Below are 55,535 nucleotides of genomic sequence, written 5' to 3'. Positions count from 1 at the left end.
GCTCGACGCGGACGCCGTGGCTGTCCTCCCAGGACGCGATCCGGTCCTCGAGCGGAGCGGTGTTCGCGGTCTCGTCGATCACCTGCGCGGTGAGCTGGGCGTGCACGGCGTAGAGGTCGTCGCGGAGCGCGGCGCGAGCCATGGTCTGCCAGCGGTCCGCCCGCGGGAGCTGGAGGATGCGACCCACGAGCGCCGGCACGCCGAGCCGCTCGCCGAGCGAGAAGTGGATCCGGGCGGTCTCGGTCGGGTCCATCTCGTGACGGTCGGCGATCTCCACGATGTTGAGCAGCTGGTACGCCGGGTGGAGCACCGCCACCTTGGTGGCCAGCTCCTCGGGCACCCCCGCGGCCATCAGTCCGTCGCGACGACGCTCGAAGTGGCCGAGCTCCTGGCCGACCAGGACGTCCGGGAGCTCTCCCATCAGCCGCATCACCCGCACGGTGAAGAACTCCGCCACCGCGTCGCTGTCCAACGGCGGCCGGCGGTTGTTGACCAGCCAGCGCGACGCGCGCTCCACCAGGGTGCGCATCTCGATCCGCATCGAGGTCTGGACGGCGGCGTCGAGCCGGTTGTCGAACGACTTCATCTCGTCGCGCAGGCCGAGCGACCCGAAGATCTCGCGCGCGACGAAGTTGGCGTTGGTGAGCTCCGCGGCGGTCGCGCCCGTCTCGCCCGACAGCCGCGGCCAGAAGGTGATCCCGGCGCCGTTGACGAGATCGTTGACGATCTGGGTGACGATGATCTCGCGGCGCAGCGGGTGGTCGAGCATCTGCGGCCGGTAGGTCTGCCGCATCTTGCTGGGGAAGTACTCGAACAGGTCGGTGTGCAGGAACGGGTCGTCCGGCAGATCCGAGCCGAGCAGCTCCTCGGCCAGCACGATCTTGGTCCATGACATCAGCACCGACAGCTCCGGCGTCGTCAGGGCCTCGCCCCGCTCCAGCCGGCCGGCCACGTCCTTGCGCGACGGCAGCCCCTCGAGCTCGCGGTTGATGTGACCGTCGCGCTCGAGGATCCGGATCCACTCCTCGTGGACGTGCAGCAGGGACGGCGCGTTGGCCGCGGCGTTGGCCAGCGCCAGGTTCTGCTCGTAGTTGTCGCGCAGCACCAGGCTGGCGACCTCGTCGGTCATCTCGGCGAGCAGCGAGTTGCGCTGCTTCCCGGTCAGATCGCCCTCGTGGACGACCCGGTCGAGGAGGATCTTGATGTTGACCTCGTGGTCGGAGGTGTCGACACCGGCCGAGTTGTCGATGAAGTCGGTGTTGATCCGGCCGCCGGCCCGGGCATACTCCACGCGGCCGAGCTGGGTCAGCCCCAGGTTGCCGCCCTCGCCGACGCACTTGGCCCGCAGCTCGCCGCCGTCGACCCGGATCGCGTCGTTGGACTTGTCGCCGGCGTCGGCATGGGTCTCGGTGGCAGCCTTCACGTAGGTGCCGATGCCGCCGTTCCAGATCAGGTCGACGGGCGCGAGCAGGATCGCCCGCATCAGCTCCGCCGGTGTCATCGACACCTGCTCGGTCTCGATGCCGAGCGCGCGACGGATCGCGTCGTTGAGCGGGATCGACTTCAGCTTGCGGGAGAAGACCCCGCCGCCCTCGGAGATCAGCGAGGTGTCGTAGTCCTGCCAGCTGGAGCGGGGCAACCCGAACAGCCGCTGCCGCTCGGCGTACGACGCCGCCGCATCGGGGTCGGGGTCCAGGAAGATGTCGCGGTGGTCGAAGGCCGCCACCAGGCGGGTGTGCTCCGAGCAGAGCATCCCGTTGCCGAACACGTCGCCGGACATGTCGCCGATGCCGACCGCGGTGAACTCCTCGGTCTGACAGTCGATGCCGCGCTCGCGGAAGTGGCGCTGCACCGACACCCACGCGCCCTTGGCGGTGATGCCCATGGCCTTGTGGTCGTAGCCCACCGAGCCACCGGAGGCGAAGGCGTCGCCGAGCCAGAAGCCGTAGTCGTGAGCCACGCCGTTGGCGATGTCGGAGAAGGTGGCCGTGCCCTTGTCGGCAGCGACCACGAGATAGGCGTCGTCGCCGTCGTGCCGCACCACGTCGCGCGGCGGCACGATCTCGCCGGCCACCAGGTTGTCGGTCACGTCGAGCAGCCCACTGATGAACGTCGTGTAGCAGGCGATCCCCTCGGCCATCCACGCGTCCCGGTCGGCCGGGTCGGGCAGCTGCTTGCAGAAGAAGCCGCCCTTGGCGCCGACGGGCACGATCACGGTGTTCTTCACCATCTGCGCCTTGACCAGGCCGAGGATCTCGGTCCGGAAGTCGTCGCGTCGGTCGGACCAGCGCAGCCCGCCGCGGGCCACGGCCCCGAAGCGGAGGTGCACACCCTCGACCCGGGGTGAGTAGACGAAGATCTCGAACCGCGGGCGCGGCTCGGGGAGGTCCGGGATGTCCCGAGGCTCCAGCTTGAACGACATGTAGGGGCGGATCTGACCGTCCTCGGTGCGCTGGAAGTAGTTCGTGCGCAGCGTCGCCGTGATGTGGGTGAGGTAGGAGCGCAGGATCCGGTCGTGGTCGAGGCTCGCGACATCGTCGAGGGCGCGCAGGATCTTGCCCGAGACCTCCTCCTCGCGGGCGGCACGCACCTCGGCGGGGTCCTCCTCGCCGCTGGTGACGACGATCGGGTCGAACCGCGTCTCGAACAGGGTGACCAGCAGCCGGGCGATGTCGACGTTGCTGCGCAGCGCCTCCTCGATGTAGTCGACCGCGAAGGGGCTGTGGCCCTGCTTCATGTACTTCGCGTAGGCGCGCAGCACCGTCGCCTGTCGCCAGGTCAGCCCGGCGGCGAGGACGAGGGAGTTGAAGCCGTCGACCTCGTTCTGCCCGTCCCAGACGGCCCGGACCGCGTCCTGGAACAGCTCACGGCTGTTGACCGGCATCCCGCCGCCGTAGCGCAGGCCGAAGTCATAGAGGTACGTCGGCCGCGGGAGGTTCTCCAGGTCGTAGGGCCACTCGTCGATCACCTCGACGCCCATGGACGAGAGCACCGGCAGCACGGCGGAGAGCGAGAGCGGCGAGCCGATGCGATAGACCTTCAGCCGGGCCTCGCCGTCGGCCACGTCGACCGGCTCGTAGAGCGACATGTCCAGACCCTCGTCGCCGGGGATCGCCTCCAGCCGGCCCAGGTCGACGGCCCCGGTCCGCGGGGAGTAGTCCTCCTTGTAGGCCTCGGGGAAGGCGTCGAGATAGAGCCGCGCCAGCCGGGCCCCGGTCTCCTCGCCGAAGTCCGTGCGCACCGCCGCGGCCATGTCGTCACGCCAGGAGCGAGCCGCCTCGGCCAGCTTGCGCTCGAGCTCGGCCAGGTCGAACTCGGGGATCATCTGCCCGCGAGGAGGCCGGACGACGAAGTGCACCTGGGCGAGGTAGGCCTCGTTGACCCGCACGGTGAACTCGACGCTGTCGGCCCCGAGCTCGTCGCGCAGGATCTGCTGCAGCCGCTGCCGGACCGCCGTGTTGTAGCGGTCGCGCGGGAGGAAGACCAGGCAGGAGACGTAGCGGCCGTAGGTGTCGCGGCGGGTGAACAGCCGGAGCTGACGGCGCTCGCGGGTGAGCATCGCCGACTCCGCGATCGGGGCCAGCTCCTCGACCGGGGTGTGGAAGAGCTCGTCGCGGGGGTAGTTCTCGAGCACGTTGAGCAGCGACTTGCCGGTGTGGCTGCGCGGGTCGACGCCGGCCTGGGCGATGACGGCGGCGACCTTCTCCCGCAGCAGCGGGATGCGCTGCACCGACTCGGTGTAGGTGGCCGCGGAGAACAGGCCGAGGAAGCGCCGCTCCCCCACGACGTCGCCGTGGTCGTCGAACGACTTGATGCCGACGTAGTCGAGATAGGCCGACCGGTGCACCGTCGCCTTGGAGTTGGCCTTGGCCAGCACCAGCAGCTTCTTCTCGCGGGCGCGCTCGCGGACCGGGGCGGGGAGCTTCTGGAAGCCCGTGGACTGCAGCTGGTCGCCGCGGAGGATGCCCAGCCCCGTCGCCGGCTCGGCGCGCAGCGAGGTGTCCTCCCCCTCGCCCTCCAGGTGGTACTCGCGATAGCCGAGGAAGGCGAAGTGGTCGTCGGCCAGCCACCGCAGCAGCTCGATGCTCTGGGCGAGCTCGTCGTCGGGCAGTCCTGGCGGCGGATGCTCCTCGAGCTCCGCGACGATGTCGAGCAGCCGGCCCTGCATCCGCGGCCAGTCCTCGACGGCATCACGGACATCGCGCAGCACCCGTTGCAGTGACGCCTCGACGTCGGCGAGGTCCTGCTCGTCGGTGATCCGGTCGATCTCGACGTGCATCCACGACTCCGGCACGACCTCGTGGCCGGCGTCCAGGTCCTCCTGGGTCACGCCCACCGAGGTGGCATGCACCTGGAGCATCTCGCCGGTGATGGTGCGCACCACCTCGAACTGCGGGTGCACGATCACATGCACGGTGTGCTGGTCCTCCGCGAGCGCCATCGTCACGGAGTCGACGAGGAACGGCATGTCGTCGGTGACGATCTCGACCACCGAGTGGCCGCCGGCGGTCCAGCCGTGCTCCTGCACGGTCGGCGTGAAGACCCGCACGCGGGCGGTGCCCTGCGGCCGCGACGCGGCCAACCGCAGCTGCGAGGCCAGCGCGCCGTAGAGGTCGACCTCCCCGCGCTCGCAGACGTCCTCGGCCGCCACGCGCCGGTAGTAGGCACGCAGCAGGTCGGCGGTGACCCCGGACGGCGGCCCGCCGGCGCCCTTGCGGTGTGCGGCGATGTCGGCGGCCTTCTCGAGCAGGCCGGCCTTGGTGTCCTCGGGGGTGACTGCCACGATCCGACACTAGGACTCCCCCGCGACGGGGACAACAACCGGGGTGTCTGCGCCGCGCACCCCGATGCGACATCATGTCGCCATGAGGTTCGTCCACGAGATGAGGTACGCCGCCACCGTCGACGAGGTGGCCGCGATGCTGGCCGACCCGGCGTTCCGCGAGGAGGTGTGCGCCCATCAGCAGGTGCTGGACAGCTCCGTCTCGGTGACCGGCGAGGGCGACACGCTGACGGTGGTGGTCGAGCAGGTCCAGGAGGCCCGTGGGATCCCGTCGTACGCCCAGAAGTTCATCGGTGACCGCATCGCCATCACCCAGCGGGAGACCTGGCGGAGCGCCACCTCCGCCGACCTCGACATCGTCGTGCCCGGCAAGCCGGCACGGATGACCGGCACCCTCACCCTCCTCGCCGACGGCGACGAGACCGTCGAGACGCTCGCCGGGGAGCTCAAGGTGTCGGTGCCGCTGATCGGCGGCCGGATCGAGGAGCTGATGGGCGACGTGGTCAGGCTCGCCCTCGACGCGGAGTACGCCGTCGGGCAGCGCTGGCTCGCCGGAGACTGAGTCGGCGGCTACTCCCCCGAGGCCTCGATGTCGTCCTCGTCGTCGTCACGACGACGCAACACGATGACCAGGGCCAGGATCACGAACGGCCCGAAGGCGAGCAGCAGCGCGAGCACGTTCTCGTAGGTGTGGAGCTTGCCGAAGTGCCACGGCACGACATGCAGCAACAGCGACCAGACCCCAGCGACCAGGCCGGCTGGGGCCACGGTGGCGGTCATGGCTGCGGCGAACACCCGGCCAAGTGTGCCACGCGTCCGCGTCGTGCCGCAGGCGCTCCGGACAACGTTGCGTGAACGAGACCGGACGCCCGGGGAGACCTGCGATCACCCCATGTGGGGGTAGCGATAGTCCTTCGGAGGGTCGAACGTCTCCTTGATCGACCGCGTGGAGGTCCACCGCAGCAGGTTCTGCGGGGCGCCGGCCTTGTCGTTGGTGCCGGAGGCCCGCGAACCGCCGAAGGGCTGCTGCCCGACGACGGCCCCCGTGGGCTTGTCGTTGATGTAGAAGTTGCCGGCGGCGAAGCGCAGCTGCTCCTGCGCCCAGTCGACCACCCGCCGGTCGCGGGCGATGATCGAGCCGGTCAGGGCGTAGGGCGCGAACCCCTCCATCTGGCCGACGACCTGCTCGAAGTCGCGGTCGTCGTAGACGTGGACGGTGAGGATCGGGCCGAAGTACTCGGTCTTGAACATCTCGTCGGTCGGGTCGTCGGCCAGCACGACGGTCGGCCTGACGAAGTAGCCCACCGAGTCGTCGTAGCCGCCGCCGGCCACCACCGACAGCTTGCGGCTGCGCTTGGCTCGGTCGATCGCCTTCTTCTGCTTGGCGAAGGACCGGTCGTCGATCACGGCGCCCATGAAGTTCGAGAGGTCCGTGACGTCGCCCATGGTGATCGCGTCGACCTCCGCGAGGAACCGGTCGCCCATCTTCTTCCACAGCGACCGCGGGACGTAGGCGCGGGAGGCCGCCGAGCACTTCTGCCCCTGGAACTCGAAGGCGCCGCGGATCAGCGCGACCCGGAGCACGTCGGGGTCGGCCGAGGCGTGTGCGACCACGAAGTCCTTGCCGCCGGTCTCGCCGACCAGCCGGGGGTAGGTGCGGTAGGACGCGATGTTGGCGCCGACCTCGGACCAGAGGTGCTGGAAGGTGGGCGTCGAGCCGGTGAAGTGGATGCCGGCGAGGTCGGGGTGGTGCAGCGCCACGGCCGAGGTCTCGATGCCGTGGCCGGGGAGCATGTTGATGACGCCCGGCGGCAGGCCGGCCTCCTCGAGGAGCTCCATCAGGTAGTGAGCGGCGAGCGTCTGGGTCGCGGACGGCTTCCAGACGACGGTGTTGCCCATCAGCGCCGGCGCGGTCGGCAGGTTGCCGGCGATCGCGGTGACGTTGACGGGGGTGACGGCATAGACGAAGCCCTCCAGCGGACGGTGGTCCATCCGGTTCCACACCCCGCGACTCTGGGCGATCGGCTGCTCGGCGACGATCTGCTTGGCGAAGTGGGCGTTGAACCGCCAGAAGTCGATCAGCTCGCAGGCGGCGTCGATCTCGGCCTGCCAGGCCGTCTTGGACTGGCCGAGCATGGTCGCGGCGTTGAGCCGGGCCCGCCAGGGCCCCGCCAACAGGTCGGCGGCCTTCAGGAGCACCGCGGCCCGCTCGTCGAGCGGCATCGCCCGCCAGCCCGGGGCGGCGTCGGCGGCCGCCTTGATCGCGGCCTTCGCGTCGGCCTGGGTGGAGCTGCCGATCACCCCGAGCACGTGCTCATGGCGGTGCGGCTGCACGACCTTGATCTCCGGGCCCTTGCCGGCCACCCGGCGGCCACCGATGGTGGCCTTGAAGGTGTGCTGCCGGGACGCCAGCCGAGCCAGCTCGGCCTCCAGCTCGGCCCGCTCCGCACTGCCGGGCGCGTAGTGCAGGTTCGGCTCGTTCACCGGGGGTGGGGTGTGCGTGAGGGCGTCCATGATCCCGATGTTGTCAGACAACCCCGGGGCCCTCAAACCCGGTCCGGCACGGGTACGACGGAGCGCGCGGACCGGTGCGACAGGGGGTCAGACGAAGGCCGCGATCTCCTGGGTGGCGAACCAGGCGAGGTCGACCTCGGCGGCCGCCTCGGGGTCCTCGGCCAGGGCGCCGAGCTCCACGGGGTCGGCCAGCAGCGCGGCCACCTGCGACCAGGTGAGATCGGGCACGGTGACGGCCGTGCCCTCCCCCGCGATGGCCTCGGCGACGTCGGCGGCCACCACGAGGCGGCGAGCCGGGTCGGCCGGGTCGCGTCGCGTCAGCGCGTCGTCGGCGGCGGCCATCAGGGCGGCGTACTCCCACTGCTCGTCGTCACCGTCGGGCCACGCGCTGCGCAGCCCCTCGGTCACCGCGTGGGCGGCCAGCGGCCCGGCCAGGTGGCGCTCCGTGACCAGCCCGGCGAGCTCGGCCGGGGTCACCGCGACGTAGACGCGCCTCATCGGCCCTTGCCCCGCGGACTCCCGCCGCGCCGGCCACGCGGGGCGCGGGGCCGGGCGGTGCCGGCGTCGGACAGCTCGTCGAGGGCCTCGTGGACGGACTGGGCCAGCACGTCCGCGTCCGGCAGCGCGTCGCGGTCGGCGGTGATGCCGTAGAAGACCGACCCGTCGTAGGACGTCACGCCGATCGACAGCGCGTGGCCGGGCAGCAGCGGCGGCACGGGGTAGGTCTCGACCATCCGGGCGCCGGCGGCATACAGCGGGAACTGGGGGCCAGGCACGTTGGTGACGCTCAGGTGGAAGCCGCGCCGCTGCTCGGCCGCCGCGACCCGCGAGCCGAGTGCGTGGAACGTGGTCGGCGCGAAGCCGGCGATCCCGGCGAGCCGGCTCGCCGACACCGCCCGATCGGTCTGGGAGTGCGCACGCAGCGCATACGACACCTGGTGGAGCCGGACGACCGGGCTCGGCTCGCCGACCGGGAGCTCGACGAAGTGAGGAGCCACCTGAGCGCCCAACGACGTGGCCTCGAGCTCGTCGTCGATCACCGACATCGGCACCATCGCCCGGAGGTGCTTCTGCCCGCCGAGCGACTCCGCGCGGGTCATCAGCCAGCCGCGCAGCGCACCGGTGACGGTGGCCAGCACGACGTCGTTGACGGTGCCGCCGTGGGCGTCGCGGATCGCGCGGTAGGTCGCCAGGTCGGTGCGCGCCGAGACGAAGCGGCGCTGCTGTGAGAGCGGGCGGGTCAGGGGCGAGTCGGTGGTGGGACGGCGGTTCGCCAGCGCGTTGAGGGTGCTGCCCGCACTGTGGGCGGCGTCGCCGACGGCGCGCAGTGCCGAGTCGAGGTTGCCCTGCAGTGTCTGCAGCACGGTGACCGGCTGGCTGGCCGAGTCGGACAGCGCCTCCATGACCAGCGCGGTCGTGCTCGGCTGTCGGCGCGGCGCCCAGTCGTCGTGGATCAGCGACTTGGGCTCGGCGGTGGTGTCGAGCAGCACCTGACCCAGGTCGACGGTCTCCACCCCGTCGACCAGGATCTGGTGGGACTTGGCCAGCAGCGCCATCCGACCGCCCTCCAGACCCTCGACGAGGTAGACCTCCCACAGCGGCCGATGCCGGTCGAGGGGTCGGGAGATGATCCGGGCCACCAGGTCGCGCAGCTGGTCGTGGCTGCCCGGGCGGGGCAGCGCGGAGCGGCGTACGTGATAGGCGAGGTCGAAGTCCGGGTCGTCGACCCACACCGGGTTGGCGAGCCGGCCGGGCACGGTGACGATGCGCTGGCGATAGCGCGGCACGAACGCGATCCGGTCGCCGATCAGGTCGACGAGTGCCTGATAGTCGAAACCGGACTCGCCCGGCGCGAAGACCTCGACCGTGGCGTTGTGCATCGGCGAGGACGGTGCCTCCTCGGCGAGCAGCGCCAGGTCGCGCGGCCGTAGCCGCTCAGCCATCTAGACCCCTCCGGAGTGTCGTCAGGTGGATGTGTCATCCTCGATCGGGGCTGCGGCAGGGGCTGCAGCCGGTGGGGAGAGACTACCGATGAAGAGACTCGCGACCGCGATCACCGTCCTGCTGCTCGCCGCCGGCCTCGCCGGCTGTGGCGGCGACAGCGGCGGAGACAGCGGCAGCCAGGGCAACGACCCGATCGAGGTGACCTTCTCGGGCGGCGACGTGACGCCCAAGGGTGAGCGGGTCGACGTCTCGACCGGCACCATCACCTTCGACGTGACCGCCGACGAGCCCGGCACCATCCACGTGCACTCCAGTCCGGAGCAGGAGATCTCCTACGAGTCCGGCACCCACAGCTATGACGTCGAGATCGACAAGCCCGGCGTGGTGGAGGTCGAGTCGCACGACCTCGACGTGGTGATCGTGCAGCTCGAGGTCAAGTGACGCCCGCGCGGCGTCCGTTCCCGACGTGATCATCCAGACCCACGGCATCGGCGGCTCCCAGGACCTGCCGATCTCGCCGATCCTGGCGATCGCCGGCGCCGTCGCGGCGCTGACGATCTCCTTCACGGTGCTCGCCGTCGCCTGGCGCAAGCCGCGATACAGCGAGTCGGTCGGCGACCCCGCGCCCCGGTGGCTGGCCCGGCTCGTCGACTCGGCCGGGTGGGCGATCGCGCTCCGGGTGCTCGGGCTGCTGCTGTTCGGCTACCTGCTGTGGGTCACCTACCTCGGACCCGACCTGCTGACCAACCCGGCCTTCGGCATGTTCTACGTGCTGCTCTGGGTCGGCCTGGTGCCGGTGTCCCTGGCCTTCGGGCCGGTCTGGAAGGCGATCAGCCCGACCCGCACCATCAGCCGGGGCGTCGCGCGGCTGGCGCGCACCGACCCCGAGACGGGGCTGGTCGGCTATCGCGTGCGGCTGGGCTACTGGCCCGCCGCCCTCGGCCTGTTCGCCTTCGTGTGGACCGAGCTGGTCAGCCCGCGCCCCGACGAGCTCGGCACGATCCAGCTCTGGATCGGCGTCTACCTGGCCGTGATGCTGGTCGGCGGCGCGCTCGGGGGCCAGCAGTTCCACGAGCACGTCGACCCGTTCGAGGTCTACTCGACCCTGGTGTCACGGATGTCGTTCTGGGGGCGCCGCCACGGCGAGCTGGTGGTGCGCAGCCCGATGGCCAACCTGGCGATGACGCCGGTGCGCCCGGGCCTGGTGGCGGTGGTGGCGGTGCTGTTCGGGAGCACGGCCTTCGACTCGTTCAAGGACTCGCCCGAGTGGCTGAGCGTCACGCAGTCCTCGAGCTCGCCGTACCTCCTCAACAACCTGGCGCTGATCGGCTTCTGTCTCGCCGTCGGCGCGATCTTCGCGGCCGGCACGATGGCCACGGGGGTCGGGCCCGAGACGAGGCGCCGCGACCTCCCGGGGCTGTTCGCGCACTCGGTGGCCCCGATCGTCATCGGCTACGTCGTCGCCCACTACCTCAGCTTCCTGGTCATCGTCGGCCAGACCACGCTGATCCAGATGAGCGACCCGATGGGCAACGGCAGCAACCTGCTCGGCACCGCCGACTGGTCGGTGAACTACTGGCTGCTGGAGCATCCCACGCTCCTCGCCAACACCAAGGTGCTCGCGGTGGTCACCGGGCACATCCTGGGCGTGATCGCTGCCCACGACCGTGCGATCTCGCTGCTGCCCAAGCGGCACCAGCTCACCGGCCAGCTGCCGTTGCTGTTCGCGATGGTGGCGTTCACCGTCGGCGGGCTCTACCTGCTCTTCGCCTCCTGACCCGCCGGCCGCCACGCGGGTCGCCGGGGACCAGGGCGTCGACCAGCTCCTCGACGCCCCTGCGCACCGGGCTGTCACCCAGCTCGGCCAGGCTGCGGCCCGCCAGCAGCGCCCGGTCGACGGTGGCGGTGTCGTCGGGGAGGAAGTGCAGGCTGGCGACCCGGGCGAAGCCCTCCACCATGCCGGCGACCTCCCGCTCGGACCAGCCGAGCGTCCCTCGGCTGCGGTTGACCACGACATGGAGCGGCCGGTCGCCCACCACCTCGCGCAGCTCCACCAGGCCGCGCGCCAGGCGGGTGAGCCCGACCGGGTCGGCCGCCCCGACGACGACCACGTCGTCGGCGGCGTCGAGCGCGGCCAGGGTCATCGCGTTGCGGCCGGGTCGACCCGAGAAGTCGGCGGTGGACTCCTGCTCCAGGCTGAACCCGGTGTCGACGACCACGTCGGCCTGACGCCTCGCCACCTCGAGCAGCTGCTCGACCGCGGCGGGACGGACCTCTGCCCATCGGTCGGCACGCGGCAGGCCGGTGACGACGTAGAGACCGGCATCGACCCGCCGCTGCACGCCCGCGAACCGATCGGCCAGGGCACCGGTCGCTGCGAGCCGCGCCGCCGCCAGCAGCCCCGACATCTCGTCGACGACGCCCAGCTGGGTGGCGATCGCGCCACCGTAGGGGTCGGCGTCGACCAGGACGGTACGCCGGCCACGAGCGGCCAGCACGGCCGCGGTGGTCACGGCGACCGTGGTCCGCCCGGGCGCACCTTGCGGGCCCCACACGGCCAGCACCCGGCCGTCCGCCACGGCCGCGGTGTCGTCGTCCGGCGGATCTGCCGGCTCGACGGCGGCAGGCTCCTCCGGCGGGTCGGTGACGGCACGCACCAGCCCGTCGAGGTCGTCGGCCGCCACCAGCACGGCGACGCCGGCTCGCGCGGCCCGGAGCCGCAGCTCCTCATCGTCGATGTCGGCCGCCACGGCGACCAGCCGGACCTGGTCACGCCTGAGCAGCTCCACCGCCGCCGCGTCGAGGCCCGGGGCCTCGGCGGCGACGACCGCCACCTGGGCCTGGCCGGCCGCCGCCGTCGCCAGCAGGTCGTCGACGTCGACACACCGCTTCAGCACCACCACGTCGCCGCGCCCGGCGAGCCGCCCGAACACCGACGGCTCCCAGGCGGCGCCCGAGGCCACCATCAGCACGCACTGCATGGTCGTCCTCCCTCAGCGACGGCCGACGATGGTGAGGCCGGCGTCGCCCGCGGCCGCGAGCGTCTTGCCGAGGGCCTGCTCGTCGTCCGGGCTGACGCCGAGCACGAGCTGACGGTCACCGGTGGCGCCGAACCCGTCGGCCGCGGGCGGGGCGGACAGCACCACCACGCCGGTGAGCAGCGGCCGGGCCTGGCTCCTGCCCGAGGCGGACTCCACGGTGACCCAGACGTCGACCACCGACCCCGGCGCCACGTCGGGTGGCACCGACAGGCGGGGCACCGACACCGGGACGCTGAGCAGGTCGCCGTCGCCGGGGTCGCCCACCGCCGCGACCGGCACCAGCTCGCCGGCCGCCACCGGCCGGAGCATGGTGTGGGCCTCGGGCAGCGGGGCGTCGGCGGCCAGGTAGCGAGCCGAGTCGGTCTCGTCGAGGAAGCGGACCCGGGTGGCCACCAGGTCGCCCGGGTCGAGCACCTGACCGACGGTCAGGTCGGAGCCGGCCGCCCAGACGAGCATCGACTCGTCGGCGCGGGCGAGCACGCGGGCACCCACCAGCACCGAGGCCGCGACCAGGGCCAGCCCGACCCACAACCGCGGGTCGCGCCAGCCGGGCACGCTCGTGCGCAGCGCGGGCGACGGCTCCGTGGTCCCGAGAGTGTTGGTCACGCAGCACATCATGCGACAGGTCGGGCCGGCGGGACAGGGCGCTGTCCACAGACGGGGCCACGGACAGGTCGGGCGGTCTGTCCACAGCCCACGGCGCGCCCCTCCCGCGGCGTGGAGCCGAGTGCCACCATGGAGACATGGCCGACACTCCACGCTTCCTGACGCTGGCCGACGTGGCGGAGATCCTCAACACCTCCGTCGCGCAGGTCTACGCGCTGGTGCGACGCGGAGAGCTCCCCGCGATCAAGATCGGGGGCCGGGGTCAGTGGCGCGTCGAGGCGAGCCAGCTCGAGGGCTACATCGAGCGGATGTACGACCAGACCGCGACGTTCGTCAAGGAGCACCCGTTCGTCGAGGACGGCGCCGAGAGCATCGACTGACGGCGCAGTGCCGTGGCGCCGGTCTCGACGCCTTGGCCGCTCAGCCGACCTTGGAGTCGAGCGTGACCTCGACGGTCTGCTCCCGGCCGTCGCGCTGCACCGTCAGCGCCACGGTCTCCCCCGGCTGGTGCGCCCGGATCGCCACGATCAGGGCGATCCCGTCAGTGACCCGATGGCCGTCGATGGCCGTGACGACATCGTCGGCGCGCAGCCCCGCCTGCTCGGCCGGCGAGCCGTCGAGCACCTCCTCGACGGTGGCGCCCTCGGGGGCGTCCACGACCGAGGTCGCGGTCTGGACGGTGGCCCCGATCACCGGATAGCTCGCCTCGCCGTCACGGAGGATCTGCTTGGTGGTGGTGCGGACCTGCTCGATCGGGATCGCGAAGCCCACGCCGATGTTGCCCGCCTCGCCGCTCAGCCCGCCGGTGGTCGCGATGGCCGAGTTGACCCCGACCACCTGCCCCGCCAGGTTGACCAGCGGGCCGCCGGAGTTGCCGGGGTTGATGGCGGCGTCGGTCTGGACGGCGTTGATGTACGACGTGTCGTCGGCCGAGCTGCCCGTCGTCACGGGCCGGTCGACGGCGCTGACGATGCCCGCGGTCACCGTCGAGGTGAGCCCGAGCGGGGAGCCGATGGCCACCACGCCGTCACCCACGCGCAACTGCTGCGCCGCCCCCAAGGAGGCCGGGGCGATGTCTCGCACCTCGGGCGCGTAGAGCACCGCCAGGTCGTAGACCGGACTGCGGCCGACCAGCGTGGCGTCGTAGCGGTTGCCGTTCTGGTCGACGATCAGGATGCGCCCGTCGTCACCCGCCGCGTCGGCGACGACGTGGTTGTTGGTCACCACGTGGCCGCGGCGGTCGAGCACGAAGCCCGACCCGGTGGCTCCTGACTCGCTGTCGCCCTGGGTCGCGATGATCTGGACGGTGCTGGGCAGGACCGCGTCGGCGACGGCGGCGACCGAGCCGTTGTCGGCCGGCAGCGGAGCGGGGTCGGTGCTCGTGACCTCGGAGTCGGTGCCGCTGGCGGTCAACCGGTCGTAGGCCGCGCCGCCCACGGCGCCGCCGAACAGGCCGAGCATCAGCGCCAGGACCGCGACCGCGGGCCACAGCCAGACCGGCACCCGGCCGGCGGGAGGTCTCGACGGCGCGGCCGGCAGCACCCCGGTGGCCGGCCACGCGGGCTGGCCGACGGGTGTCTGCATCGGGCCGGTGTGCACCCCGGCGCTCGGCCCCCACTGCGGGTCGGGCGGCATCGGTCCGACCGGCCCGCCCGTCGGGGCGCCCGCGACCCACGGGTCGGCCGACGGGGCGGTCCACGGCTCCGCCACGGGGGGCCCCGGGGCGACGGGCGGGTCCGCCCACGGCTCGTCGGGAGCCGGCTCGGCGGGCCCCACGGCCTGGCTCGGGTCGGGCTCGTGGATGATCGGGGCGCCCACGTCCGAGCCGCCTCCGGCCGGGCTCTCCACGGCCGGCTCGCCGAGAGCCGTCGCCGAGGGAATCGGGGCGACCTCGGGCATCGGCCATGCCGGCGCGCCCAGCGGGTCGCCGCCCTCCGAGGGCGCGGCGTCCGACGACGTCGCGGCCGCCTGCTCGCCGGGCACGACCGAGGGCGCGCGGGGGGCCCACGGGTCATCCGAGGGACCGCGCAGCGGCTGGGTCGGCTCGGTCTCGCCGTCGGCCCACGGGGACCCGTCCGGCTCGGGGGTGCGGTCGGTCACACCACCATTGTCACTGACGGGCGAAAGCGACGGAGTGCGGGCGTCGTGCCTGACCTCGCGTCCGGGTGTCGACGGTCTCGGGCCGGGAGGTCACACCCGAGCCGGAGCCGACCAAGGAGGTGACCGGGGCGCGTCGGTCGGTCGCGGGCGCGGAGGCCGGGGCGGCTCCGACGAGGAGCACGCCGAGCATCGCCATCCCGACGGCGCCGGAGCCGACGGCCACGGAGGCGGCCCGCGGTCGACGGTGCGCGACGAGATAGCTGTCGCCGGGCGTGAGGCCGGAGGTCAGGCCGGCGGTGACCAGCGACGGCGCGAGCAGCAGCGACCCCTTCAGCCCCGACGGCGCCGTGCCCGGCCCTCGGGTGGGCAGCTGCCCGAGCTCGGCCAGCCGGGTCTTCACCCAACCCTCGCGCTCCACGTCGTCGCGGCACTGGTGGCAGGCGTGCACGTGCTCCCAGGCCCGCTCCTCCTCGACCGCGTCCAGCTGGCCGTCGAGGAGCGCGCTCACCCGGGGGCCGAGGTGGCCGATCATCGGGGGCCGCCCTCGACGGCAGGGGCGAGCCGCTCGTCGACGGGGTGCGGTCCGGCGTAGCGCTCCCGACCGGCCCCGGGCTCACGATGCGCGAGCGCGCGACGGAGCTGGGTGCGGCCGCGGTGGATGCGCGAGCGGACCGTGCCCAGCTTGGCGTCGAGGATCTCGGCGATCTCCTCATAGCTGAGCCCCTCCACGTCGCAGAGCACGACCGCGGCCCGGAACTCGGGCGACAGCGAGGCCAGCGCCTGCTCGACGTCGTCGTCGAAGGTGCCGTCGAGGTAGGCCGCGTCGGGTGCCTGGTGCTGGCTGGGCAGCAGGCTGGCCCGCTCGTCGGAGAGGGAGTCGAAGCGGATGCGCTGCCGGCGTCGGGCCTGGTCGAGGAAGACGTTGGTGGTGATCCGGTGCAGCCAGCCCTCGAAGGTGCCGGGGGTGTAGGTGTGCAGGCTCCGGAACACCCGGACGAACACCTCCTGGGTGAGGTCCTCCGCGTCGGCGCGGTTGCCGGCGAGGCGGTAGGCCAAGCGGTAGACCCGGTCGGAGTGGCGCTCGACGATCTCGTCCCACGTCGGCACGCCGGCGGTCGCGCCGTCCGTGCTCGGGGACTGCTGCATCGGTGCCTCCTCACGACGTCGCGAGGAGCCGAACCCGGCAGGACGCCTCACGAACTACCCCTCACCGTAGGAAACTGGTCTGAGAGCAACCTGTGAGCCACCCCGGGGAATTCCCCAGAGCCATCCGCCGGGTCCACCCGGGTGACCACCCACCAAGACACCACTCCCCCCGTCGAACGCGCGAGCCGGGTCGGGGGTTCCCGAGGCGGTAGGGTCGCGTTCAACCGGCACCGTTCACCAGCACCGCTCGCCCGGCACCGACCAGCTGGCATCGCCCGCCTCGGCGCGGGCTCGACCGAGGAGGCCACCATCACCCCGATCACGCCGTCGAGCTGGACCTACGCCGAGGAGTTCGTGGCCGAGGACGAGGTGCTCGCCGCGGCCCGGGCCCGGGCCGAGGAGGTCGGCGTCACCCCGCTGGGCTCCGGAGCCGGCGCGGCCCTCGGGTTCCTGGCCTCGGTCCTCGAGGCCCGTGCGGTCGTCGAGATCGGCACCGGCACCGGGGTGTCCGGGGTCTGGCTGCTGCGTGGCATGCGCGGGGACGGCATCCTCACCACCGTCGACATCGAGGCCGAGCACCAGCGGCTGGCACGCGAGTCGTTCACCGAGGCCGGCGTGCCCCACCAGCGGGTGCGCACCATCCCCGGCGCCGCGCTCGACGTGCTGCCCCGGCTCACCGACGGCCACTACGACCTGGTCTTCTGCGACGGTGACAAGCGGGAGTACGCCGCCTACCTGCACGAGGCGCTGCGGCTGCTGCGTCCGGGCGGCGTGGTGGCCTTCGACAACGCGCTGTGGCACGACCGGGTGGCCGACCCGGCCCAGCGCGACGAGGAGACCGTGGCGATCCGCAGCCTCGGCAAGGAGGTCGCCGAGCGCGATGATCTGGTCGCCGTACTGCTGCCCGTCGGCGACGGGCTGCTGGCGGCGAAGAAGGTCTGGGTCGGCGAGCAGGACGACTGACCGTCCGAGCACCGTCGCCGCGGCGTGCGCGACCTCAGCCGCGCGGCGCCGCCACGAATCCGGCCCCGCCCTCGGCGATGGCCACCACCTCGCACGGCTCGATCAGCACCGGCGGGCTCCCGATGATCTGGGACCCGGGTGACTCCGCGGCGATGGCGCTGAACTCCTCCTGGAAGGCCTGTCGGGTCGCGTCGTCGACGAAGACGTAGCACCCCTCGAACCACGCGCCCGGCACCGCCCGCCAGGTCTTGTAGGACAGCCCCGGCATCGCCGAGAAGCGGGCGTGGGAGGTGTCGGCGACGTAGTCGGCCAGCGCCTGCATCACCCCTTCGGGGGCGTCGGCCAGCGACCAGCGGACCGTGAGGCCCCTCATCCGACACCCACCAGAGGGTCGTCCAGCGAGAGCCACTCCAGCAGTGCGCGCGGGCCGAAGCCGCTGGGCCCCTCGGTCCACTCGAAGCGCTCGTCGGGAGAGTCGCCGACGGAGGCGATGTCGAGGTGGGCCCAGGGCACGTCGCCGGCGAAGTGCTGGAGGAACAGGGCCGCCGTGATGGCGCCGGCGCCGCCGGCCGCGTTGTCCGCGTCGGCGACCTTGGAGGACAGCTTGTCCTCGTAGTCACCGACCAGGGGGAACCGCCACATCGGCTCGCCGGCCCGGTCGCCCGCGGCCAGGAGCGCGCCGGCAAGCGCCTCGTCGTTGGCGAACAGACCGCCGACCCGCTGCCCCAGCGCGACCTTGATGGCGCCGGTGAGCGTCGCCACGTCGACGATCGCCGCGGGCTTGAGCTCGGCCGCGGCGTAGGCCATGGCGTCGGCGAGCACCAGCCGACCCTCGGCGTCGGTGTTGGTCACCTCGGTGGTGCGGCCGCCGTAGTGACGGATCACGTCTCCGGGCCGCATCGACTCGCCGCTCACGGCGTTCTCCGCGAGAGCGAGCAGCCCGACCACCCGCACGGGACAGCGCACCCGGGCGAGCGCGCCCATCACGGCCAGCACGACGGCGGCCCCGGTCATGTCGCGCTTCATCGTCGCCATCGACTCGCCGGGCTTGATCGACAGCCCCCCGGAGTCGAAGGTGATGCCCTTGCCGACCAGCGCCACCGTGGGAGTACGGCGACCGGCGCTGGCCGGGGCGTAGTCGAGGCGCACCAGGCGGGGCGGCGTGGCGGAGCCCTGGCCGACGCCGATCAGACCGCCCATGCCGCGCTTGGCGAGCTCTCGCTCGTCCCACACCGTGACATCGAGGCCCTCACGAGCGCCGAGCCCGACGGCCTGCTCGGCCAGCCAGGCGGGTGACTTGAGGTTGGAGGGGACCGTGGCCAGGGTCCGGGCCAGCCAGCCGGCGCCGCCGAGCGCGATCGCGCGGGCCAGGTCGACGGCATGGTCGTCGGCGTCGGCGAAGCCGCTCAGGACCACCTGGGTCACCGGCTGCCGGCGAGGGCCCTCGGAGCGCCAGTGGAACTCGAACGAGCCGAGCATCATGCCGACCACGAACGGCTCGAGCGAGCCGTCGGGAGCCCCGGCAGGGATGGCGGTCGCCAGGCTGGGCCGGTCCTTGGCGGCCCGGGCCAGCGTGGCCCCGGCGCGGCGCAGGTCGACCGGGCGCTGCTCGCCCACACCCACGAAGAAGACCGGGGTGGGACGCCCCGCCACGGTCATCGGCAGCACCGCGAGGTCGCCGACGGCACCGGTGGCGCCGCACTGGTCGAGCGCGGCCAGCAGGTCGACTCCCGAGGCCTCGGCGAGCGCGTCGGACTCGGCGTCGACCACGGGTCCGTCGGGGCCCGGCTGGACGGCGTAGGCCAGGGCGCCGACGCCGCGCATCGCCGAGGCCGCCAAGGCGCTGAGCGCGAACTCGGGGGGTGAGACCTGGGGCGGAAGGGATGCGGCAGCGGGCCCTTCCCCGGTCGTGGGCACGATGCTCAGCGGATCAGCCGACGACGGCCTTGAGCGCGTCGCCGAGCGCACCCGCCTCCTCGGCGTTCAGCTCGACCACCAGACGGCCACCACCCTCGAGAGGCACGCGCATCACGATGCCGCGGCCCTCCTTGGTGACCTCCAGCGGTCCGTCGCCCGTCCGGGGCTTCATCGCCGCCATCCGTGCACCCACTTCCTCGTCGCCGACAAACCTACGGCGCACCGGACACGGGACAGGTCGCTCTCCCCCGCGATGGCACGCTCGCAGGAACCATTATCCCTCATCGCCGAAGTGGCCTCGACCACAGGGTCGCCCGGCGGTCCTCGTGCTCGCGCCCGGACCGCGCCCCGTGGGTGCCGGCTCGCCGCGAGCAGGCTCCGCGGGGTGCGGCAGACTGGCGCCATGACCGACTCCCCGCTGCTGCTCGACATCGCCGACGGCGTGGCGACGCTGACCATGCACCGCCCCGACGCGCTGAACAGCCTCGACAACGCGCTGAAGCTGGCCCTGCTCGATGCCGTCAACCAGGTGGCCGCCGACGACGCGGTCCGATGCGTGGTGCTCACCGGGTCCGGGCGGGCGTTCTGCGTCGGGCAGGACCTCAAGGAGCATGTCCAGACGTTGCAGAACCCCGATCCCAGTGGGCCGCTGAACACCGTCGAGCAGCACTACAACCCGCTCGTGACCACGCTCCTGACGATGCCGAAGCCGGTCGTCGCGGCGGTCAACGGGGTCGCTGCCGGGGCCGGAGCCAGCCTGGCGTTCGCCTGCGACCTCCGGCTGGTGGCGGCCTCGGCGGGCTTCAACCTCGCGTTCGCGGGGATCGGGCTGTCCTGCGACACCGGGAGCAGCTGGACGCTCCCCCGGCTGGTCGGCCGGGCCAAGGCGCTGGAGCTGCTCTACCTGCCGAGCACGATCCCGGCCGACGAGGCGGCCGAGCTGGGGCTCGCCACCCGGGTGGTGCCCGACGCCGAGCTCGCCGACGCCACCCGCGAGCTGGCCACCCGGCTGGCGGCCGGCCCGACGCTGGCCTACGCCGCGATGCGCCGCTCGGTGACCTTCTCCGCCGCACACGGCCTGGAGGAGTCACTGGCGATGGAGAGCCGGATGATGCAGCTCACCGGCGCCAGCGAGGACCACGCCGGCGCGGTGGCGGCCTTCGTGGCCAAGCAGCCGGCGGTCTTCAAGGGTCGCTGAGGGCTCGGACCGTGCCGGGTCAGGGGACCGGCTCGATGACGACGTCACCGCGCCAGCCACCGAGGACCTTCACGACCTGACGCGGCGCCGTGACCCGCATCCGCTTGCGGCCCGGCTTCGCGCCGTACTCCACGGTGAGCGCGACCCCGCTGAACTTGTGGTTGTACCACTGGGTCATCGTGCCGTGGCAGACGCCGCCGCAGTCGAAGCTCTTGGCCGGCAGCTTCAGCGCCTTCGCGACGCGTCGGGCGAACTTCGGCTTCTTGGTGTCGGTGTCGACCCCGTTGAGCGGCTGGTGGAAGCTCAGGATCCGGCGCGGCTTGACCGTGCGGAGGAACTTCATCACGGCCTTCGTCTCGGGCTCCGAGGCCGGCTTGGGACCGGACTCGTAGTTGCCGTCGAGGTCCTTCCACTTGTAGGGGAAGTTGCGGTTGAGGTCGACGCCATGGGCGTTCTTGCGCGTGCCGGCGGCCAGGCCGTCGGGGTTGTACGTCGGCACCACCCACAGGTCGATGTCGTGCACCTCGGGTCCGGACACCAGCGAGCGCAGGATCTGTCGGGGCGCCGCCTCGTTGCCGTGCATGGTGGCGAACAGCACCATCACGGGTGCACCGGACTCACCGAGGCGGTAGGCCCAGATCTTGCGTCCCTGCACCGACGTCCCGAGCAGCTTCTTGCCGATCACGGTGTCGGGGGACGCCGACGCGGGTGCCGGGGCCAGCTCGACGGCGACGAGCGCGGCGAGCACCGCCACGCCGGCCAGCGCCATCCGTGAGACGCGCGCGCGGGCGCGTCGGGGGCCGTCGGTCACTCGGCTCGCCCTCAGATCGCGCCGAAGGCATAGACGATGGTCAGCACCGAGACGCCGGCGACCATGCCCAGGTGGGCGAGCACCGACAGCCCCGGACCGTCGCTCCAGGAGTCCTCGGCCCTGGGCGAGACGTGCCGGCCGTGACTGGGGAGCCAGCGCAGCAGGATCAGGACGCCGCAGACGACCACGATCCACAGGCACGCCAGGCCGCCCAGGCCGACCTCGGGACGGCCGGCCGGCGAGTCCTCGGGCGCGACCAGGTAGGTGATCCAGGCGGCCAGGCCCAGCACGCCGAACAGGGTGTGCCCGTTGAGCACCGCACGCGGGACCTGCGACTCGCCCGCCGCCGACTCCTTGCGCAGGCGCAGGCGGGTGAGGACCACCACGACGGCGGCCAACGCCGTCAGGATGTAGACCGCCAGCTCCAGGGACACGTCGGAAGTCTGCCCTAGTCGCCTCGACGGTCGCCATCGTCGACCGGTGCGGCGTGTCCGAGCTCGCGGGCCAGCCGGTCGAGCAGCTCGTCGACCTCGGAGGCGCGGTAGCCGCGGAACGCCAACGAGAACCGGACCCGTCGCAGGTCGTCCGGCTCGAGCGGGCGACCGGCCGGGACGGCGGCGTCGGGGCGGTCGTCGTACTCCTCGGTCATGGGGGTTCCCCAGCCGGCCGCGACCACCGCGACGGCGCCGAGGGCGAGGACGACCAGGACCGCGAAGAACCACATCACGGCCGGCCGACCCCCTTGTCGCTGCTCTCGACCATCAGCCCCACGGCCCGGTCGACGTCGTCGGTGAGGGTGAGCCGATCGAGGTCGGTCGCCGCGATCTTGCCCTCCGCCAGCACGGTGTCGCGCAGCCAGTCGACCAGGCCCTGCCAGTAGGCCGTCCCCATCAGCACGATGGGGAACGAGGTGATCTTGCCGGTCTGCGAGAGGGTGAGCGCCTCGAACAGCTCGTCGAAGGTGCCGAGCCCGCCGGGCAGCACGATGAAGCCCTGGGCGTACTTGACGAACATCGTCTTGCGGGCGAAGAAGTAGCGGAAGTTGATGCCCTTGTCGACCCACGGGTTGAGCCCGGTCTCGAAGGGCAGCTCGATGCCCAGCCCGACGCTGACGCCGCCCGCCTCGGAGGCGCCCTTGTTGGCCGCCTCCATCGCCCCGGGACCGCCGCCGGTGATGACCGCGAAGCCGGCCTGCGCCAGCTTGCGACCGACCTCCTCCCCGACGGCGTAGAACGGGTGGTCGGGCGCCGTCCGGGCCGATCCGAAGACGCCGATCGCGGGGCCGAGCTCGGCCAGCGCCCCGAAGCCCTCGACGAACTCCGACTGGATGCGCAGCACCCGCCAGGGGTCGGTGTGCAGCCAGTCGCTGGGGCCACGCGAGTCGAGCAGCCGCTGGTCGGTGGTGCTCGCGTCGACCTGGCTCCGGCGCATCAGCACCGGCCCTCGGTAGCGCTCTCGGCGTCCCGGCGGCCGCGGGGCCGTCGGAGGCGTCGCCGCGTCGTCCGGCTCAGACATCGGGGACTCCTCCGCGGGGCGCTCGACCATGCCGGCAGCCTACCGAGGCAGCCGAGGTCCCAGCGGGCGGACGCGGCCAGGGGGTGAGTGGCTCAGTCGTCGCCCGCCAGCCAGGCCCGCAGCGCCTGCTCACAGTGGCCGATCTGGACGAGGGGCACGTGCTCGTCCTGCCGGTGCGCCAGGCTCGGGTCGCCCGGGCCGAAGTTGACGGCGGGGACCCCCAGGGCGGAGAACCTCGCCACGTCGGTCCAGCCGAACTTGGGGTTGACCTCGCCGCCGACGGCCGCGACGAAGGCCCGCGCGGCGGGCAGGTCAAGCCCGGGCAGCGCCCCCGGCGCGGAGTCGGTGACGGTCACGTCGAAGCCGTGGAAGAAGTCACGGACGAACTCCTCGGCCTCCTCCTCGGTGCGGTCGGGCGCGAAGCGGTGGTTGACCTCGACGACACACCGGTCGGGCACCACGTTGCCGGCGACTCCGCCGCGGATCCCGACCGCGTTGAGACCCTCGTGGTAGGTCAGGCCGTCGATCTCCGGCCGCCGGGGCTCGTAGGCGTTGAGCCGGTCGAGGACGGCGCCGGCCGCGTGGATGGCGTTGGCGCCCATCCACGAACGGGCACTGTGGGCACGGACCCCGGCGACCGTGACGTCGACCCTGAGCGTGCCCTGGCAGCCGGCCTCGACCACCGCGTTGGAGGGCTCCATCAGGATCGCGAAGTCGGCCTCCAGGAGCTCGGGGTGGCTCTCCGCGAGCTTGCGCAGCCCGTTGTGCTCGGCCTCGATCTCCTCGGCCTCGTAGAGGATGTAGGTGACGTCGCGCCGGGGCTCGGAGATGGAGGCGGCGATGGCGAGGATCACCGCGTCGCCGCTCTTCATGTCGCAGGTGCCCAGGCCGTGGAGCAGGTCGCCGTCACGACGGGCGGGCAGGTTGTCGTTGACCGGGACCGTGTCGAGATGACCCGCGATCACCACCCGCTCGTCGCGCCCCAGCTCGGTGCGCGCGACGACGGTGTGCCCGAAGCGGGTCACCCGGAGATGCGGGTGCTGTCGCAGCGCCGCCTCCACCGCGTCGGCGATGCGCTGCTCGTTGCGGCTCACCGACTCGATGTCCACCAGCTGCTCGGTGAGCGTCACGACATCGGTGCTGAGGTCGAGCACGGGCACGGCGTCGTCGTTCGGCGGCATGCCGCTCATCCAACCACCGTCCGCACCGCCTTCCACCGTCCCCACCACCGCGACATGCGCCATATGGCCCCGCGACATGCCGGAAAATGGCGCTGCCACATGTCGAGAAGGGTCAAGCGTGAAGCGGGACCTCCGACGGCCGGAGGTCGGCGGGACATCGCGGGGCCATTTCCCGCATGTCGGGGGCCATTCCCCGCATGTCGGGGGGCCGTTTCCCGCATGTCGGGGGCCATTCCCCGCATGTCGGGGGCCATTTCCCGCATGTCGCGGGGTCCCGCATGTCGGGGGGCCATTTCCCGCATGTCGGGGTCAGGCGCGGGCGACGGCGACCTCGAGGTCCGGGGCGTCGGCGTAGTCGACCGTGACGGCCAGGGTCTCGCCGGCGACCAGGGACTCGTGGGTGCGGGCGGCGGCGAGCAGGTCGGCCGGCCCGGCCACGGTGAGCGAGATCCGGTCGGACACGTCGAGGCCGGCGTCCTTGCGGGCCTGCTGCACCGCGCGGACCAGGTCGCGAGCCACTCCCTCGGCCTCCAGCTCCGGCGTCACGTCGGTGTCGAGCACCACGAAGCCACCGCGGGGCAGCATCGCCGTCGCGGTGTGGCCGTCGGAGTCGGCCGCCACCGTCTCGAGGGTGTACTCCCCCTGGACCAGGGCGATGCCCCCGGCGGTGACCCCGCCCTCGGAGTCGATCGCCCAGTCCCCGCTCTTGGAGCCGCGGATGGCGAGCTGCACGTCCTTGCCGAGCCGAGGGCCGGCCGCGCGGGCGTTGACGGTGAGCCGCTGCTCCACGGCGTACGCCGCCGCCTCGGGGTCGTCGACCCCCACCAGCCGGACCGTCTTCACGTTGAGCTCGTCGGCCACGACGGGCTCGAAGCCGGACAACGACCGAGACTCCGGCGCGACCACGGTGAGCGAGGCCAGCGGCAGCCGGGTGCGCAGTCCCCCGGCCTTGCGCAGCGCCGAGCCGGCCGAGCACACGTCGCGCACCTCGTCCATCGCCGCGACCAGGCCGTGGTCAGCGGGCAGCGAGGCGGCGTCGGGCCAGTCGGCCAGGTGCACCGACCGCTCGCCGGTGAGCCCCCGCCAGACCTCCTCGGAGACCAGCGGCAGCAGCGGCGCGGTCACCCGCGAGACCACCTCGAGCACGGTGTAGAGCGTGTCGAAGGCATCGGCGTCGACCACGCCGTCGGCGGCCCAGAACCGCTCCCGGGAGCGCCGGATGTACCAGTTCGTCAGCACCTCGAGGAACTTCTCCATCGCGTCGCAGGCACCGGCGATGTCGTAGTCGTCGTGCTCGCGCGTCGACTCCTCGACGTACTCACGCAGCTTGGCCAGGATGTAGCGGTCCATCACGTGCGTGGAGTCGGTGCGCCACCGCGCGTCGTAGCCCTCGCCGGCGGCGTTGGCGTAGAGCGCGAAGAAGTACCACGAGTTCCACAGCGGGATCATCACCTGCCGCACCGAGTCGCGGATGCCCTGCTCGGTGACGATCAGGTTGCCGCCACGCAGGATCGGGCTGCTCATCAGGAACCACCGCATCGCGTCGGCCCCGTCGCGGTGGAACACCTCGTTGACGTCGGGGTAGTTGCGCAGCGACTTGCTCATCTTGTTGCCGTCGGAGCCGAGCACGATGCCGTGGCTGATGCACGACGAGAACGCCGGCCGGTCGAACAGTGCGGTCGCCAGGATGTGCAGGGTGTAGAACCAGCCGCGGGTCTGGCCGATGTACTCCACGATGAAGTCGCCCGGGAAGTGGTGCTCGAACCAGTCGGCCTGCTCGAACGGGTAGTGCACCTGGGCGAAGCTCATCGAGCCGGAGTCGAACCACACGTCGAGCACGTCGTCGACGCGGCGCCTCGTCGACCGCCCGGTCGGGTCGTCGGGGTTGGGCCGGGTCAGCTCGTCGACGTAGGGCCGGTGCAGGTCGGGGTTGCCGTCACGGTCGCGCGGCAGGTCGCCGAAGTCGCGCTCGAGCTCCTCGAAGGAGCCGTAGACGTCGAGCCGGGGGTAGGCCGGGTCGTCGCTCTTCCACACCGGCACCGGGCTGCCCCAGAACCGGTTGCGGGTGATCGACCAGTCGCGGGCGTTCTCGAGCCACTTGCCGAACTGGCCGTCCTTGATGTGCTCGGGCACCCAGCGGATCTCCTGGTTGAGCTCGAGCATCCGCTCCTTGAACGCCGTCACCTGGACGAACCACGACGAGACGCCCTTGTAGATCAGGGGCTCGCGGCAGCGCCAGCAGTGGGGGTAGGAGTGCTCGTAGCCCTCGCGCTTGAGCAGCACGGTGCCCGGGGTGGTCGACGCCGCCTCCGCGTCGAGGCCGCGGGTGCGGGCCTTGAGATGCTCGATGATCGGCAGGTTGGCGTCGAACACCAGCTGGCCGGCGTACTCGTCGACCGGGGTGGTGAAGCAGCCGTCCTTGCCGACCGGCATGACCGCGTCGATGCCCTCGCGGTCGGTGACCACCTTGTCGACCTCACCGAACGCGCCGGCCGTGTGGACGAGGCCGGTGCCGTCGGTCGTGGTGACGAACTCGGCGGGGACCACGCGGAAGGCGCCCGGGTGGCCGAGGTAGTAGGCGAACGGCGGGGTGTAGGTGCGGCCGACCAGGTCGGCGCCCGTGAGCCGCTCGACGACGACCGGCTCGCCGTCGGGACCCGCGAGCTCCTTGGCGTACGCCGGCAGCCGGGCCTCGGCGAGCACGTAGCGCTCGACACGCTCCGGGTCGCCGGGCACGCCCGCCTCGACGACGACGTAGTCGATGTCCTCGCCGACCATGATCGCGAGGTTGGCGGTGAGGGTCCACGGGGTCGTCGTCCAGACCAGGGCGAGCTCGCCGGTGTCGAGCCGCAGGCCGACGGTGACGGCCGGGTCGATCCGGTTCTGGTAGACGTCGTCGTCCATCCGCAGCTCGTGGTTGGACAGCGGCGTCTCGTCGTTCCAGCAGTAGGGCAGCACCCGGAAGCCCTCATAGACGAGCCCCTTGTCGTAGAGGCTCTTGAACGCCCAGATCACCGACTCCATGTAGTCGGGGTTCATGGTGCGGTAGTCGTGGTCGAAGTCGACCCAGCGGGCCTGCCGCGTGACGTAGTCGCGCCACTCGCCGGTGTACTTCATCACCGACTGGCGGCAGGCCTCGTTGAACTTCTCGACGCCGAGGTCGCGGATCTCGTCGGTGGTCTTCAGGCCGAGCTGGCTCATCGCCTCGAGCTCGGCGGGCAGCCCGTGGGTGTCCCAGCCGAACCGCCGCTCCACCCGGTGACCGCGCATGGTCTGGTAGCGCGGGACGACGTCCTTGACGTAGCCGGTGAGCAGGTGGCCGTAGTGCGGCAGGCCGTTGGCGAACGGGGGGCCGTCGTAGAAGACGAACTCGTTGTCGCCGTCATCGCCCGGGTCTCGCTGGTCGACGCTGGCCTGGAAGGTGCGGTCCTGCGCCCAGTAGGCCAGCACCGCCTCCTCGAGCTCGGGGAAGCGCACGGAGGCGGGCACGCCGCCGGGCTCGGCGCCGTCGCCGGTGGCGGTGTGGGTCACCTTGGGGTAGGCCATGGGTGCTGCTCCTGCGTCGTCTCGGGCTCGTTGCCTCACGAGGACGACGTCTCCGGCATGCTGCCGGGGGCACCGCGGTACCACCTCGCTTGCCGGCCCCGTTGAGGGTGGGGACGGCCGCTTCGTTGCAGGCTGTGACGGGCCCACCCGCCCGGGTCTAGTGGGTCGCACGCCGGCTTGCGTGCGCCGTTCTTCCGGAGGCTCGCCGCTGATGACGGCTCCAACGCCTTCGCCGGCAAGGGTACGGCGGCCCCACGGCGGCGCGCCAATCGGTTTGGCCGCGCCCGCCGGTCCGGCGTGGGGCGGATGGTCCCGCGACGGGACGCCCTCAGCCGGCGGGCAGGTGGCCCGACACGTCGGGCAGCCGCTGCGCGGCCTCGAACCGCGCGCGCGTGGTCTGCAGGCTGGGGGCGTTGGGTGCGTAGGTCGGGTCGGTGAGGTCGCTGCTGAGCAGGAAGAACCCCGACCCGCCGAGGGCGGCCTGCGCCTTGGCGGGCATCGGGCGACCGGTCACATGCACCGCCACCACCTCGTCGGCTCGCCGGTGCACCATCCAGGACTCGCCGGGGTCCTCTCCGCTGGCGGGACGCCAGGCGAACAGGACCCCGTCGACCTCGCGGCAGGTGAAGTCGGGCAGGCAGGAGTCGGCCCACGCCGGTGCCTGAGGTGAGGCGATCACGTCGACGACGCCGGGGCCGAGCGGCAGGAAGCCGGTCCCGACGCGGGCGCGACCGCCCACCGCGCCCGGCCCGAACTCACCGACGTACGGCGACCGCCCGAGGTAGTGCCAGCGCTTCTCAAAGGTGCTGACCCAGCCCAGCGTCATGGTCCGGCCGGTGTGGTCGACGACGTCGAGCGACCCCTCGGGGCGCTCGCCGCCGTCCCAGTCCCGCAGCGCCTCGCCGGCGGCCACGGTGGCGGCATCCGCCTCCAGCCGCAGCCTCGGGTCCTGCACCAGCCCGATGAGGTCGTCCACGCTGGGCTCGAGGTCGGTCTGACGGCGCGGGTCCTTCGTGATCTCCGGGCCGGCCAGCAGGGCCGACACCACCTCCGCGTCACGCACCAGCGACACGGACACCAGACCCGGGTCCTCCTCGGGCTCCACCAGGTCCCAGGCCACCAGGAGAGTGCCGGACCCCACCTCCTCGGTCACGCAGCGCGGTCGCCCCTCGCACGAGGGAGTCTCGCTCTTGTCCGGGGCGTAGAGGCGGACGGCCACCAGGTCTCCGTCGTCCTCGCCGTCGCTGTGGTAGCGGAAGTCAGCGCCCACCAGCGAGCGGGGCGAGTTCTCGTCGACGTAGGTCGCCTGGCGCGAGGACGTGTCCTGGGGCAGGTGGTCGAGCATCACCGCGGCCACGGCCCGAGCGGTGATCGGCGCCGCCTCGCCGGCGCCAGGCTCGGCCTCCTGGTCTCCGCAGGCGGGCAAGGTGAGCAACAGGGCCGCCGACGCCAGTGCCACGAGCCGCCGGCCCTCGCCGCGGCATCCCCCGTTGACGCGCATGCCCCGACCATAGCCGGACGCCGAGACCACCCGATCGGGCTCGGAGTGGCACCATCAGCCGCATGGCCGACACCTGGATGCCCGCGGACGAGGACCCGCGCTTCGACGTACCGACACCGGTCGGCGAGCGGGAGACGGTCCTGCAGTACCTCCAGCACTATCGCCTGACCTTCGCGATGAAGTGCGAGGGCCTGGACTCGGAGCAGATGGCGCGCCGGTCGGTGCCGCCCTCGACGATGTCGCTGCTCGGGCTCGTCAGGCATCTCGCCCGGGTCGAGCACCACTGGGCGCGGCGCTGGATCGAGGGCCGGATGGAGCTGCCCCGGCTCTACCGCACCGACGAGCAGCCGGACCTCGACTTCGACGGCGCCGTGGCCGACGACGAGGTCGTCGCGGAGGCCTGGCAGACCTGGCGGGCCGAGGTGGCGCACGCCCAGCAGGTGACGGCCGCCCTCGCCTCGTTCGACCAGCTGGTGGGGCCTGGGGACGAGCAGGGAGAGGTGCGCGACGTGCTGGTCCACCTGGTCGAGGAGTACGCCCGCCACTGCGGGCACGCCGACCTGCTCCGCGAGGCCGTCGACGGGCGCACCGGCCAGTGACCTGGCCGCCGACCCTTCGGCGATAGTCCGCTACGTTCGGCACCACTCCGAGGCCTCAGAGTGGTGCCGAACGTAGCGGACTATCGGAGGGGTGGACCGCGGGATTGGGGTCGGCGACCCGGGGCTCAGTAGGGTGGCGGGCGATGACTGAGACGACTGCGCAGGCCGCCTGGGGCTTCGGGCTCGCGACCATCGACGCGTCCGGCGCGGTGCTCGACGTGTGGTTCCCCGAGCCGCGGCTGGGCGAGCCGCCCGCCGACGCGAGCGCCCCCGACGCGCTGACCGCGCTGGCCGCGCCGGACGACGTACGCCGGGTCACCCGGGAGGTACGCCGGGTGGTCGCCGCCGACCTGTCCGCACCGCTGGCCTCGACGGAGGACGCCTGGCTGCGACTGCACCTGCTCTCACACCGACTCGCCGTCCCGCACTCCCTGTCCCTCGAGGGGCTGTTCGGCCTGCTCACCAACGTGGTGTGGACCTCGGCCGGCCCGTGCGCCGTCGACGGCTTCGAGCAGACCCGCGCGCGGCTGATGGCGAACGGACAGCGGCCCACCGTCTACGGCGTCGACAAGTTCCCGCGGATGACCGACTACGTGCTGCCCAGCGGCGTCCGCATCGCCGACGCCGACCGGGTCCGGCTCGGGCCCACCTCGCCCCCGGGACCACCGTGATGCACGAGGGCTTCGTCAACTTCAACGCCGGCACCCTCGGCACCTCCATGGTGGAGGGCCGGATCTCCGGCGGCGTGGTGGTCGGCGACGGCTCCGACGTGGGCGGCGGCGCCTCCATCATGGGCACCCTCTCGGGCGGCGGCACCCAGGTGATCAGCGTCGGCGAGCGCTGCCTGCTGGGGGCCAACTCGGGTCTGGGCATCTCGCTCGGCGACGACTGCGTGGTCGAGGCCGGGTGCTACGTCACCGCAGGCACCAAGGTCACCATCAGGGACATGGACAACAAGCCCAAGGTCGTCAAGGCCGCGGAGCTCTCGGGCGCCAGCAACGTGCTGTTCCGCCGCAACTCGGTCACCGGGGCGATGGAGGCCGTGCCGTGGCACGGCGACGGCATCGTCCTCAACGCCGACCTGCACGCCAACGACTGACCGGGCCGGAACAGCGCCATGGGCCGTGCCGGCCGCCTCACCGTCTCCGCGCTCGTCGCGCTCGGCGTCGTCGCAGCGGTGGGGATCGCCATCCACCAGGGGGTCGGACCACTGCCCGACGCCGAGGGCTGCCGGGCCGAGGTCGACGGACGCGTCGTCGAGCTCGACACCGAGCAGGCCGAGAACGCCGCGCTGATCGCGGGGATCGCCGTGGGTCGCGGGCTGCCGCCGCGCGCCGCCTCCATCGCGCTCGCCACGGCCTACCAGGAGTCCAAGCTGCTCAACCTCGAGCACGGCGACCGGGACTCCGTCGGCCTCTTCCAGCAGCGGCCGTCCCAGGGCTGGGGCACCGTGGACCAGATCCTCAACCCGCCCTACGCCGTCAACGCGTTCTACGACGCGCTGGTCAAGGTCGAGGGCTATCAGGACATGCCGATCACCGAGGCCGCGCAGGCCGTGCAGCGGTCCGCCTTCCCCGACGCCTACGCCGACCACGAGGCCGACGCCCGCGTCCTCGCGTCCGCGCTGACCGGCGAGACGACGGGCGGCGCGTTCAGCTGCGTCGTGCACGCCGACACCCCCGAGGGCAACCCCGACCTCAACCGTCGCGGGCTCACCCACCGCGCCAACGCGGTCCGCCGCGAGGTCCTCGCGGTCTTCGGCGACCAGCCGATGGGCGGCTTCGCGCCCGGCGGTGTCGACGCCGGCCACATGAGCGGGTCCGCCCACTACGACGGCCGCGCGGTCGACGTCTTCGTGCGACCGGTCGACGACGAGAACCGGCAGCTCGGGTGGGCGATCGCGGGCTACCTGGTCGCCCAGGCCGACCGGCTGCACATCGAGCACGTCATCTTCGACGGACGGATCTGGACCGCCGGTCGTCGCTCCGAGCAGGGGTGGCGCGACTACCAGGTGCCGAGCGGTGCCACCGGCGACCGCACGGTGCTCGAGCACCGCGACCACGTGCACGTCGACGTCGCTCCCTGACCGCTCGCGCCCCCGTCGGCGGCCACCCGCACGAGGCATCGGCCGAAGGGCCGGGGCTCCGCTGGCCCGGACGGGTGGTCGAGAGATGACCCGTTCGGGCCAGCAAGTATGTCCGATCGTCGACCGGGTCGCCGTGGCGCTCGTGGTCCTATGGAATCCCCATCCGGCACCACCCGACGCACCCCTCGAGAGGACCGCCATGAGCTCGTCCCAGATCTTCACGATCGGCACCGCGCTCCGGCGCGCGGAGGACAACAGCGTGCCGGTCGAGGTGCTGGTCGAGGGGCAGTGGCTGCGCGGCAACATCGCCGGCCTGGACGGTGACGGACTCGTGCTGGTCACGCCCGAGCGCACGCAGTGCGTGGTGCGCAACGCGCACATCTCCGTGGTGCGCATCCTGTCGGACCTCTCCTTCGACGACTTCGAGGACGAGAAGCCCGGCGAGCCCCAGGCCGCGGCGTACGAGTCGGGATCGGTGACGTACGACGCCCCGCCGACGTCGCCCGCCGGCCCAGCCCCCGTGGCCGACCAGGACGACCCGGCCTCCACCTGGATTGCGGCAGAGGCCGCGTCGGCCGCCGCGGGCGAGCCCGTCGTGGCCGAGGCCGACGACGACCGCCTGGTGCTCGCTGCCACCGAGGACGGCGACGTGCTCGTGCTCGACCCCGGCGACGAGGGGCCGCTGGAGCTCGGCTCGTCGTGGCAGCCCGAGGCGGCCGCGCCCGAGGCCTCGCAGGCCGAGGCCTCGCAGGCCGAGGCCTCGCAGGCCGAGGCGTCGCAGACCGAGGAGACGCCCGCCGAGGAGACGCCCGCCGAGGAGAGCCGGTGCCGAGGTGATCGCCATGTGGCCGGAGGAGACCGTGGCGGAGGAGCCGGCGGCCGCCGCGCCCGCGGCCGAGGAGCCCGCCGCCGAGCAGCCCGCCGCCGAGCGGTCGGCGGAGTCGCCCGGCGACCTGGTGAGCCGCCTGCTGGCGGAGTCGATGCGCGAGGCCGGCCTCGACCCGGAGCAGCCTGCCCCGGTCGCCGACGCCACCCAGCCCGCCCGAGGCCACCCAGGACGAGGCCACCCAGCCCGAGGCCACCGAGGACGCCACCGAGCTGCTGCACCCGACAAGACGCCCGCCACCGACGACGAGCCGCGCGTGTTCGCGCTGCCGGCGGCCCCGGAGCGCGCCCCCGAGCCCGCCCCGGTCGCCGAGGCCCCGCGGCCCCCGCGGCCCCGGCCCCGCCCCGGTCGCCACCGACCCGGCCCGGCCCCGGTCGCCACCGACCCGGCCCCGGCCGACCCGGCTCCCGCCGCTCCCGCGGCCGCCCCTGCCGCAGCGCTGCCCGCGGAGGCCGCGCCGGCCAACGACTGGCGCTCCATGCTGGAGGGGCTGCGCAGCGAGGCCGCCGCCCCCACCCCCGGGCCGACCCCGCCGCCGGCCGAGGAGAAGCGTCGCGGCCGCCGCCTGGTGATGCGCTGATCGACGCCGTCAGCCGGCGAGCCGCTGCACGGCGGCGGCGACCCGTTCGTCGGTCGCTGTGAACGCGACGCGCACGTGCTCGCGGCCACCGGGACCGTAGAACGCTCCGGGAGCCACCAGGATGCCGCGCTCGGCCAGCGACCCGACGGTCGCCCAGCAGTCCTCCCCGCGGGTGGCCCAGAGATAGAGCGATCCCTCGGAGTGGTCGACCCGGAAGCCGGCCGACTCCAGCGCCGCGCGCAGCGCGGCCCGGCGAGCGGCGTACCTCAACCGCTGCTCGGCGACGTGGTCGTCGTCGTCGAGCACCGCCGCCATCACCCGCTGCTGCGGGCCGGGCATCTGCAGACCGAGGTTCTTGCGGACGGCGAGCAGCTCACCCACGACCACCGGGTCGCCGGCGACGAACGCGCAGCGGTAGCCGGCCAGGTTGGACCGCTTCGACAGCGAGTGGATCGCCAGGATCCCCTCGGTGGAGCCGCCGCAGATGTCGGGATGGAGGACCGAGACGGGCTCGTCGTCCCAGGCGAACTCGACGTAGCACTCGTCGCTCACCAGCAGGCTGCCGCGCTCGCGGCACCAGTCGACCATCTTGCGGAGGTGGTCTGCGGGCAGCATCCGGCCGGTCGGGTTGGCGGGGCTGTTGACGAAGACCAGGGCCGGCGTCCGCGGGCCGACGGCGGTCAGCGCGTCGGTGGCGAACGCCTCCGCACCGGCCAGCCGAGCCCCGACCTCGTACGTCGGGTAGGCCAGCGCCGGATGCACCACCAGGTCACCGGCGCCGATCCCGAGATGCAGCGGGAGGCTGCCGATCAGCTCCTTGGAGCCGACGACGGGGAGCACGCCGTCGAGCCCGACGTCGACCACGCCGAGACGGCGCCGCATCCAGTCGAGCGCTGCCTGGCGGGTGGCCTCGAGGCCGATGGTGACGGGGTAGCCGGGCGAGTCGGCGGCGGCTGCGAGGGTGCGCTGGGCGACCTCAGGGCTGGGGTCGACCGGCGTACCGACCGAGAGGTCGACGATCCCGTCGGGATGCGCGCGCGCCGTGGCGGCGACCGAGGTCAGGTGGTCCCAGGGGAAGTCGGGCAGCCGAGCGGAGACCCGGCCCCCGGTGGCCCCACCGGAGTCCTGGGCGGACACCGCCGCTCAGTGGTCCTGGTTCTGCGGCGGCAGCGCCTCGACGAAGGGGTGGTCGGCGTCGATGACGCCCATCTTGGCGGCGCCGCCGGGCGAGCCGAGGTCGTCGAAGAAGTGCACGTTGGCGGCGTAGTACTCCTTCCACTGCTCCGGGGTGTCGTCCTCGTAGAAGATCGCCTCCACCGGGCAGACGGGCTCACACGCACCGCAGTCCACGCATTCGTCGGGGTGGATGTAGAGCATCCGGTTGCCTTCGTAGATGCAGTCCACCGGGCACTCGTCGACACACGCGCGGTCCTTGACGTCGACACACGGCTGGGCGATGACGTAGGTCACCTGGTCCTCCCTCTGGGCTTGCAGGTCCATGGCCGGAACGGGCTATGGCGCGGCGCGAACGAAGACAGCCTAGTATCCCCCTGTGTCCACCGGCGCGACCGGTCACGCCGCGGAGCGTGCCGAGCTGTCGCCCGTGGGCCGGCACCGGCTCGGGCCTCACGTCGTCGGCCAACGGGTGGTCCTGCGACGCCTGGTGACCGGTGAGCGCGGGCCGACCGGTGGACCGGCCTTCTCCGACGTGCTCGGCGAGTGCCTGTCGTGGGGCGAGGTGGCGGTGGTGCGCACCGCCGACGGCCTCGAGGTGTCGGTCCCGGTGGCCGAGATCGTGTCGGGCAAGCCGGTGCCGCCGCGCCCGTCGGTCCGGCAGCGGGTCTCCCCTCGGGACGCACAGCTGACCGCCCTGGCGATGTGGCCGCAGCTCGACACCGCCTCGCTGGGCGGCTGGACGCTGCGCTGGTCGTCGCTGACCTCCCGGCGGCGGGCCAACTCCGTGCTGGCGATGGGACCCGCGGGGGTCGACGACCCGGTCGGCACGGTGGAGGCGCACTACCGGGGACTCGGCCGACGCCCGATCGCGGCGGTGCTGCCGGGCTCTCCCGAGGAGGAGCAGTTCCTGGCCCGTGGCTGGGCCCTCGAGAGCCAGGACGCCGACTCGCTGTTCCAGATCGCCAGCGTGGCGATGGCCCGGCGCCAGCTGCGCGAGCGGCCGGCGTACGCCGTGCGGCTGGAGGAGGACGGCGACCAGGCCGTGGCCACCGTCGGCGCCGATGCCGGCGGGCTGGCCTCGGTCGCGGGCGACTGGGTGGGCCTGCGCGCGCTCGAGGTGGCGCCGCACCGTCGGCGGCGCGGCCTCGCGCTCGGCATCGTCGGCGCGCTCCTCGACTGGGGCGCCGAACGCGGCGGGACCACGGCCTACCTCCAGGTGCTGGCCGACAACCTGCCGGCCCTGGGGCTCTACGACCGGCTGGGGTTCAGCACCCATCACACGTATCGCTACCTCGCCCCTCGGCGATAGTCCGCTACGTTCGGCACCACTTGCGCGGCCGATATTGGTGCGGAACGTAGCGGACTATCGGGCTAGGGTGGGGGCTCGCGGGCCCGGGGAGTGACGCCCCCGGTACGACGGCCCGCGGCGCGCGTCCGGCGGACCGACGAGAGGCCGGAGCCGCGAGGTCCCCGGCAAAGGTGTGGTGGCACCGCGACCTGGCCCCCGCCCGCACCTCCAGGGCTTTCCACGCACTGGAGGTGAACCCGATGACCGCATCCGCACGACCCGCCGCTCCGGCGACCCCGGCCCTCGCCCGCACGCTGGCCGCCGACCTGCCCGACCGCTCGCCGGGAGAGGCGGTGCTGCTCCAGGGATGGGTGCACCGACGCCGTGAGCTGGCGACCGTGACGTTCCTGGTCGTCCGCGACCGCAGCGGGCTGGCGCAGGTGGTGCTGCCGACGGGAGCCGCGGTGCCTCCGGAGGAGACCACGGTCTCGGTGAGCGGCGTCGTGGTCGCCAACGCCCAGGCACCCGGCGGCGTGGAGGTCGGCGAGGCGACCGTGGTCGCGCTCACCGAGGACGCCACCACTCCCCCGGTGGAGCTCTGGCGGCCGGCGCTCTCCGCGTCCCTCCCGACGCTGCTCGACCACGCGCCGGTCACCTGGCGGCACCCCGCCCAGCGGGCGCGCTGGGAGCTGGCCGCCGCCTCGCTGCGCGGGTTCCGGCGCACCCTCGACGGGCTGGGCTTCACCGAGATCCAGACGCCCAAGCTGGTCGAGTCGGCCACGGAGTCGGGGGCCAACGTGTTCGGCGTGGACTACTTCGGCCGGCCGGCGTACCTCGCGCAGAGCCCGCAGTTCCACAAGCAGCAGCTGGTCGGGGTCTTCGAGCGGGTCTACGAGGTCGGACCGGTGTTCCGGGCCGAGCCGCACGACACCGTGCGCCACCTCGCCGAGTACGTCTCCCTCGACGTCGAGCTGGGCTTCATCCGCGACCATCGCGACGTGCTGGCGGTGCTGCGCCAGGCGCTGGCCGGCATGGTCGCCGCCCTCCAGGAGTACGCCGGCCCCGCGGCCGAGCGGCTCGGCATCGACGTGCCGGTGATCCCGAGCGAGATCCCGGTCGTGCACTTCAGCGAGGCGCTCCGGATCGTCGGTGCCCCCGCGGACGAGCCCGACCTGGCCCCCGAGCACGAGCGCGCGCTGGGCGAGTGGGTGCGCCGCGAGCACGGCACCGACCTGCTCGCCGTCGAGGGCTACCCGATGGCCAAGCGGCCGTTCTACACCCACCCGCAGCCCGGCGACGCTCGATGGAGCAACAGCTTCGACCTGCTGTTCCGCGGGCTGGAGCTGGTCACCGGCGGGCAGCGGCTGCACCGGCCGAGCGACTACGACGCGGCGATCCGCGCCCGCGGCGAGGACCCGGCCGACTACGCGGCGTACCTCCAGGCGTTCCGGCACGGCATGCCACCGCACGGCGGGTTCGCGATCGGGCTGGAGCGTTGGGTGGCGCGGCTGGTCGAGGCGCCCAACATCCGCGAGGTGACGCTGTTCCCGCGGGACCTGCACCGCCTCGCGCCGTAGCCGATCACCGTCTGCGACGCCTCACCGCCCCGTCTGCGACGCCTCGGGGAGGTCGACGATCAGCCGGTGCCGGGCTTCTTGCAGATCACGGTGTCGGAGGGGATGTAGTGGGTGTGGAACTTCTCGGTGCGCACCAGCGCCGAGGATCCGGGCTTGCGGAAGTAGCGCCACACGTCGATGTCGAAGCCGCCGTAGCCGGTGTTGGGATAGCAGTCCTCGGTGGTCAGCGTGCGGGTGGCGGGCTTGGTGAGGTTGTAGCGGTCGCCGGTCTTGGTGGTGATGTCCCAGTACTTCGTCGACCACATGGAGACCGTGACCACGCCCTGCGACGACGGCGTGGCCTTGGTGACGTGCGCGTCGACGAGCACGCCGTAAGGGGTGTCGTTCTCGAACCGTAGGTCGACGGCACCCCAGGCCACGGTGGCCTCGCGGCCGACCGGGTAGCGGTCGATGTAGAACGAGTGCGGCTTGTGCTCGATGTCCTTGAGCCCGGCGAAGAACATGGCGTTGAACGTGGTGGTGGCCATCTGCGAGACGCCGCCGCCCAGGTCCTCCTTGAAGACGCCGTTGCTGATGATGAAGCCCTCGGTGAAGCCGTTCTCACGGGTGCGCTCGCCGACGATGTCGTTGAGCGAGAAGGTGTCCCCGGCTTGAGGACGGTGCCGTTGACGAGCTCGGCGGCACGGCCGATGTTGACGTTGCGGTACTCGGCGTAGGGGTAGTACGTCGTGAACGTCGACACCTTCTCCTTGATGCCCAGCTTGCGGGCGTCGCGGGTGGTGAAGTCGGCCCTGGCCACCGACGACGGCACGGTGCCCTCCCGCTTCCCGGCCGGCCGGCCCGCCAGCTCGACCAGCGCGTCGGCCACGTCGGCCGGCTTGTAGGCCACGCCGGGCTTGGCGGGGATCACCTTCGGCTTGCCGCCCACCAGGGCCACCGTCGCGTCGACGGGCGCCCCGTCGCCACTGATCGACTGGTCGACGAGCGCCGAGACGATCTTGGGGTCCGCGGTCGGCACCAGCTCACCGTCGACGGGCTTCAGGGAAAGCGCCGCGGTGAACTCGGCCGGCCCGAGCACCACCTTGGTCTTGCCGAACCGCAGCGTCACCGGCCCCGAGACCGCGGGGTTGGCGAAGTCGTCGACCGCGGCACGGACGTCGGCCTGGTCGATGTCGGGGAGCTCGTCGACCACCGGCAGCACCACCGGGGCCTCATGGAGGTAGCCGTCGGCCAGCGCCTGCCGGGCTGCGTCGGCGTCGATGTGCGAGCCGCTGAGCGCCTGTCGGACCCGCACCTGGGTGCCGTGGAAGGTGACCGACCCGTCGCGGGCCGGGCGGCCGAGCTCGCCGCTCAGCTCGTCGAGGTACGCCGTCATGGTGGGCTCGTCGACGTCGACCACCGCCTCGAGGTCCTCGCCGCCGGTGAAGTAGCGCCACAGCCAGTCCGGGGACCAGCCGGTGCCCGGCCCGGCGGCATCCAGCGAGGCGTCGATGTCGACGGACAGTCCCGCCTCGGCGGGCACGACCGTGACGTCCTCACTCCCGACGGACGCCTCGATCGGCCGGGCCTCCGCCGAGGCCAGCCCCTCGCGCAGCGCGTCGGCCGCCTGGTCACGGGTGCGCCCGCCGACGTCGACGCCACTGATCGTGGTGCCCCGCGGCACCTTGTCGCCGGCGGCGTAGGACAGGGCGGCGTACCCGAGACCGAGGAGCAGGAGCAGACCCAGCAGCATCAGCAGGACCACCCGGCCACCCTCGCGCTCCCGTGGCGGTGGACCCTGCTCGGGAGCGAACAGGTCGGGCTCGGAGGTCACCGGGCCATCCTAGGGAGCGCCGGGCGGGCGATCGGTGAGGCCGGAGCGCCGGGGTGGCGCAGCCGTGAGCACGGCCAGGACCATCACGACGCCGACCAGCGCCTGGACGGCATAGCCCCGCGCGTCACCCGCGATGGCCAGGTCGCCCTCCGGACGGACCAGCGAGAGCCAGACCACCACCGCGGCGAGGCCGAGTCCGAAACCGATCCGGGCGGCGCCGCGTGGCAGCGCCCAGGTGACGGCGACCGCGGCGGCGGCCCCGAGCACCAGCGACCACCAGCGGCCGTGCGTCGCGACCACCAGCACTCCGGTGACCGCGCCCAGCAGCCCACCCAGCACCGCTCCTGCGAGCCGGCGCAGCACGGCGCGGGCCGGCCGCACCGACGTCAGAGACCGGCGAAGAGGTCGGTCTCCAGACCGTCCTCGCCGGTCGGGCCGGGGCGTCCCTTGACGAGCCGGAAGAACTCCTGGCCCCAGACGGTGTCGCCGAGGTTGTTGGAGAGCGCGAAGAACGGGCCGTCGAGCGTGATCTGGGTGGCGTGGGCGGCGAACGCCGCCATCTTGCGGTCGACGTAGTCGGTCGCATCGACCACCGCGGTCAGGTCGGCATCGGCCACCACGAATCGCGGCAGCGGGCCGTCGGGGTCCATCCCCTCGAACGTCGTCGAGTCGCCCGCGTCGCGCAGCCTCCGCAACCCGGACCTCATCCGGCCCTCCGACATCGCGCCCCAGTAGATCTTGGCGATCTCCCAGGACTCCCCGAGGTCGCGACGGTACGACGGCACGGCGGCGAGCTGCGCGGCGTACATCGCCACCCGGTGGGCCTGGATGTGGTCGGGGTGGCCATAGCCGCCGAACTCGTCGTAGGTCACCAGCACCTGGGGTCGCACCTCGCGGATCACCGCCACCAGCTCGGTGGCGGCCTCGGTCAGGTCGGCGTTCCAGAAGGCGTTGTCGGGCACCACCTCGGCGGCGACGGCATGGCCGTCGTCGTGCCAGGCCATGCCGGAGTCGTGGTAGTGCCCGAAGCCCCCGAGGAACCGGTGGTCGGTGACCCCCAGCGCCTCCATCGCCGCCGCCAGCTCGCCGCGACGGTGCTCGCCGAGCCCGCCGTCCTTCTCGAACGCGAGGTGCTCGAGCTCGGGCACCAGCACCTCCCCCATCTCACCGGCGGTGCAGGTCACCAGGGTGACGCCGCGGCCCTCGGCGACGTACTTGGCCATCGTGGCGCCCTGGCCGATCGACTCGTCGTCGGGATGGGCGTGGACCAGCAGCAGGCGCTGCTCGGGGGACGTCATGCGGCGATCCTAGAGAGCGGCACCCACCGCCTCGGGTGACGGGGCTCAGGGCCTCGGGCCGCGTGGCGCCCGAGGCAGGTCGAGGGGCGTCGGGGGCCGCACCGGAGGCGGCTCCTCGACATCGAGCCAGGCGTCCTCGAACCGCTCGACCACCAGCTCGAGCACCAGTGGCGGGGCATCGGAGAGCACCGCCCAGGGGTGGTCCTCGTCGTCGTCCTCACCGGCCAGCCGCTCCCGGACCACCTCGGCGTGGTAGCCGTCGGCGGTCAGTGCCGCGGCGGCGACGCGGGCGTCGCCCTCGTCGAAGAAGACGCCGCGAGCGCCCGCGGGGTGCCGAGCCAGCCACCCGGCGATCTCCGGCAGGAACGGTCGGTCAGGGTCCAGCCAGTCGACCGCGTCGAGCTCGTCGACGGCCAGCCAGCGCACCGCGTCGTGCTCGACCGGGTCGGGGTCACCGCCGACCAGCCGGGCCAGCGCGACGACGAGCTCGTGCCGGTCGTCGATCCGAGCCACCGGCGCCAGCCAGGCCACGACGGAGACCGTGCAGCGCAGCTCCTCCGCGACCTCGCGCACCAGCGCCGCCTCGGCGCCCTCGCCCGGTTCGACCTTGCCGCCGGGCAGCTCCCAGCGGCCGGCTGCCGCCGGAGGGGAGGTACGCCGGGCCGCCAGCACCCGGCCGCCGGCCACGATCGCCGCACCCACCACCCGAGCCACGCCGCTCCGACCCGGCCCGGGCGCGGGCCGCGTGAGGTGGTCGCCGCCGTCCATGGCCCGACCGTAGTCCCTGCCGGTCGCGGGCTACCGTTGCCGGGTGGTCACCGCGCAGCCGTCCGAGCCAGCGGCCGCGCCCGGGGCCGGGGTGCACCTGGACCGCACCGACGAGAACGTCGCCGAGATCGACGACCTGGCCGGCCTGCTCGGCGGCCCGGTCGGACTCGCGCCGCTCCTCGGCGACCTCAACCGTCGCGCCCGCCGCTCCCACGGCCCCCTCGGCCGTGCGGTGGCCGAGGCCTTCACCTGGGACCGCCCCGACCGTTGGACCAGGGCCTGGTGGCCCCAGGGGATCTCGACCTCGGCCGACGCCAGCGCCACCGGCACCGTCGCGGGTCGCCGGGTCGTCGCGGTCACGTGGTACGCCCCGGAGGTCGACGGACAGAGTCCCGGCTCCCGGGTCACCTTCCTCGACCTCGACACGATGCGCTACCGGCACGTGCTGCTGGTGGTGCCCGAGCTGAGCGACGGGCGGCTCGGGCTGCAGCCGTTGCGGGTGCACGCGGGAGGCGTCGCGTGGTGCGGCCCCTACCTCCACATCGCGGCCACCGCGCGCGGCTTCATCACCTGCCGGGTCGACGACGTGCTGCGCATCCCCGACGACCGCCGGGCGGCCACCATGCTGACCCGGCTCGGGGTCGACCAGGACGCCGTGGCGTCGTACGGCTACCGCTACGTGCTTCCCGTGCGGTTCCGCTATCGCGCGCATGCCGCCGACGGCACCACCCGGCTGCGCTACTCGTTCCTGTCGCTGGACCGGCGCAGCCCGGCCGCGCTGGTGGCCGGCGAGTACGGCCGCGGCGCCCAGACGACACGGCTGGCCCGCTTCCCGCTCGACCTCGACACCGCGCTGCTGGAGACCGGGCCCGACGGCCGGGCCCGCCCGGTCGAGCTCGGCGAGGGTGTGCGCGGCATGCAGGGTGCCGCGGTGGTCGACGGCCGGTGGTACGTCACCGTGTCCCGCGGACCGACCACCCCCGGGACCGTGTACGTCGGCACGCCGGGGCGGCTGGTCCCGCACCGGTGGGCGGTGCCGATGGGTCCCGAGGACATCGCCGCCTGGCCAGGCACCGACCGGCTGTGGACGCTCACCGAGCACCCGGGCCGGCGCTGGCTGCTGGCGCTGCGCCGCTCCTGGTTCGACCGGGCCTGAGCCGGTCGTCGGGAGTCAGCGGGGCAGCCGGGCGAGCTGCCGGCTCTGGGCGACCAGGCGGCCGCGGCTGTCCCACACCTCGCAGTCCTCCTCGAACATGCCACCGGCCACGTGACCGACCTGGTGTCGCACCCGCAGCCACCCGGGGGCCGGCAGCGCCCGGACATGGGCCGTGAGCTCGATGGTCGGCGCCCAGCCCATCAGGCCGAGGTCGAAGGTCGCCGGCGGCAGCGCGTCGAGGACCAGCAACAGGCTGCGCGGGTCGGGCTCGCGCCCACCCTCGAGGCGGAACCAGCCCTGCATCACGCCGCGCCCCGAGGGTGAGCCGAGCGCCCACCCCAGGTGGCTCGGGTCGGCGCGCAGGTCGAACTGCTCGGTCATCGGGGCGATGGCCCGCAGGTCGGGCGGCATCTGCTCCCTGCCGGGGCACTCCTCGGGGGGCGGCATGGCCGGTGGCTGCGGCGTGCGGTCGACGTCGTCGGGCAGGCCACCGAGGTCGCCCATGGTGACCAGCGCGGTGAGCCGCGACTCTCCCTGCTGGTGCAGCTCGGCGGCGACCGTGGCCAGGGAGCGACCGTCGCGGACCACCCGGGCGTGCACCTCCGCCGGACCGGGCCGGCCCGCGCCCAGGTAGTGGGCGCTGGCCGTGACGACGTGCGGCTTGCCGGGGACGGCCTGCCGGCAGGCGTCCGCGACCACGGCGAGCAGGAAGCCGCCGTTGAGGCCACCGCCGACCGACCACCGGTCGTCGAGGTCGATGCCGAAGGTCGCGTCGCCGACCGGGGTGACGGCCGTGTCGCGGTCGAAGTCCGGGGTCACGGAGGCGAGCCTAGGTGGAGTGGGTCAGCGGCCCTTGACCAGCCGCTCCATGAGCGCCAGGTCGCCGAGCGTGTCGGCGGGCGTGACCAGCGGCTCGGCGCCCGAGACGACGACGTCGGCGAAGTGTCGGAACTGCCCCGTGAAGCTGTCCTCCTTCAGCTCCGCACGGGTGACCCTGCCACTGGCGGAGACCAGCTCGGCGCTCTGCGGGGTCCAGGACGCGACGCCCTTGGTGCCGGTGATCCGGATCTTGGGCCCCTCCAACGGAGCGGAGAAGCAGCTGGACCAGGTGCCGAGAGCACCCGACTCGAACCGCAGCGCCACCGCGATGGTGTCGACCGGGCCCAGGTCGGGCTCCTGCAGCGCGCTCAGACCGCGCACCTCGACCGGGTCGCCCACCACCTCGCGCAGCACGTGGGCCAGGTGGACGCCGGCGTCGACCACGAAGCCACCGACGTGGGCGGGGTCGTGCCGCCAGGAGGTGTGGAACCACGGCTGACCCTTGTCCATCACGGTGTAGTCGCGGACCTCGACGGTCCGCAGGTCACCGAGGCGGCCCTGCGCCACCCAGCGGGCGAGCTGGTGGGCGTGCGACATGAACGCGTAGTTCTCGCCCACGAGGTAGGGCGCGTCGTAGCGCGCGGCGGAGGCGAGCAGCCGCTTCGCCGCCGCGGTGTTGGCGGCGTTGGGCTTCTCGGTCATCACCGCCTTGCCCGCCTTGAGCGCGGCCAGCACGTAGCGCGGCGCGGTGTCGATCGGCAGCGAGATCATCACCGCCTCCACGGACGGGTCGGCGAGCAGCTCCTCGGTGGTGTCGTGGACCACCGGGATGCCGGCCAGGCCGGCGTACTCCTCCGCCTTGGCGCGGGTGCGGTTGGTGCAGGCCACCAGGTCGATCCGGCGGCCGAGGGCCCGGAACGCCGGCAGGTAGAGGTGGCGCGGTGCGAGGCCGGTGCCGATCAGGCCGAGCTGGAGCTTGCGGGGCATGGGACGAACCTATCGGCTCCGGCCGCACTCACGGCGCGGCGAGCAGCGCGGCGGCGCGGGCCAGGTCGTCGACACCCTGGTCGAGCTCGTCGGGCCGGTCGGTCGTCAGGTCGAGGTGGAAGCCGTAGAGCGCCGAGTCGACCAGCGTCACCACCCGGCCGACCCGGGACGCGGGCGTGCCGCAGCCGACCAGATAGTCGCGCAGCGCTCCGGACCAGCGCTCGTTGGCCGCCCGGGCGTCGGTGAGGTAGGGCTCGCGGCCGATCAGCCCCTCGCTCGCGGCCTGGCAGTAGACATCCAGGCAGCCCGACAGCGGCTGGGTCTGGTACGCCGCCCACAGCGCGTTGACGCCGGCCCGCACACCCGCGACGGGCGCGAGCCGACCGACCGCCTCCACCGCCCGGTGGTTGGTGGTCGTCACGATCTCGGAGACCAGGGCGTCCCGGCTGCCGAAGTGATAGACGAGCATCCGGTCACTGGTGCCGATCGCGGCCGCCAGGGGGCGCAGGGTGAGCCCGATCAGACCGTCCTCGAGCACCCGGTCGGTCGCCAGGTCCAGCAGCTCCTGACGACGGTCGGGTCCCGGATGCACCCGCCGAACGTAGCATGTGCTACATTCGTGTGTGTAGCAGTTGCTACATATCGACGAAGGAATCGAGGACGGACGTGTTCGGCGCAGCGGTGCTGCTGGCGGTGGCCATCGCCATCGAGGTCGGAGCGACGGCGTTGCTGCCGCGGGCGGAGGGCTTCACCCACCCCGGCTGGAGCGCGGTCGTCGTGGGCGGCTACGCCGTCTCGATCTGGCTGCTCACCCTGATCGTGCGCACCCTTCCCGTCTCGGTGACCTATGCGATCTGGTCCGGCATCGGCACCGCCGTCGTGGCCGTGGTCGGCTATGCGTTCCTCGGCGAGTCGATGGGCTGGGTGAAGGCGTTCTCCCTGGGCCTGATCGTCGCCGGCGTCATCGGCCTGAACCTGGTGGGCTCCGCCCACGCCTGAGTCCCCCACCCTCACCCAGACGCAGACATCGGCCCGCGACCGTCGGTCGCGGGCCGATGTCGCCCGGCCGGGCATCGGTGGGGGCTCGCCCGGCCAGGTGGGTTGCGCCCGGATCTGCTCCGCTGTGGGGCGGGGAGCAGACCCTTCGGGCCTCAGGGCGTCAGTGCTTCCAGGCGTCCGGGCGCTGCCCGAAGGGCACGGTGCAGGTCAGTCGTCGGACCCGTGTCCGCCGTGACCGCCATGGCCACTGTCGTCGCCGCCGCCGGAGCCGCTGTGGCCGCCGTGACCGCTGTCGTCGCCGCCGCCGGAGCCGCTGTGGTCGTCGTCGCCACCGCCGGAGCCGCTGTGGCCGCCGTGACCGCTGTCGTCGCCGCCACCGGAGCCGCTGTGGTCGCCGTGGTCGTCGCCGGCGTCATGGCCGGGACCGTCGTCGTCACCGTGCCCGCCGTGGTCGTCGCCCACGTCGTGGCCGGGACCGTCGTCGTCACCGTGGCCGCCATGGTCGTCGCCCACGTCATGGCCGGGACCGTCGTCGGACGGCGAGGCGGTGGGGTGGTCCGTGGCGTCGTCGTGGCCGTGACGCCCGTGGTCGTCACCGGCGTCGTGGTCGCTGGGGTCGTCCGAGGGGGCCTGCGACGGGTCCGCCGACGCGGTGGCGCCGGCGAGCCGACTGACGACCACATCGGGCTCCTCGCGGAGCGGCTTCGCCCCGGTCGAGGCCCAGGTCAGGGAGATGCTGGCCGCGGCGATCGCGATGCCGGTGGCCGAGCCGAGAGCGGCGAGGTGCTTCATGGGGTGCTCCTGCGAGTGGTGGAGTGAGGGGCTGTCCACACCTTTGTCTCAAGAAGCTGGTGCACGTCGGTATCGGACCATGGGACTAGTACCGACCCGTCCCACCGGTCGCAGGAGGCGCGAGGAAGTGCTACCAGGGGCGGGGCGCGCAGGCCTCGGCGCCACGCAGTCGCTGCCGCAGGCCGTAGCCGGCCAGCCCGGCAGCGAGCACGAGGGTGGCCACCTGCAGGGGGGCACCGCCGAGCGCGATGCCGGCGAAGATCACCGTCAACCCCGCCATCGCGGCGCAGGGCGAGCCGCCGGCGACGCCCCCGGCGCTGCGCTGGGGGACGTACGTCGCCACGGTCAGCGAGGCGGGCACCACGACCGCGAGCAGGGCCAGCCGCCAGCCCCACGACAGGGCCTCCCAGCCGCCGACCTGGCCGGCGTACTCATGCCAGAGCACCGGCGCGGCGACCAGCGCCACCAGCAGCCGGAGCCGACCGAACGCCGCCCACCACGGCGGTCGGCCGACCTCGAGACGCACCCGCAGCTCCGGCGTCGGGCTCTCGAACAGGGACGCCAGCGTGCCCGCCGATGACTCGGCGGGCACGCTGGCTCCCCTCTTCTCGCCGTCTCGGGGTCGACCGGCGCCGCGCTGCTCCTCGTGCACGGTCGCCACTATACCCCAGGGGGTATCATGCGGAGCTGGAGCTCATCGGGCAGTCTCCGGTCCCGTCGCCGCCGGCCGAGCCCCGGCCCATGCCCTGGCCCATGCCCCGGCCCGTCCCCTGGCCCATCCCCTGGCCCATCCCCTGGCCGGAGCCCCGGCCGTTGCCACCCAGTCCGGTGGTGTCGCCGTCGACCCAGGCCGTGAAGGCCCGCAGGTGCATCTGCGAGGCGGCCAGCAGGCGGCTGAGGACGGCCTGGACGTCGGCCTGGTCGACCCGGTCGAGGGTGTCCTCGAGGTCGGCGATGTCGCGCTCCTCGAGCTCGACCCCGACCTGCAGGGCCGCGTCCAGCGACTCCAGCCCCTGCGCCTTCCAGTCGTCGTAGAGCTGCTGGACCGCGGGGTCGGCATACTCGCCCGCCTCCAGGCCCACGGCCGGGTCGTCGATGCCGTAGCTGTCCAACAGCGACCCGACGGCGTCGAAGTGCTGCTGCTCGGAGTCGGCGATCCGCTCGAAGGGCCCGGTGCCGTAGGTGTCGGCGAACAGCGTGTAGAGGTCGCGGGCCATCCGCTCCTCGTCGCGGTTGAACGCCAGCGTGGTCAGGGCCTCGTCCGTGCCCGCCGTGACCGTGGTGGCGCTCCCGGCTGCCGACCCGGTCGGCTCGGCCGTCCGGGTGGCGGCCACCGCGGCGCCGCCGCCGACGAGCGCCAGGACCGCCAACCCGGCGGCCACGGCCACGGCGCGACCCCCGCGGGTGGTCCGGCCCGGCCGGCTGGTCTCGGTCTCTCGCGTCGTGCTCATCGTGCTCTCCTCCTGCGGTCGCTGCGTCTGCGTCTCTCGATGCCCCTACTGAACGCGACCGCGATGAAGGCCCGGGCTCGGCAACGATGAAGATGGTGTGAAGACGAGCCCCGGGGAGGCGGCGGCGGGTCCCGACGGCCCTACGGTGGGGGTCACGGGCGTCACCGACAGTGGGAGGGAGCGCGGCATGGGCCACACGGTGCTCGTGGTCGACGACGAGCCTGGCATCCGCGACGTGCTGCGCGCCTACCTCACCGATGCGGGTCTGCGGGTGCTGGAGGCAGCGACCGGCGCGGACGCCCTGGACCGGGCCACCGCGGAGACGGTCGACCTGCTGCTGCTCGACCTCGGGCTTCCCGACATCGACGGGCTCGAGGTGCTGCGCCGGTTGCGCAGCGACGGCGACCCGGGCGTCTCCGGGGTCTACGTCGTGCTGGTGACCGCCCGGGCCGAGGAGGTCGACAAGATCGTCGGCCTGGGCGTCGGCGCCGACGACTACGTCACCAAGCCGTTCAGCCCCCGCGAGGTCGTGGCCCGGGTCCAGGCCGCGCTCCGGCGCCTCGGCGCCTCGGCCGCGCCGGTGGGCGAGTCGGAGGCCCTGACGTTCGAGCGGATCACCATCGACCAGGCACGCCGCGAGATCACCGTCGACGGCCGGCCGGTCTCGCTCACCACGCTCGACTTCGACCTGCTCGCCGCACTCGCGTCGTCTCCCGGGCGGGTGTTCTCTCGGGCCCAGCTCCTCGAGCACGTCTGGGGCTATGACTTCTTCGGTGACGAACGCGTCGTCGACGTCCACATCCGCGCGATGCGGAAGGCCCTCGGCGACGACGCGACCGACCCGTGGATCATCGGCACCGTTCGCGGCGTCGGCTACAAGTTCCTCCCCGGGCGGGGCCGGCCATGAGGGGGCTGTGGGGCAGGCTCTCCACCCGCCTGGTCGTCTCCCACCTGCTGGTGGCGGTGCTCGGCGGACTGGCGACGGCACTGGTGGTGCGGATGCTGGCCCCCACCCTCTTCGACCGAACCCTGCAGGGCATGGGCCGCGGCATGGGAGGCATGACCAGCGGCACCCTGCGCTCGGAGTTCGCCCGCTCCGTCGACAGCGCCCTGGTGGTCGGCACGATCGTCGGCATCGTGGTCGCCGCCGCGGCCGGTGCCTGGGCGGCGTACCGGCTGCTGGCGCCGCTGCAGGACCTCCGCGCCGCCGCGGCCGACCTGGCGGCCGGTCACTACGACACCCGGGTCCCGCTGCCCCAGGAGCGGGAGCTGGCCGACCTGGCCGCCGACGTGAACGCCCTGGGCGCGACCCTGGCGGAGACCGAGACCCGCCGGGTCCGGCTGCTGGGCGAGGTCGCACACGAGCTGCGCACCCCGCTGACCGTGGTCGAGGGATATGTCGAGGGGATGATCGACGGCGTCCTCAGCACCGGCCCCGACGACCTCGCGAAGGTCGGGGAGGAGGTACGCCGGATGCGCCGGCTCGCCGACGACCTGTCGGCGCTGTCGCGCGCCGACGAGGGGCGCCTGGAGCTGCAGCGGGTCGACGCGGACCTCGCGGCGGTGGCGGCCGCCGCGGCGGAGCGGCTGCGACCGCAGGCCGAGGACGCCGGCGTGACCCTGCTCGTCGACACCGGACCCGAGGCCCTGCGGGCCCGACTGGACCCCGACCGGATCGCCCAGGTGGTGACCAACCTGGTCGGCAACGCCCTGCACGCCACCCCCGCCGGCGGCCGGGTCACGGTCTCGTGCGGCCGCCACGGCTCCGCCGGCGAGGTCGTCGTCGCCGACACCGGGGTGGGGCTGGCCGCGCCCGACGTGGAGCGTGTCTTCGAACGGTTCTTCCGCGCCGGGAGCCAGGCGTCGCGGCGCGACCAGGGCTCCGGGATCGGGCTGACCATCGCCCGCGACCTGGCCCGCGCCCACGGTGGCACCCTGACGGCCGTCTCGGACGGTCCCGGGCTGGGCGCGTCGTTCACGCTCCGCGTGCCGCTGAGGTGAATCTTCCCCTCCGTGGGGGTGGACTCGGGAAAAACTTCACCCGACCCCCCTGGCACAGGTCCAGACCACCATGGCAGGGTGGCCGGATTCCCGACCCGAGGAGTGTGCATGAACCTCTCATCCGCGACCCGCGCCGGACGGTCCCGCGCGGTGCGGCTGCTCACCGGTGGCGCGGCGTCACTGCTGGCCGTCGGCATGCTGGCCGCCACCACCGGCTCGCCCGCCGAGGCCAAGGACGACGACAGCCATCGCAGCCACAGCAAGCAGGGCCGTTACGTCAAGCTGCAGCTGCTCTCGTTCAACGACTACCACGGCCACCTGGAGTCGACCACGCCCGGCACCGTCGAGGGCACCCAGGCTGGTGGGGCTGAATACCTCTCCACCCACCTGAGCCAGCTGCGCCAGGGCCACAAGAACAGCCTCACCGTCGCCGCCGGCGACCTGATCGGCGGCTCGCCGTTCCTGTCCGGCCTGTTCCACGACGAGCCGTCCGTCGAGTCGCTCAACGCGCTCGGCCTCGACGTCTCGAGCGTCGGCAACCACGAGTTCGACGAGGGCGTCACCGAGCTGCTCCGGATGCAGAACGGCGGCTGCCACCCCGACGACGGCTGCTACTTCCCCGACGAGCCCTACGCCGGCGCCGACTTCCAGTGGCTGGCCGCCAACGTGCAGAACGCCCGCGGCAAGACGCCGCTGCCGCCGTACTGGATCAAGCGGGTGCAGGGCGTCAAGGTCGGCTTCATCGGCATGACGCTCGAGGGCACCGACGCGCTCGTCGCCCAGGCCGGCATCAAGGGCTGGGACTTCCTCGACGAGGTCAAGACCGCCAACAAGCTGGTCCCCAAGCTCCGCAAGCAGGGCGTCCAGACGATCATCGTGCTGCTGCACGAGGGTGGCTACCAGACCGGGAGCTATGACGACTGTGTGGGCATCTCGGGCCCGATCGTGCAGATCGCCGAGAACCTCCACCCGGAGATCGACGCGGTGATCACCGGTCACACGCACCAGCCCTACAACTGCTCCATCCCCGACCCGCGCGGTCGCCCGCGCGCGGTGACCAGCGCCTTCTCGTTCGGCCGGATCATCAGCGAGATGAACCTCGTGATGAACCGCAAGACCGGCGAGGTGCTGCGCAAGCGGACCACGGTCACCAACCACGTCGTCACCCAGGACGTGGTGCCCGACCCGACGGAGACGGCGATCATCGCCAAGTGGAACGCCATCGCCGGACCGGTCGGCAGCCGCGTGGTCGGCACGATCAGCGAGACGATCGCCCGCCGCGGCGACCGCCAGCTGGAGTCCGGGCTGGGCAACCTGATCGCCGACGCGCAGCTGTGGGCGACCCAGGACAACGGCGCCCAGATCGCGCTGATGAACCCGGGCGGGGTGCGGGCCGACCTGACCTACGACAGCCCGGCGGGCTCCGGCGGTGACGTGACGTACGCCGAGACGTTCGACGTGCAGCCGTTCGGCAACCTGCTCTCGACGATCCCGATGACGGGCGACCAGATCAAGCGGGTGCTGGAGGAGCAGTGCCAGCCCGCTGGTGGGAGCCGGGCGTTCCTGTTCCTCGGGGTCTCCGACGGACTGACCTACACGCTGGACCGCACCGTGGACGCCTCCAACGTCTGCACCAGCGTGTCGGTGACCGACCTGGCGCTCAACGGTGTCCCGATCGACGCGACGACGACCTACCAGGTGACCGTCAACAACTTCCTGGTCGACGGTGGCGACAACTTCACCACCTTCACCGAGGTCGACCCGTCCCTGCGGGTCGGCGGCGGCGTCGACCTGGATGCCTTCGGGGACTACCTCGGCACCTTCGGGCCGGTCTCGGACCCGGGGATCGACCGGGTCAACGAGCTGTTCCCCAACGGCTGAGCAGCAGCTGACCGACGGGTCGGCGCGTCGCCCTTCGTGGCGGCGCGCCGGCCCGTTCGGCGTCCGGCGGCTACGCCTTGATCCGCGCGGTGCGGAGGTAGGGGAAGAACTCCTCGACCTCGTCGAAGGACTCACGAGCGTCCTCGGTCGACATCGTGGGCGGAACCACGACCTTGTCGCCGGGCTGCCAGTCGACCGGGGTCGAGCAGGCGCCGCGGTCGCCCTCCTGCAGCGCGTCGACGACGCGCAGGATCTCGAAGAAGTTGCGACCGGTCGACTTGGGGTAGGTCATCATCAGCCGGATCTTCTTCTCCGGGTCGATCACGAACACCGAGCGCACCGAGGAGGTGTCGCCGTCGCCGGGGTGGATCATGTCGTAGAGCTCGGCGACCGTCTTGTCGGGGTCGGCGATGATCGGGTAGTCCACCGTCGTGTCGTTGTAGGACTCGATCTCCGGCTTCCACTTCGCGTGGTCCTCGACGGAGTCGACGGACAGCGCGATGGTCTTCACGCCGCGCTTGTCCCACTCGTCGCGCAGCTGTGCGACGCGGCCCAGCTCGGTGGTGCACACCGGCGTGAAGTCGGCGGGGTGGGAGAAGAAGACGACCCAGGAGTCGCCGGCCCACTCGTGGAAGGAGATCGGTCCCTCGCTGGTGTCGGTCTTGAAGTCGGGGGCGAGGTCGCCCAGGTGGAATGACATGGATACCTCTCTCGGGGTGGGTCTGCGGGAGGGCGGAGGAGTCCGCCAGGTGAGGTCCACTATACCCCCGGGGGTATAGTACTCAGTGGCTGGGGTCCCCTGCCAGGATGCCGGGCAGCAGCTCCTCGGCCATCGCCAGCGCCGTCGTCCACCCCGGCGACACCGCATTGAGCACGTGCGTCGACGCGGGCCCTGGTCGCACCACGAAGTCCATCTCGAGGCGGTTGTCGCGCAGGTCGAGCAGCTGGGCCCGGATGCCCGGCCGACCGCGCTCGTGGAAGAGCCCCTCATGGGCGGCCGGAACCAGGCGACGGGCCTGGGCCAGCAGTCGGCGACGTGACAGCTTGGGCAGCTCCTCGGCCAGCAGCCGCGGCCCCGCGCGCCGCTGCCCCGCCAGGAACCGCGGGAGCGTGCGCGCCACCTCTCCCACCTCGCTGCCGACCCACCCCTCGCGGCCGGCGTAGGCCTCCCGGGCAGGGGCCGGGATCGCGGTGGGGCCGGCCTTGACCCGGCCCGCCGCGGTCACCGTCAGGTGCACCCCGAGGAACGGGAATCGGGGGTCGGGCACGGGATAGACGTGCCGCCGCAGCGGGAGGGAGCCGGGCGCGGCATACCAGTAGAGGCCCTTGAACGGCAGCAGGCGGTACTCCTCCCCCACGCCGAACCAGCGCGCCACCCGGTCGGCGTACAGGCCGGCGGCGTTGACCAGGTGTCCGACCTCGACGCGCCCCTCGGCGGTCTCGAGCCAGCCCGGCCCGGCTCCGGTCACCCGGGTGCCGAGGCGGACCTCTCCGCCCAGCTCGCGGACCCGCCGGCCGAGCGCCTCGACCACGGCCACCGGGTCCGCCGACGCGGTCGTCGGCGACCAGAGGGCCTGCTCATGGGTGCGCGCCAGCGGCTCCAGCCGGGCCAGCCGGCCCGGGTCGACCAGCTCGAGCGGGACGCCGTTCTCCAACCCTCGGCGATGGAGCTCCTGGAGGGCCGGCAGCTGCTCGGGCCCGGTCGTGACGACCACCTTCCCGGTCTCGCGCAGCGGCACGCCCTCCTCCGCGCAGAAGGCGTGGAGCAGCTGGTTGCCGCGCCGGGTCAGCCGGGCCTTGGCCGACTCCGGGTGGTAGTAGAAGCCCGCGTGCAGCACACCGCTGTTGCGACCCGAGGCGTGCTCGGCCAGTCGCGGCTCCTTCTCCACGACCAGGACGCGGGCGCCGGGACGGGCGGCCAGCATCGCGTCGGCGACGGCCAGCCCGACGATCCCCCCACCGACCACGGCGAGGTCGTACGACGTCCCCATCGCCCTCAGCCGACCGGCCCGTCCCACGCCCAGCGTGGAACCCGCAGGCCGGCGGGCACGTCCTCCGGGGACTCCGGGTAGGCGGACTTGGCGGCCGTCGCCCAGGTGAAGTAGGCCAGCAGCGTCGCCCGCACGTCGTCGGGGACCTGGGCATCGCCGAGCGCCGCCTCGAAGCAGTCGACGGCCCGGCGGTCCATCTCCGCGTGCTCGCCGTTGCCCGCATGGAGGCGGAGCACGAACGACTCGTCGCCGTACTGGCGGGAGTACTCCATCGGTCCGCCGAGCGCCTCGATCCAGTAGGCCGCCAGCCGCTCGCCGTGCCGCGGATGGAAGCCGTGCGAGAAGGCGTGGTTGACCACCGGGTCGGCCATCACCCGCTCGTGCCAGGCATGGGCCAGCGCGTGGAACGTCTCGGCACCCCCGGCCGCCTCGTAGATCGACGGCTCCATCGCGGCACCGTCTCACGAGGCCCCTACGCATGCAAGGGGCGCGGGCCCGCCGACCCGGCGGGGTAGCCGACCAGCGGCACGCCGGCGGCCGACCACCCGCGCCTCAGCTCCTCGGCGACTCGCCAGCCCTCATCGGCCTCGCGGGAGCCGACCGAGCGGGAGACGTCGCCCTCCAGCAGCGCGGCGAGGACCCGGGCCGACGGCGGCAGCCACCCGTCGTGCTGCGCCGCCGACTCGTCGAAGCGGAAGTGCTGCGGCCTGCCGCCCCGCAGATGCAGGACCACGCCCTTGTCGGCACGGTCGAGCGCCTTGCCGGTCGTGAGCTCGAACGGCACCCCCACCCACCGCGGGTCGTCGACGGTGAGCACGACCCGGGCGTAGGTCTCCGTGTCACGCGCCGGGTCCACGCCCGGTAGGTCGGCGTACGCCGGCACGCCGGGACCGGCGAGGTAGCGGCCGCGGGTGGACAGCCGGGCCAGGTCGGACCGCGGCGGGAGGCGCACCGTGGAGAGTGCCTCGGCCTTGGCCGCCGCCAGCTCGCCGAGCCCCGTGGGGTCGGCGGGCAGGTCCGCGACGACGAGGGCGAGCAGCTGCAGCAGGTGGCTCTGCACCATGTCGCGCACCGCGCCGGCGCGGTCGTAGCCGGCCGCCCGCTCGGCCGGGACCGGCGCGGTCTCGGTCCAGGTGAGCTCCACCCGCTCGACGGCCTGCCCCTCCGGCGCCCGGCGGCGTCGCCAGGCGAGCAGCTGGTCGGCCAGCCCGTGGTGCAGCACGTGGTCGACCCGGTGCACGGTGGCCTCCGGCGCGAGCGCCTCGAGGGCGGTGGCGAGGGAGGCGGCCGAGGCGCGGTCGGCACCGAAGGGCTTCTCCACGGCCACCCGGAGCCCGCGCGGGAGCGGCTGGGCGGCCAGCCAGGCCGCCGCGGTCTCCAGCACCGTCCCGGGCACCGCGAGGTAGAGCAGCGGTGGGACCTCGCCGGCCCAGTCCTCCGGGAGCACCGGGCCGACCGACCCGAGGTCCGCCGCGACCGCCTCGAGCCGGGCCACCAGGTCGTCACGGCGCCTCGCGGGCGCGCCCGGGGCGTGGGTGGCGAGGGCGTCGGCCATCCGGCCACGGAGCCCCGCGCGGCTCGTCGCATGGCGGTCCACCAGCAGCACCGAGCCCACGAGCCGGCGATCGCGGGCGCTTTCGAGACGCAGCAGGCCCGGGATCAGGTGTCTCGTCGCCAGGTCTCCGGCACCGCCGATCACGAGCAGCATGGGGAGGGACTGGTTTCCCGGACGCGCGTACATAGCCTGCCGAAGGGTACTAGTCTGTCGCGGATCACGAGCAGGCTCGGAGACGAATGGGGGCACCATGCCGGCCAGACCATTCGCCGACGCCGTGGTCCTGGCCGCCGGCAGCAGCGAGCGGATGCGCGGTCAGGACAAGCTCCTCATCGAGGTGGCCGGCCTCCCGCTCGTGGCCTGGACGGTGCGCGCGGTCGCCGCCGCGACCACGGTCCGCCGGGTCATCCTGGTCACCCGGCGGGACCGGATCGAGCAGTTCCGCGCAGCTCCCTGGGCGCGCGAGGTCAACGCCACCGTCGTCGAGGGCGGCAGTCGTCGGCAGGACTCGGTCGCGGCGGGCGTGGCCGAGGCCGACGGCGAGGTGGTGCTGATCCACGACGGCGCTCGGCCGCTGGTCACACCCAAGCTGGTCGACCGGGTGGCGAAGGCCGCCCGCAAGCACGGAGCGGCCGTGCCGGTGGCGGCGGTCCCCGAGAGCATGCGCCGCGTCGTCGACGGGCGGATCACCGACATCATCGACCGGATCGACCTGTTCCGCTCGCAGACCCCGCACGGGACCCGCCGCCAGCTGCTGCTGGAGGTCTACGCCCGGCAGGACCCCCGGGGCCCCGACACGTTCATCGACGAGACCACGCTGGTGCAGGCGGCGGGGCTCCCGGTGACGCCGGTCAAGGGCGACCCGGCCAACCTCAAGGTGACGCTGCGCGGCGACGCGCCGCTCGTGCTGGCCCTGCTCGAGGCGCGGGCCCTGGGAGCGGAGCCCGATCCCGCGTGAACCAGGCCCACCCACCCCGCCCCACGATGCGGCCCGATGCCGTGCACCTGCCGCCTCGGAAGCTGACCCAGCGGACCAAGCTCCGGCTGCTGCAATGGGGACTCCGGG

The 55,535-nt window shown here is 73.0% G+C and carries 54 protein-coding genes and 3 pseudogenes (2 of these 57 running past the window's edge); 19 read left to right on the top strand and 38 right to left on the bottom strand.

The features are described from left to right. Window positions 1-4,783, bottom strand: the 5' portion of a protein-coding gene (locus tag R2740_RS05180) for an NAD-glutamate dehydrogenase (protein WP_371301605.1). The gene continues 104 nt to the left of window position 1, outside the view; only the first 4,783 of its 4,887 coding nucleotides appear in the window; its start codon is at window positions 4,781-4,783; its stop codon lies beyond the left edge, outside the window. A gap of 82 nt (window positions 4,784-4,865) precedes the next feature. Between R2740_RS05180 and R2740_RS05175 the strand changes: the two genes are divergently transcribed. Further along, complete coding sequence (locus R2740_RS05175) at window positions 4,866-5,345, top strand: DUF2505 domain-containing protein (protein ID WP_371301604.1); 480 nt, start codon at window positions 4,866-4,868, stop codon at window positions 5,343-5,345. Window positions 5,346-5,353: 8 nt separating this feature from the next. Here the strand turns inward: R2740_RS05175 and R2740_RS05170 are convergent, their stop codons facing one another. From R2740_RS05170 to R2740_RS05155, 4 genes are all read right to left on the bottom strand, one after another. Beyond that, window positions 5,354-5,578, bottom strand: coding sequence for a hypothetical protein (locus R2740_RS05170; RefSeq protein WP_371301603.1), 225 nt, complete (start codon window positions 5,576-5,578; stop codon window positions 5,354-5,356). 90 nt (window positions 5,579-5,668) lie between these two features. Further along, complete coding sequence (pruA, locus tag R2740_RS05165; protein ID WP_371301602.1) at window positions 5,669-7,297, bottom strand: L-glutamate gamma-semialdehyde dehydrogenase; 1,629 nt, start codon at window positions 7,295-7,297, stop codon at window positions 5,669-5,671. Between the two features lie 87 nt (window positions 7,298-7,384). Beyond that, a complete protein-coding gene (locus R2740_RS05160) occupies window positions 7,385-7,795 on the bottom strand; it encodes a hypothetical protein (RefSeq protein ID WP_371301601.1) in 411 nt (136 codons plus the stop codon). Beyond that, window positions 7,792-9,240, bottom strand: a complete 1,449-nt coding sequence (locus tag R2740_RS05155; RefSeq protein ID WP_371301600.1) for a wax ester/triacylglycerol synthase family O-acyltransferase — start codon at window positions 9,238-9,240, stop codon at window positions 7,792-7,794. Before R2740_RS05155 ends, R2740_RS05160 begins: the two co-directional genes overlap by 4 nt. A gap of 88 nt (window positions 9,241-9,328) precedes the next feature. Between R2740_RS05155 and R2740_RS05150 the strand changes: the two genes are divergently transcribed. Beyond that, window positions 9,329-9,682, top strand: coding sequence for a hypothetical protein (locus R2740_RS05150; RefSeq protein ID WP_371301599.1), 354 nt, complete (start codon window positions 9,329-9,331; stop codon window positions 9,680-9,682). A gap of 25 nt (window positions 9,683-9,707) precedes the next feature. After that, window positions 9,708-11,018 (top strand): hypothetical protein, encoded by a 1,311-nt coding sequence (locus R2740_RS05145; RefSeq protein ID WP_371301598.1) that lies wholly within the window; start codon window positions 9,708-9,710, stop codon window positions 11,016-11,018. Here R2740_RS05145 and R2740_RS05140 read toward each other — a convergent pair. Next, window positions 10,981-12,222 carry a CpaE family protein gene (locus tag R2740_RS05140; RefSeq protein WP_371301597.1) on the bottom strand — a complete coding sequence of 414 codons (1,242 nt, stop codon included), beginning with the start codon at window positions 12,220-12,222 and terminating at the stop codon, window positions 10,981-10,983. The genes R2740_RS05145 and R2740_RS05140 overlap by 38 nt on opposite strands. A 12-nt stretch (window positions 12,223-12,234) precedes the next feature. Beyond that, the gene (locus R2740_RS05135; RefSeq protein WP_371301596.1) at window positions 12,235-12,888 is read right to left on the bottom strand and encodes a hypothetical protein; all 654 of its coding nucleotides are present in this window, start codon (window positions 12,886-12,888) and stop codon (window positions 12,235-12,237) included. A gap of 137 nt (window positions 12,889-13,025) precedes the next feature. On the opposite strand from R2740_RS05135, the gene R2740_RS05130 reads away from it, so the two are divergent. Further along, on the top strand, window positions 13,026-13,268 hold the full coding sequence (locus tag R2740_RS05130; protein ID WP_371301595.1) for a helix-turn-helix domain-containing protein: 243 nt from the start codon (window positions 13,026-13,028) through the stop codon (window positions 13,266-13,268). A gap of 40 nt (window positions 13,269-13,308) precedes the next feature. On the opposite strand, the gene R2740_RS05125 is transcribed toward R2740_RS05130, so the two are convergent. Genes R2740_RS05125 through sigE form a run of 3 tightly spaced genes read right to left on the bottom strand, consistent with a single transcriptional unit; the run spans window position 13,309 to window position 16,134 of the window. Then, a complete protein-coding gene (locus R2740_RS05125) occupies window positions 13,309-14,988 on the bottom strand; it encodes a trypsin-like peptidase domain-containing protein (RefSeq protein ID WP_371301594.1) in 1,680 nt (559 codons plus the stop codon). Window positions 14,989-14,998: 10 nt separating this feature from the next. Then, the gene (locus R2740_RS05120; RefSeq protein WP_371301593.1) at window positions 14,999-15,520 is read right to left on the bottom strand and encodes a hypothetical protein; all 522 of its coding nucleotides are present in this window, start codon (window positions 15,518-15,520) and stop codon (window positions 14,999-15,001) included. After that, window positions 15,517-16,134 (bottom strand): RNA polymerase sigma factor SigE, encoded by a 618-nt coding sequence (gene sigE / locus R2740_RS05115; protein ID WP_371301592.1) that lies wholly within the window; start codon window positions 16,132-16,134, stop codon window positions 15,517-15,519. Before sigE ends, R2740_RS05120 begins: the two co-directional genes overlap by 4 nt. A gap of 141 nt (window positions 16,135-16,275) precedes the next feature. Here sigE and R2740_RS05110 point away from each other — a divergent pair, with 141 nt between their 5' ends. Beyond that, window positions 16,276-17,097, top strand: coding sequence for an O-methyltransferase (locus tag R2740_RS05110; RefSeq protein ID WP_371301591.1), 822 nt, complete (start codon window positions 16,276-16,278; stop codon window positions 17,095-17,097). 34 nt (window positions 17,098-17,131) lie between these two features. Here R2740_RS05110 and R2740_RS05105 read toward each other — a convergent pair whose 3' ends face one another. The 3 genes from R2740_RS05105 to R2740_RS05095 are packed head-to-tail and all read right to left on the bottom strand — an operon-like array spanning window position 17,132 to window position 19,195. Beyond that, window positions 17,132-17,470, bottom strand: a complete 339-nt coding sequence (locus tag R2740_RS05105; protein WP_371301590.1) for a hypothetical protein — start codon at window positions 17,468-17,470, stop codon at window positions 17,132-17,134. Then, window positions 17,467-19,014 (bottom strand): leucyl aminopeptidase, encoded by a 1,548-nt coding sequence (locus tag R2740_RS05100; protein ID WP_371301589.1) that lies wholly within the window; start codon window positions 19,012-19,014, stop codon window positions 17,467-17,469. Before R2740_RS05100 ends, R2740_RS05105 begins: the two co-directional genes overlap by 4 nt. Before the next feature lie 13 nt (window positions 19,015-19,027). After that, window positions 19,028-19,195: a DUF3117 domain-containing protein gene (locus R2740_RS05095; protein ID WP_166191440.1), complete on the bottom strand. Its 168-nt coding sequence runs from the start codon at window positions 19,193-19,195 to the stop codon at window positions 19,028-19,030. 222 nt (window positions 19,196-19,417) lie between these two features. Here R2740_RS05095 and R2740_RS05090 point away from each other — a divergent pair, with 222 nt between their 5' ends. Beyond that, window positions 19,418-20,212: an enoyl-CoA hydratase-related protein gene (locus R2740_RS05090; RefSeq protein WP_371301588.1), complete on the top strand. Its 795-nt coding sequence runs from the start codon at window positions 19,418-19,420 to the stop codon at window positions 20,210-20,212. A 19-nt stretch (window positions 20,213-20,231) separates the two neighbouring features. Here R2740_RS05090 and R2740_RS05085 read toward each other — a convergent pair whose 3' ends face one another. The 7 genes from R2740_RS05085 to R2740_RS05055 form a co-directional block, all read right to left on the bottom strand. Then, on the bottom strand, window positions 20,232-21,023 hold the full coding sequence (locus R2740_RS05085) for a M14 family zinc carboxypeptidase (RefSeq protein WP_371301587.1): 792 nt from the start codon (window positions 21,021-21,023) through the stop codon (window positions 20,232-20,234). Between the two features lie 11 nt (window positions 21,024-21,034). Next, window positions 21,035-21,457 (bottom strand): hypothetical protein, encoded by a 423-nt coding sequence (locus R2740_RS05080; protein ID WP_371301586.1) that lies wholly within the window; start codon window positions 21,455-21,457, stop codon window positions 21,035-21,037. A gap of 14 nt (window positions 21,458-21,471) precedes the next feature. Continuing rightward, window positions 21,472-21,747 (bottom strand): DivIVA domain-containing protein, encoded by a 276-nt coding sequence (locus R2740_RS05075; protein WP_371301661.1) that lies wholly within the window; start codon window positions 21,745-21,747, stop codon window positions 21,472-21,474. Next, window positions 21,747-22,454, bottom strand: a complete 708-nt coding sequence (locus R2740_RS05070) for a TIGR00730 family Rossman fold protein (protein WP_371301659.1) — start codon at window positions 22,452-22,454, stop codon at window positions 21,747-21,749. Before R2740_RS05070 ends, R2740_RS05075 begins: the two co-directional genes overlap by 1 nt. Window positions 22,455-22,630: 176 nt before the next feature. Then, a complete protein-coding gene (gene dapE / locus R2740_RS05065) occupies window positions 22,631-23,728 on the bottom strand; it encodes a succinyl-diaminopimelate desuccinylase (RefSeq protein WP_371301585.1) in 1,098 nt (365 codons plus the stop codon). A 300-nt stretch (window positions 23,729-24,028) separates the two neighbouring features. Then, window positions 24,029-27,265: an isoleucine--tRNA ligase gene (ileS, locus tag R2740_RS05060; RefSeq protein WP_371301584.1), complete on the bottom strand. Its 3,237-nt coding sequence runs from the start codon at window positions 27,263-27,265 to the stop codon at window positions 24,029-24,031. A 328-nt stretch (window positions 27,266-27,593) separates the two neighbouring features. Further along, a complete protein-coding gene (locus R2740_RS05055) occupies window positions 27,594-28,766 on the bottom strand; it encodes a hypothetical protein (RefSeq protein ID WP_371301583.1) in 1,173 nt (390 codons plus the stop codon). Window positions 28,767-28,828: 62 nt separating this feature from the next. Between R2740_RS05055 and R2740_RS05050 the strand changes: the two genes are divergently transcribed. From R2740_RS05050 to R2740_RS05035, 4 genes and pseudogenes are all read left to right on the top strand, one after another. After that, on the top strand, window positions 28,829-29,365 hold the full coding sequence (locus R2740_RS05050; protein ID WP_371301582.1) for a DinB family protein: 537 nt from the start codon (window positions 28,829-28,831) through the stop codon (window positions 29,363-29,365). A 143-nt stretch (window positions 29,366-29,508) separates the two neighbouring features. Continuing rightward, window positions 29,509-30,464 (top strand): annotated as a pseudogene (gene dapD, locus R2740_RS05045) (2,3,4,5-tetrahydropyridine-2,6-dicarboxylate N-succinyltransferase). 18 nt (window positions 30,465-30,482) lie between these two features. Beyond that, on the top strand, window positions 30,483-31,451 hold the full coding sequence (locus tag R2740_RS05040; protein WP_371301581.1) for a hypothetical protein: 969 nt from the start codon (window positions 30,483-30,485) through the stop codon (window positions 31,449-31,451). An 842-nt stretch (window positions 31,452-32,293) separates the two neighbouring features. Beyond that, window positions 32,294-32,917, top strand: a complete 624-nt coding sequence (locus tag R2740_RS05035) for a hypothetical protein (protein WP_371301580.1) — start codon at window positions 32,294-32,296, stop codon at window positions 32,915-32,917. Between the two features lie 9 nt (window positions 32,918-32,926). Here R2740_RS05035 and dapC read toward each other — a convergent pair whose 3' ends face one another. Both dapC and fdxA read right to left on the bottom strand, forming a co-directional pair. Next, window positions 32,927-34,054: a succinyldiaminopimelate transaminase gene (gene dapC, locus R2740_RS05030; protein WP_371301579.1), complete on the bottom strand. Its 1,128-nt coding sequence runs from the start codon at window positions 34,052-34,054 to the stop codon at window positions 32,927-32,929. A gap of 6 nt (window positions 34,055-34,060) precedes the next feature. Then, the gene (gene fdxA, locus R2740_RS05025) at window positions 34,061-34,387 is read right to left on the bottom strand and encodes a ferredoxin (RefSeq protein WP_371301657.1); all 327 of its coding nucleotides are present in this window, start codon (window positions 34,385-34,387) and stop codon (window positions 34,061-34,063) included. Between the two features lie 82 nt (window positions 34,388-34,469). Between fdxA and R2740_RS05020 the strand changes: the two genes are divergently transcribed. Next, the gene (locus R2740_RS05020; protein WP_371301578.1) at window positions 34,470-35,402 is read left to right on the top strand and encodes a GNAT family N-acetyltransferase; all 933 of its coding nucleotides are present in this window, start codon (window positions 34,470-34,472) and stop codon (window positions 35,400-35,402) included. A gap of 239 nt (window positions 35,403-35,641) precedes the next feature. Beyond that, on the top strand, window positions 35,642-36,958 hold the full coding sequence (aspS, locus tag R2740_RS05015; RefSeq protein WP_371301577.1) for an aspartate--tRNA(Asn) ligase: 1,317 nt from the start codon (window positions 35,642-35,644) through the stop codon (window positions 36,956-36,958). A gap of 59 nt (window positions 36,959-37,017) precedes the next feature. Here aspS and R2740_RS05010 read toward each other — a convergent pair whose 3' ends face one another. The 6 genes and pseudogenes from R2740_RS05010 to R2740_RS04985 form a co-directional block, all read right to left on the bottom strand. Then, the gene (locus R2740_RS05010) at window positions 37,018-37,263 is read right to left on the bottom strand and encodes a hypothetical protein (RefSeq protein ID WP_371301576.1); all 246 of its coding nucleotides are present in this window, start codon (window positions 37,261-37,263) and stop codon (window positions 37,018-37,020) included. 93 nt (window positions 37,264-37,356) lie between these two features. After that, a pseudogene (locus R2740_RS05005) lies at window positions 37,357-37,581 on the bottom strand (VanW family protein); the annotation flags it as partial. A 614-nt stretch (window positions 37,582-38,195) separates the two neighbouring features. Next, a pseudogene (locus tag R2740_RS05000) lies at window positions 38,196-38,690 on the bottom strand (peptidoglycan binding domain-containing protein); the annotation flags it as partial. 90 nt (window positions 38,691-38,780) lie between these two features. Beyond that, entirely contained in the window at window positions 38,781-39,152 is a 372-nt protein-coding gene (locus tag R2740_RS04995) for a hypothetical protein (protein ID WP_371301575.1), read from the bottom strand. A gap of 5 nt (window positions 39,153-39,157) precedes the next feature. Next, window positions 39,158-40,069 carry an N-acetyl-1-D-myo-inositol-2-amino-2-deoxy-alpha-D-glucopyranoside deacetylase gene (gene mshB, locus R2740_RS04990; protein ID WP_371301574.1) on the bottom strand — a complete coding sequence of 304 codons (912 nt, stop codon included), beginning with the start codon at window positions 40,067-40,069 and terminating at the stop codon, window positions 39,158-39,160. A gap of 45 nt (window positions 40,070-40,114) precedes the next feature. Then, window positions 40,115-40,837: a (deoxy)nucleoside triphosphate pyrophosphohydrolase gene (locus tag R2740_RS04985; protein WP_371301573.1), complete on the bottom strand. Its 723-nt coding sequence runs from the start codon at window positions 40,835-40,837 to the stop codon at window positions 40,115-40,117. A 43-nt stretch (window positions 40,838-40,880) separates the two neighbouring features. On the opposite strand from R2740_RS04985, the gene R2740_RS04980 reads away from it, so the two are divergent. Continuing rightward, a complete protein-coding gene (locus R2740_RS04980; protein WP_371301572.1) occupies window positions 40,881-41,993 on the top strand; it encodes a hypothetical protein in 1,113 nt (370 codons plus the stop codon). 15 nt (window positions 41,994-42,008) lie between these two features. Here the strand turns inward: R2740_RS04980 and R2740_RS04975 are convergent, their stop codons facing one another. From R2740_RS04975 to R2740_RS04965, 3 genes are read right to left on the bottom strand one after another with little or no spacing between them, the layout of a single operon-like run. Continuing rightward, window positions 42,009-42,812, bottom strand: a complete 804-nt coding sequence (locus R2740_RS04975; RefSeq protein WP_371301570.1) for a thioesterase family protein — start codon at window positions 42,810-42,812, stop codon at window positions 42,009-42,011. A gap of 24 nt (window positions 42,813-42,836) precedes the next feature. Further along, entirely contained in the window at window positions 42,837-43,799 is a 963-nt protein-coding gene (locus tag R2740_RS04970) for a Gfo/Idh/MocA family protein (protein WP_371301569.1), read from the bottom strand. 28 nt (window positions 43,800-43,827) lie between these two features. Then, window positions 43,828-44,391, bottom strand: coding sequence for a TetR/AcrR family transcriptional regulator (locus R2740_RS04965; protein WP_371301568.1), 564 nt, complete (start codon window positions 44,389-44,391; stop codon window positions 43,828-43,830). Between the two features lie 74 nt (window positions 44,392-44,465). Here R2740_RS04965 and R2740_RS04960 point away from each other — a divergent pair, with 74 nt between their 5' ends. Beyond that, window positions 44,466-44,798 carry a multidrug efflux SMR transporter gene (locus tag R2740_RS04960; RefSeq protein WP_371301567.1) on the top strand — a complete coding sequence of 111 codons (333 nt, stop codon included), beginning with the start codon at window positions 44,466-44,468 and terminating at the stop codon, window positions 44,796-44,798. 207 nt (window positions 44,799-45,005) lie between these two features. Here the strand turns inward: R2740_RS04960 and R2740_RS04955 are convergent, their stop codons facing one another. The 3 genes from R2740_RS04955 to R2740_RS04945 all read right to left on the bottom strand — a co-directional run bounded on the left by R2740_RS04955 (window position 45,006) and on the right by R2740_RS04945 (window position 47,041). After that, window positions 45,006-45,590, bottom strand: a complete 585-nt coding sequence (locus R2740_RS04955) for a hypothetical protein (RefSeq protein ID WP_371301566.1) — start codon at window positions 45,588-45,590, stop codon at window positions 45,006-45,008. Between the two features lie 130 nt (window positions 45,591-45,720). Further along, window positions 45,721-46,242, bottom strand: coding sequence for a hypothetical protein (locus tag R2740_RS04950; protein ID WP_371301565.1), 522 nt, complete (start codon window positions 46,240-46,242; stop codon window positions 45,721-45,723). 25 nt (window positions 46,243-46,267) lie between these two features. Further along, complete coding sequence (locus R2740_RS04945) at window positions 46,268-47,041, bottom strand: DUF2202 domain-containing protein (RefSeq protein ID WP_371301564.1); 774 nt, start codon at window positions 47,039-47,041, stop codon at window positions 46,268-46,270. A gap of 187 nt (window positions 47,042-47,228) precedes the next feature. Here R2740_RS04945 and R2740_RS04940 point away from each other — a divergent pair, with 187 nt between their 5' ends. From R2740_RS04940 to R2740_RS04930, 3 genes are all read left to right on the top strand, one after another. Beyond that, a complete protein-coding gene (locus R2740_RS04940; RefSeq protein ID WP_371301563.1) occupies window positions 47,229-47,948 on the top strand; it encodes a response regulator in 720 nt (239 codons plus the stop codon). Next, a complete protein-coding gene (locus tag R2740_RS04935; protein WP_371301562.1) occupies window positions 47,945-49,042 on the top strand; it encodes a sensor histidine kinase in 1,098 nt (365 codons plus the stop codon). Before R2740_RS04940 ends, R2740_RS04935 begins: the two co-directional genes overlap by 4 nt. 108 nt (window positions 49,043-49,150) lie before the next feature. Then, a complete protein-coding gene (locus R2740_RS04930; RefSeq protein WP_371301561.1) occupies window positions 49,151-50,923 on the top strand; it encodes a bifunctional UDP-sugar hydrolase/5'-nucleotidase in 1,773 nt (590 codons plus the stop codon). 70 nt (window positions 50,924-50,993) lie between these two features. On the opposite strand, the gene R2740_RS04925 is transcribed toward R2740_RS04930, so the two are convergent. The 4 genes from R2740_RS04925 to R2740_RS04910 all read right to left on the bottom strand — a co-directional run bounded on the left by R2740_RS04925 (window position 50,994) and on the right by R2740_RS04910 (window position 54,622). Next, complete coding sequence (locus R2740_RS04925) at window positions 50,994-51,623, bottom strand: peroxiredoxin (RefSeq protein WP_371301560.1); 630 nt, start codon at window positions 51,621-51,623, stop codon at window positions 50,994-50,996. Between the two features lie 82 nt (window positions 51,624-51,705). Next, window positions 51,706-52,914: an L-2-hydroxyglutarate oxidase gene (lhgO, locus tag R2740_RS04920; RefSeq protein ID WP_371301559.1), complete on the bottom strand. Its 1,209-nt coding sequence runs from the start codon at window positions 52,912-52,914 to the stop codon at window positions 51,706-51,708. A 5-nt stretch (window positions 52,915-52,919) separates the two neighbouring features. Continuing rightward, complete coding sequence (locus tag R2740_RS04915; RefSeq protein WP_371301558.1) at window positions 52,920-53,363, bottom strand: oxidoreductase; 444 nt, start codon at window positions 53,361-53,363, stop codon at window positions 52,920-52,922. A gap of 23 nt (window positions 53,364-53,386) precedes the next feature. Then, complete coding sequence (locus R2740_RS04910) at window positions 53,387-54,622, bottom strand: hypothetical protein (RefSeq protein ID WP_371301557.1); 1,236 nt, start codon at window positions 54,620-54,622, stop codon at window positions 53,387-53,389. Window positions 54,623-54,719: 97 nt separating this feature from the next. Between R2740_RS04910 and R2740_RS04905 the strand changes: the two genes are divergently transcribed. Both R2740_RS04905 and R2740_RS04900 read left to right on the top strand, forming a co-directional pair. Continuing rightward, window positions 54,720-55,427 carry a 2-C-methyl-D-erythritol 4-phosphate cytidylyltransferase gene (locus R2740_RS04905; protein WP_371301556.1) on the top strand — a complete coding sequence of 236 codons (708 nt, stop codon included), beginning with the start codon at window positions 54,720-54,722 and terminating at the stop codon, window positions 55,425-55,427. Window positions 55,428-55,468: 41 nt separating this feature from the next. Continuing rightward, window positions 55,469-55,535, top strand: the start of a protein-coding gene (locus R2740_RS04900) for a CDP-glycerol glycerophosphotransferase family protein (RefSeq protein WP_371301555.1). The gene runs 1,091 nt beyond the window's last position; only the first 67 of its 1,158 coding nucleotides appear in the window; its start codon is at window positions 55,469-55,471; its stop codon lies beyond the right edge, outside the window.

It is taken from the genome of Nocardioides sp. (genome assembly GCF_041393715.1).
In the GTDB taxonomy this organism is placed as follows: Bacteria; Actinomycetota; Actinomycetes; order Propionibacteriales; family Nocardioidaceae; genus Nocardioides.
This window is presented reverse-complemented; position numbering and strand designations above follow the sequence as displayed.

Bases quoted from the DNA above. Each gene is read 5' to 3' on its own strand.
- R2740_RS05075 (WP_371301661.1), bottom strand. From the start codon at position 21,747: ATGTGGTTCTTCGCGGTCCTGGTCGTCCTCGCCCTCGGCGCCGTCGCG.
- R2740_RS05050 (WP_371301582.1), top strand. From the start codon at position 28,829: ATGGCCGACACCTGGATGCCCGCGGACGAGGACCCGCGCTTCGACGTA.
- R2740_RS05150 (WP_371301599.1), top strand. From the start codon at position 9,329: ATGAAGAGACTCGCGACCGCGATCACCGTCCTGCTGCTCGCCGCCGGC.
- R2740_RS04930 (WP_371301561.1), top strand. From the start codon at position 49,151: ATGAACCTCTCATCCGCGACCCGCGCCGGACGGTCCCGCGCGGTGCGG.
- R2740_RS05105 (WP_371301590.1), bottom strand. From the start codon at position 17,470: ATGAGGGGCCTCACGGTCCGCTGGTCGCTGGCCGACGCCCCCGAAGGG.
- R2740_RS05010 (WP_371301576.1), bottom strand. From the start codon at position 37,263: ATGTGGTCGACGAAGTACTGGGACATCACCACCAAGACCGGCGACCGC.
- pruA (WP_371301602.1), bottom strand. From the start codon at position 7,297: ATGGACGCCCTCACGCACACCCCACCCCCGGTGAACGAGCCGAACCTG.
- R2740_RS04905 (WP_371301556.1), top strand. From the start codon at position 54,720: ATGCCGGCCAGACCATTCGCCGACGCCGTGGTCCTGGCCGCCGGCAGC.
- R2740_RS05175 (WP_371301604.1), top strand. From the start codon at position 4,866: ATGAGGTTCGTCCACGAGATGAGGTACGCCGCCACCGTCGACGAGGTG.
- dapE (WP_371301585.1), bottom strand. From the start codon at position 23,728: ATGAGCGGCATGCCGCCGAACGACGACGCCGTGCCCGTGCTCGACCTC.
- R2740_RS05130 (WP_371301595.1), top strand. From the start codon at position 13,026: ATGGCCGACACTCCACGCTTCCTGACGCTGGCCGACGTGGCGGAGATC.
- R2740_RS05035 (WP_371301580.1), top strand. From the start codon at position 32,294: ATGTGGCCGGAGGAGACCGTGGCGGAGGAGCCGGCGGCCGCCGCGCCC.
- R2740_RS05140 (WP_371301597.1), bottom strand. From the start codon at position 12,222: ATGCAGTGCGTGCTGATGGTGGCCTCGGGCGCCGCCTGGGAGCCGTCG.
- R2740_RS05040 (WP_371301581.1), top strand. From the start codon at position 30,483: ATGGGCCGTGCCGGCCGCCTCACCGTCTCCGCGCTCGTCGCGCTCGGC.
- sigE (WP_371301592.1), bottom strand. From the start codon at position 16,134: ATGCAGCAGTCCCCGAGCACGGACGGCGCGACCGCCGGCGTGCCGACG.
- R2740_RS05160 (WP_371301601.1), bottom strand. From the start codon at position 7,795: ATGAGGCGCGTCTACGTCGCGGTGACCCCGGCCGAGCTCGCCGGGCTG.
- R2740_RS04985 (WP_371301573.1), bottom strand. From the start codon at position 40,837: ATGGACGGCGGCGACCACCTCACGCGGCCCGCGCCCGGGCCGGGTCGG.
- ileS (WP_371301584.1), bottom strand. From the start codon at position 27,265: ATGGCCTACCCCAAGGTGACCCACACCGCCACCGGCGACGGCGCCGAG.
- R2740_RS04915 (WP_371301558.1), bottom strand. From the start codon at position 53,363: ATGGAGCCGTCGATCTACGAGGCGGCCGGGGGTGCCGAGACGTTCCAC.
- R2740_RS04940 (WP_371301563.1), top strand. From the start codon at position 47,229: ATGGGCCACACGGTGCTCGTGGTCGACGACGAGCCTGGCATCCGCGAC.
- aspS (WP_371301577.1), top strand. From the start codon at position 35,642: ATGACCGCATCCGCACGACCCGCCGCTCCGGCGACCCCGGCCCTCGCC.
- R2740_RS05120 (WP_371301593.1), bottom strand. From the start codon at position 15,520: ATGATCGGCCACCTCGGCCCCCGGGTGAGCGCGCTCCTCGACGGCCAG.
- R2740_RS04935 (WP_371301562.1), top strand. From the start codon at position 47,945: ATGAGGGGGCTGTGGGGCAGGCTCTCCACCCGCCTGGTCGTCTCCCAC.
- R2740_RS04955 (WP_371301566.1), bottom strand. From the start codon at position 45,590: ATGAAGCACCTCGCCGCTCTCGGCTCGGCCACCGGCATCGCGATCGCC.
- R2740_RS05055 (WP_371301583.1), bottom strand. From the start codon at position 28,766: ATGCGCGTCAACGGGGGATGCCGCGGCGAGGGCCGGCGGCTCGTGGCA.
- R2740_RS05070 (WP_371301659.1), bottom strand. From the start codon at position 22,454: ATGCGCCGGAGCCAGGTCGACGCGAGCACCACCGACCAGCGGCTGCTC.
- R2740_RS04970 (WP_371301569.1), bottom strand. From the start codon at position 43,799: ATGCCCCGCAAGCTCCAGCTCGGCCTGATCGGCACCGGCCTCGCACCG.
- R2740_RS05095 (WP_166191440.1), bottom strand. From the start codon at position 19,195: ATGGCGGCGATGAAGCCCCGGACGGGCGACGGACCGCTGGAGGTCACC.
- R2740_RS05090 (WP_371301588.1), top strand. From the start codon at position 19,418: ATGACCGACTCCCCGCTGCTGCTCGACATCGCCGACGGCGTGGCGACG.
- R2740_RS05155 (WP_371301600.1), bottom strand. From the start codon at position 9,240: ATGGCTGAGCGGCTACGGCCGCGCGACCTGGCGCTGCTCGCCGAGGAG.
- R2740_RS04910 (WP_371301557.1), bottom strand. From the start codon at position 54,622: ATGCTGCTCGTGATCGGCGGTGCCGGAGACCTGGCGACGAGACACCTG.
- R2740_RS04945 (WP_371301564.1), bottom strand. From the start codon at position 47,041: ATGAGCACGACGCGAGAGACCGAGACCAGCCGGCCGGGCCGGACCACC.
- mshB (WP_371301574.1), bottom strand. From the start codon at position 40,069: ATGACGTCCCCCGAGCAGCGCCTGCTGCTGGTCCACGCCCATCCCGAC.
- lhgO (WP_371301559.1), bottom strand. From the start codon at position 52,914: ATGGGGACGTCGTACGACCTCGCCGTGGTCGGTGGGGGGATCGTCGGG.
- R2740_RS04925 (WP_371301560.1), bottom strand. From the start codon at position 51,623: ATGTCATTCCACCTGGGCGACCTCGCCCCCGACTTCAAGACCGACACC.